67 protein-coding genes (1 of these 67 cut by a window edge) are annotated in these 51,223 nt (G+C 62.1%); 24 read left to right on the top strand and 43 right to left on the bottom strand.

Annotated elements, in window-relative coordinates; translation table 11 throughout:
* Window positions 1-14 precede the first annotated feature (14 nt).
* Window positions 15-182 carry a hypothetical protein gene (locus AC1DXU_RS07505; RefSeq protein ID WP_477366457.1) on the top strand — a complete coding sequence of 56 codons (168 nt, stop codon included), beginning with the start codon at window positions 15-17 and terminating at the stop codon, window positions 180-182.
* A 1,551-nt stretch (window positions 183-1,733) separates the two neighbouring features.
* On the opposite strand, the gene AC1DXU_RS07510 is transcribed toward AC1DXU_RS07505, so the two are convergent.
* Both AC1DXU_RS07510 and AC1DXU_RS07515 read right to left on the bottom strand, forming a co-directional pair.
* Window positions 1,734-2,225, bottom strand: coding sequence for a pyridoxamine 5'-phosphate oxidase family protein (locus tag AC1DXU_RS07510; protein ID WP_477366460.1), 492 nt, complete (start codon window positions 2,223-2,225; stop codon window positions 1,734-1,736).
* A 27-nt stretch (window positions 2,226-2,252) separates the two neighbouring features.
* Window positions 2,253-2,426: a hypothetical protein gene (locus tag AC1DXU_RS07515; RefSeq protein WP_477316984.1), complete on the bottom strand. Its 174-nt coding sequence runs from the start codon at window positions 2,424-2,426 to the stop codon at window positions 2,253-2,255.
* A 233-nt stretch (window positions 2,427-2,659) separates the two neighbouring features.
* Here AC1DXU_RS07515 and AC1DXU_RS07520 point away from each other — a divergent pair, with 233 nt between their 5' ends.
* On the top strand, window positions 2,660-2,950 hold the full coding sequence (locus tag AC1DXU_RS07520; RefSeq protein WP_477366463.1) for a hypothetical protein: 291 nt from the start codon (window positions 2,660-2,662) through the stop codon (window positions 2,948-2,950).
* 145 nt (window positions 2,951-3,095) lie between these two features.
* Here the strand turns inward: AC1DXU_RS07520 and AC1DXU_RS07525 are convergent, their stop codons facing one another.
* From AC1DXU_RS07525 to AC1DXU_RS07545, 5 genes are all read right to left on the bottom strand, one after another.
* Window positions 3,096-3,641, bottom strand: a complete 546-nt coding sequence (locus tag AC1DXU_RS07525; RefSeq protein WP_477366466.1) for a hypothetical protein — start codon at window positions 3,639-3,641, stop codon at window positions 3,096-3,098.
* A gap of 192 nt (window positions 3,642-3,833) precedes the next feature.
* A complete protein-coding gene (locus tag AC1DXU_RS07530) occupies window positions 3,834-4,007 on the bottom strand; it encodes a hypothetical protein (protein WP_477366469.1) in 174 nt (57 codons plus the stop codon).
* 48 nt (window positions 4,008-4,055) lie between these two features.
* The gene (locus tag AC1DXU_RS07535) at window positions 4,056-5,456 is read right to left on the bottom strand and encodes a PAS domain S-box protein (RefSeq protein ID WP_477366472.1); all 1,401 of its coding nucleotides are present in this window, start codon (window positions 5,454-5,456) and stop codon (window positions 4,056-4,058) included.
* A 117-nt stretch (window positions 5,457-5,573) separates the two neighbouring features.
* The gene (locus AC1DXU_RS07540; RefSeq protein WP_258602338.1) at window positions 5,574-5,738 is read right to left on the bottom strand and encodes a DUF3309 family protein; all 165 of its coding nucleotides are present in this window, start codon (window positions 5,736-5,738) and stop codon (window positions 5,574-5,576) included.
* A gap of 298 nt (window positions 5,739-6,036) precedes the next feature.
* On the bottom strand, window positions 6,037-6,579 hold the full coding sequence (locus AC1DXU_RS07545) for a hypothetical protein (protein WP_477366475.1): 543 nt from the start codon (window positions 6,577-6,579) through the stop codon (window positions 6,037-6,039).
* Between the two features lie 206 nt (window positions 6,580-6,785).
* Between AC1DXU_RS07545 and AC1DXU_RS07550 the strand changes: the two genes are divergently transcribed.
* From AC1DXU_RS07550 to AC1DXU_RS07570, 5 genes are all read left to right on the top strand, one after another.
* Complete coding sequence (locus AC1DXU_RS07550; RefSeq protein WP_477242494.1) at window positions 6,786-6,953, top strand: Thivi_2564 family membrane protein; 168 nt, start codon at window positions 6,786-6,788, stop codon at window positions 6,951-6,953.
* Window positions 6,954-7,014: 61 nt separating this feature from the next.
* Window positions 7,015-7,356, top strand: coding sequence for a hypothetical protein (locus AC1DXU_RS07555; RefSeq protein WP_477316978.1), 342 nt, complete (start codon window positions 7,015-7,017; stop codon window positions 7,354-7,356).
* Between the two features lie 109 nt (window positions 7,357-7,465).
* Window positions 7,466-7,645, top strand: a complete 180-nt coding sequence (locus AC1DXU_RS07560; protein WP_477316976.1) for a DUF3606 domain-containing protein — start codon at window positions 7,466-7,468, stop codon at window positions 7,643-7,645.
* Window positions 7,646-7,684: 39 nt separating this feature from the next.
* Window positions 7,685-7,978 (top strand): hypothetical protein, encoded by a 294-nt coding sequence (locus AC1DXU_RS07565; RefSeq protein WP_477366478.1) that lies wholly within the window; start codon window positions 7,685-7,687, stop codon window positions 7,976-7,978.
* Between the two features lie 188 nt (window positions 7,979-8,166).
* Complete coding sequence (locus tag AC1DXU_RS07570) at window positions 8,167-8,634, top strand: GFA family protein (protein ID WP_477366481.1); 468 nt, start codon at window positions 8,167-8,169, stop codon at window positions 8,632-8,634.
* Between the two features lie 330 nt (window positions 8,635-8,964).
* Here the strand turns inward: AC1DXU_RS07570 and waaF are convergent, their stop codons facing one another.
* The 7 genes from waaF to AC1DXU_RS07605 all read right to left on the bottom strand — a co-directional run bounded on the left by waaF (window position 8,965) and on the right by AC1DXU_RS07605 (window position 12,907).
* Window positions 8,965-10,083, bottom strand: a complete 1,119-nt coding sequence (gene waaF, locus AC1DXU_RS07575; RefSeq protein ID WP_477366483.1) for a lipopolysaccharide heptosyltransferase II — start codon at window positions 10,081-10,083, stop codon at window positions 8,965-8,967.
* 483 nt (window positions 10,084-10,566) lie between these two features.
* Entirely contained in the window at window positions 10,567-11,085 is a 519-nt protein-coding gene (gene msrA / locus AC1DXU_RS07580; RefSeq protein WP_477273760.1) for a peptide-methionine (S)-S-oxide reductase MsrA, read from the bottom strand.
* 72 nt (window positions 11,086-11,157) lie between these two features.
* Window positions 11,158-11,481, bottom strand: a complete 324-nt coding sequence (locus AC1DXU_RS07585; RefSeq protein ID WP_477368876.1) for a hypothetical protein — start codon at window positions 11,479-11,481, stop codon at window positions 11,158-11,160.
* Window positions 11,481-11,684 carry a hypothetical protein gene (locus AC1DXU_RS07590; protein WP_477366486.1) on the bottom strand — a complete coding sequence of 68 codons (204 nt, stop codon included), beginning with the start codon at window positions 11,682-11,684 and terminating at the stop codon, window positions 11,481-11,483. Before AC1DXU_RS07590 ends, AC1DXU_RS07585 begins: the two co-directional genes overlap by 1 nt.
* Window positions 11,669-11,908 carry an ABC transporter permease gene (locus AC1DXU_RS07595; protein WP_477366488.1) on the bottom strand — a complete coding sequence of 80 codons (240 nt, stop codon included), beginning with the start codon at window positions 11,906-11,908 and terminating at the stop codon, window positions 11,669-11,671. Before AC1DXU_RS07595 ends, AC1DXU_RS07590 begins: the two co-directional genes overlap by 16 nt.
* Before the next feature lie 118 nt (window positions 11,909-12,026).
* Entirely contained in the window at window positions 12,027-12,230 is a 204-nt protein-coding gene (locus AC1DXU_RS07600) for a hypothetical protein (protein ID WP_477366492.1), read from the bottom strand.
* Entirely contained in the window at window positions 12,227-12,907 is a 681-nt protein-coding gene (locus tag AC1DXU_RS07605) for a glycoside hydrolase family 108 protein (protein ID WP_477366495.1), read from the bottom strand. The genes AC1DXU_RS07600 and AC1DXU_RS07605 overlap by 4 nt, the downstream gene beginning before the upstream one ends.
* Before the next feature lie 810 nt (window positions 12,908-13,717).
* On the opposite strand from AC1DXU_RS07605, the gene AC1DXU_RS07610 reads away from it, so the two are divergent.
* The 3 genes from AC1DXU_RS07610 to AC1DXU_RS07620 are packed head-to-tail and all read left to right on the top strand — an operon-like array spanning window position 13,718 to window position 16,054.
* Window positions 13,718-14,503 carry a hypothetical protein gene (locus AC1DXU_RS07610; protein ID WP_477366498.1) on the top strand — a complete coding sequence of 262 codons (786 nt, stop codon included), beginning with the start codon at window positions 13,718-13,720 and terminating at the stop codon, window positions 14,501-14,503.
* Window positions 14,504-15,085 carry a CatB-related O-acetyltransferase gene (locus AC1DXU_RS07615; protein WP_477366501.1) on the top strand — a complete coding sequence of 194 codons (582 nt, stop codon included), beginning with the start codon at window positions 14,504-14,506 and terminating at the stop codon, window positions 15,083-15,085.
* 9 nt (window positions 15,086-15,094) lie between these two features.
* Window positions 15,095-16,054: a glycosyltransferase family 8 protein gene (locus AC1DXU_RS07620; protein WP_477366504.1), complete on the top strand. Its 960-nt coding sequence runs from the start codon at window positions 15,095-15,097 to the stop codon at window positions 16,052-16,054.
* Window positions 16,055-16,151: 97 nt separating this feature from the next.
* Here AC1DXU_RS07620 and AC1DXU_RS07625 read toward each other — a convergent pair whose 3' ends face one another.
* Complete coding sequence (locus AC1DXU_RS07625) at window positions 16,152-18,071, bottom strand: portal protein (RefSeq protein ID WP_477366507.1); 1,920 nt, start codon at window positions 18,069-18,071, stop codon at window positions 16,152-16,154.
* A gap of 100 nt (window positions 18,072-18,171) precedes the next feature.
* Here AC1DXU_RS07625 and AC1DXU_RS07630 point away from each other — a divergent pair, with 100 nt between their 5' ends.
* Window positions 18,172-19,287 (top strand): acyltransferase family protein, encoded by a 1,116-nt coding sequence (locus tag AC1DXU_RS07630; protein WP_477366509.1) that lies wholly within the window; start codon window positions 18,172-18,174, stop codon window positions 19,285-19,287.
* Window positions 19,288-19,651: 364 nt separating this feature from the next.
* Here AC1DXU_RS07630 and AC1DXU_RS07635 read toward each other — a convergent pair whose 3' ends face one another.
* The gene (locus AC1DXU_RS07635) at window positions 19,652-20,221 is read right to left on the bottom strand and encodes a hypothetical protein (protein ID WP_477366513.1); all 570 of its coding nucleotides are present in this window, start codon (window positions 20,219-20,221) and stop codon (window positions 19,652-19,654) included.
* Window positions 20,222-20,458: 237 nt separating this feature from the next.
* Between AC1DXU_RS07635 and AC1DXU_RS07640 the strand changes: the two genes are divergently transcribed.
* Both AC1DXU_RS07640 and AC1DXU_RS07645 read left to right on the top strand, forming a co-directional pair.
* The gene (locus tag AC1DXU_RS07640; protein ID WP_477366516.1) at window positions 20,459-21,241 is read left to right on the top strand and encodes a class I SAM-dependent methyltransferase; all 783 of its coding nucleotides are present in this window, start codon (window positions 20,459-20,461) and stop codon (window positions 21,239-21,241) included.
* A 63-nt stretch (window positions 21,242-21,304) separates the two neighbouring features.
* Window positions 21,305-21,676 (top strand): nuclear transport factor 2 family protein, encoded by a 372-nt coding sequence (locus AC1DXU_RS07645; RefSeq protein WP_477366519.1) that lies wholly within the window; start codon window positions 21,305-21,307, stop codon window positions 21,674-21,676.
* Between the two features lie 131 nt (window positions 21,677-21,807).
* Here AC1DXU_RS07645 and AC1DXU_RS07650 read toward each other — a convergent pair whose 3' ends face one another.
* The 3 genes from AC1DXU_RS07650 to AC1DXU_RS07660 all read right to left on the bottom strand — a co-directional run bounded on the left by AC1DXU_RS07650 (window position 21,808) and on the right by AC1DXU_RS07660 (window position 23,925).
* Window positions 21,808-22,551, bottom strand: coding sequence for a hypothetical protein (locus tag AC1DXU_RS07650; RefSeq protein ID WP_477366522.1), 744 nt, complete (start codon window positions 22,549-22,551; stop codon window positions 21,808-21,810).
* Window positions 22,548-23,075 carry a hypothetical protein gene (locus AC1DXU_RS07655; protein WP_477366525.1) on the bottom strand — a complete coding sequence of 176 codons (528 nt, stop codon included), beginning with the start codon at window positions 23,073-23,075 and terminating at the stop codon, window positions 22,548-22,550. Before AC1DXU_RS07655 ends, AC1DXU_RS07650 begins: the two co-directional genes overlap by 4 nt.
* A 91-nt stretch (window positions 23,076-23,166) precedes the next feature.
* Window positions 23,167-23,925 carry a phage terminase large subunit family protein gene (locus tag AC1DXU_RS07660; protein WP_477366528.1) on the bottom strand — a complete coding sequence of 253 codons (759 nt, stop codon included), beginning with the start codon at window positions 23,923-23,925 and terminating at the stop codon, window positions 23,167-23,169.
* Between the two features lie 194 nt (window positions 23,926-24,119).
* Between AC1DXU_RS07660 and AC1DXU_RS07665 the strand changes: the two genes are divergently transcribed.
* Window positions 24,120-24,527, top strand: a complete 408-nt coding sequence (locus tag AC1DXU_RS07665; protein ID WP_477366531.1) for an ester cyclase — start codon at window positions 24,120-24,122, stop codon at window positions 24,525-24,527.
* Window positions 24,528-25,229: 702 nt separating this feature from the next.
* On the top strand, window positions 25,230-26,129 hold the full coding sequence (locus AC1DXU_RS07670) for an ankyrin repeat domain-containing protein (protein ID WP_477366534.1): 900 nt from the start codon (window positions 25,230-25,232) through the stop codon (window positions 26,127-26,129).
* Window positions 26,130-26,215: 86 nt separating this feature from the next.
* Here AC1DXU_RS07670 and AC1DXU_RS07675 read toward each other — a convergent pair whose 3' ends face one another.
* Genes AC1DXU_RS07675 through AC1DXU_RS07685 form a run of 3 tightly spaced genes read right to left on the bottom strand, consistent with a single transcriptional unit; the run spans window position 26,216 to window position 27,630 of the window.
* Window positions 26,216-26,938 (bottom strand): terminase large subunit domain-containing protein, encoded by a 723-nt coding sequence (locus tag AC1DXU_RS07675; protein WP_477368878.1) that lies wholly within the window; start codon window positions 26,936-26,938, stop codon window positions 26,216-26,218.
* Window positions 26,847-27,209 carry a hypothetical protein gene (locus AC1DXU_RS07680; RefSeq protein ID WP_477366537.1) on the bottom strand — a complete coding sequence of 121 codons (363 nt, stop codon included), beginning with the start codon at window positions 27,207-27,209 and terminating at the stop codon, window positions 26,847-26,849. Before AC1DXU_RS07680 ends, AC1DXU_RS07675 begins: the two co-directional genes overlap by 92 nt.
* Complete coding sequence (locus tag AC1DXU_RS07685) at window positions 27,202-27,630, bottom strand: hypothetical protein (RefSeq protein ID WP_477366540.1); 429 nt, start codon at window positions 27,628-27,630, stop codon at window positions 27,202-27,204. Before AC1DXU_RS07685 ends, AC1DXU_RS07680 begins: the two co-directional genes overlap by 8 nt.
* 621 nt (window positions 27,631-28,251) lie before the next feature.
* Here AC1DXU_RS07685 and AC1DXU_RS07690 point away from each other — a divergent pair.
* The 4 genes from AC1DXU_RS07690 (at window position 28,252) to AC1DXU_RS07705 (ending at window position 30,002) form a co-directional block, all read left to right on the top strand.
* Window positions 28,252-28,698 carry a Ros/MucR family transcriptional regulator gene (locus tag AC1DXU_RS07690; RefSeq protein ID WP_477366543.1) on the top strand — a complete coding sequence of 149 codons (447 nt, stop codon included), beginning with the start codon at window positions 28,252-28,254 and terminating at the stop codon, window positions 28,696-28,698.
* A gap of 45 nt (window positions 28,699-28,743) precedes the next feature.
* Complete coding sequence (locus AC1DXU_RS07695; RefSeq protein WP_477366546.1) at window positions 28,744-28,938, top strand: hypothetical protein; 195 nt, start codon at window positions 28,744-28,746, stop codon at window positions 28,936-28,938.
* A 112-nt stretch (window positions 28,939-29,050) separates the two neighbouring features.
* Window positions 29,051-29,314 carry a hypothetical protein gene (locus tag AC1DXU_RS07700; RefSeq protein ID WP_477366549.1) on the top strand — a complete coding sequence of 88 codons (264 nt, stop codon included), beginning with the start codon at window positions 29,051-29,053 and terminating at the stop codon, window positions 29,312-29,314.
* Between the two features lie 382 nt (window positions 29,315-29,696).
* Entirely contained in the window at window positions 29,697-30,002 is a 306-nt protein-coding gene (locus AC1DXU_RS07705; RefSeq protein ID WP_477366552.1) for a hypothetical protein, read from the top strand.
* Window positions 30,003-30,087: 85 nt separating this feature from the next.
* Here AC1DXU_RS07705 and AC1DXU_RS07710 read toward each other — a convergent pair whose 3' ends face one another.
* Together AC1DXU_RS07710 and AC1DXU_RS07715 are read right to left on the bottom strand one after the other, a co-directional pair.
* Window positions 30,088-30,510: a DoxX family protein gene (locus tag AC1DXU_RS07710; RefSeq protein WP_477366555.1), complete on the bottom strand. Its 423-nt coding sequence runs from the start codon at window positions 30,508-30,510 to the stop codon at window positions 30,088-30,090.
* Window positions 30,511-30,825: 315 nt separating this feature from the next.
* Window positions 30,826-31,575 (bottom strand): tryptophan 2,3-dioxygenase family protein, encoded by a 750-nt coding sequence (locus AC1DXU_RS07715; RefSeq protein ID WP_477366558.1) that lies wholly within the window; start codon window positions 31,573-31,575, stop codon window positions 30,826-30,828.
* Window positions 31,576-31,724: 149 nt separating this feature from the next.
* Between AC1DXU_RS07715 and AC1DXU_RS07720 the strand changes: the two genes are divergently transcribed.
* Both AC1DXU_RS07720 and AC1DXU_RS07725 read left to right on the top strand, forming a co-directional pair.
* On the top strand, window positions 31,725-32,195 hold the full coding sequence (locus AC1DXU_RS07720; RefSeq protein WP_477366562.1) for an Lrp/AsnC family transcriptional regulator: 471 nt from the start codon (window positions 31,725-31,727) through the stop codon (window positions 32,193-32,195).
* A 489-nt stretch (window positions 32,196-32,684) separates the two neighbouring features.
* On the top strand, window positions 32,685-33,200 hold the full coding sequence (locus AC1DXU_RS07725) for a hypothetical protein (RefSeq protein WP_477366565.1): 516 nt from the start codon (window positions 32,685-32,687) through the stop codon (window positions 33,198-33,200).
* 164 nt (window positions 33,201-33,364) lie between these two features.
* On the opposite strand, the gene AC1DXU_RS07730 is transcribed toward AC1DXU_RS07725, so the two are convergent.
* The 4 genes from AC1DXU_RS07730 to AC1DXU_RS07745 form a co-directional block, all read right to left on the bottom strand.
* Window positions 33,365-34,534, bottom strand: a complete 1,170-nt coding sequence (locus tag AC1DXU_RS07730) for an SdrD B-like domain-containing protein (RefSeq protein WP_477366568.1) — start codon at window positions 34,532-34,534, stop codon at window positions 33,365-33,367.
* Window positions 34,531-35,436, bottom strand: coding sequence for an HTTM domain-containing protein (locus AC1DXU_RS07735; RefSeq protein WP_477366571.1), 906 nt, complete (start codon window positions 35,434-35,436; stop codon window positions 34,531-34,533). The genes AC1DXU_RS07730 and AC1DXU_RS07735 overlap by 4 nt, the downstream gene beginning before the upstream one ends.
* On the bottom strand, window positions 35,420-35,779 hold the full coding sequence (locus tag AC1DXU_RS07740) for a hypothetical protein (protein ID WP_477366575.1): 360 nt from the start codon (window positions 35,777-35,779) through the stop codon (window positions 35,420-35,422). Before AC1DXU_RS07740 ends, AC1DXU_RS07735 begins: the two co-directional genes overlap by 17 nt.
* A 259-nt stretch (window positions 35,780-36,038) precedes the next feature.
* Complete coding sequence (locus AC1DXU_RS07745; protein WP_477366578.1) at window positions 36,039-36,512, bottom strand: Lrp/AsnC family transcriptional regulator; 474 nt, start codon at window positions 36,510-36,512, stop codon at window positions 36,039-36,041.
* A gap of 110 nt (window positions 36,513-36,622) precedes the next feature.
* Here AC1DXU_RS07745 and AC1DXU_RS07750 point away from each other — a divergent pair, with 110 nt between their 5' ends.
* Entirely contained in the window at window positions 36,623-37,189 is a 567-nt protein-coding gene (locus AC1DXU_RS07750) for an RBBP9/YdeN family alpha/beta hydrolase (protein WP_477366581.1), read from the top strand.
* A gap of 99 nt (window positions 37,190-37,288) precedes the next feature.
* Window positions 37,289-37,654 carry a VOC family protein gene (locus tag AC1DXU_RS07755; protein ID WP_477366584.1) on the top strand — a complete coding sequence of 122 codons (366 nt, stop codon included), beginning with the start codon at window positions 37,289-37,291 and terminating at the stop codon, window positions 37,652-37,654.
* Between the two features lie 14 nt (window positions 37,655-37,668).
* Here AC1DXU_RS07755 and AC1DXU_RS07760 read toward each other — a convergent pair whose 3' ends face one another.
* From AC1DXU_RS07760 to AC1DXU_RS07780, 5 genes are all read right to left on the bottom strand, one after another.
* Complete coding sequence (locus AC1DXU_RS07760; protein ID WP_477366587.1) at window positions 37,669-38,631, bottom strand: prohibitin family protein; 963 nt, start codon at window positions 38,629-38,631, stop codon at window positions 37,669-37,671.
* A gap of 110 nt (window positions 38,632-38,741) precedes the next feature.
* Window positions 38,742-38,933, bottom strand: coding sequence for a hypothetical protein (locus AC1DXU_RS07765; protein ID WP_477366589.1), 192 nt, complete (start codon window positions 38,931-38,933; stop codon window positions 38,742-38,744).
* Between the two features lie 59 nt (window positions 38,934-38,992).
* A complete protein-coding gene (locus AC1DXU_RS07770; RefSeq protein ID WP_477366592.1) occupies window positions 38,993-39,616 on the bottom strand; it encodes an HD domain-containing protein in 624 nt (207 codons plus the stop codon).
* 23 nt (window positions 39,617-39,639) lie between these two features.
* Window positions 39,640-40,023, bottom strand: a complete 384-nt coding sequence (locus AC1DXU_RS07775; RefSeq protein WP_477366595.1) for a Rieske (2Fe-2S) protein — start codon at window positions 40,021-40,023, stop codon at window positions 39,640-39,642.
* A complete protein-coding gene (locus AC1DXU_RS07780; RefSeq protein ID WP_477366598.1) occupies window positions 40,023-41,108 on the bottom strand; it encodes an amidohydrolase family protein in 1,086 nt (361 codons plus the stop codon). The genes AC1DXU_RS07775 and AC1DXU_RS07780 overlap by 1 nt, the downstream gene beginning before the upstream one ends.
* 173 nt (window positions 41,109-41,281) lie before the next feature.
* On the opposite strand from AC1DXU_RS07780, the gene AC1DXU_RS07785 reads away from it, so the two are divergent.
* Window positions 41,282-42,127 carry a LysR family transcriptional regulator gene (locus AC1DXU_RS07785; RefSeq protein WP_477366601.1) on the top strand — a complete coding sequence of 282 codons (846 nt, stop codon included), beginning with the start codon at window positions 41,282-41,284 and terminating at the stop codon, window positions 42,125-42,127.
* 52 nt (window positions 42,128-42,179) lie between these two features.
* On the opposite strand, the gene AC1DXU_RS07790 is transcribed toward AC1DXU_RS07785, so the two are convergent.
* The 10 genes from AC1DXU_RS07790 to AC1DXU_RS07835 form a co-directional block, all read right to left on the bottom strand.
* Window positions 42,180-42,584 (bottom strand): hypothetical protein, encoded by a 405-nt coding sequence (locus AC1DXU_RS07790; RefSeq protein ID WP_477366604.1) that lies wholly within the window; start codon window positions 42,582-42,584, stop codon window positions 42,180-42,182.
* A gap of 237 nt (window positions 42,585-42,821) precedes the next feature.
* A complete protein-coding gene (locus AC1DXU_RS07795; protein WP_477366607.1) occupies window positions 42,822-43,604 on the bottom strand; it encodes a sulfite exporter TauE/SafE family protein in 783 nt (260 codons plus the stop codon).
* On the bottom strand, window positions 43,601-44,059 hold the full coding sequence (locus AC1DXU_RS07800) for a DUF6691 family protein (protein WP_477366610.1): 459 nt from the start codon (window positions 44,057-44,059) through the stop codon (window positions 43,601-43,603). The genes AC1DXU_RS07795 and AC1DXU_RS07800 overlap by 4 nt, the downstream gene beginning before the upstream one ends.
* A complete protein-coding gene (locus AC1DXU_RS07805) occupies window positions 44,056-44,463 on the bottom strand; it encodes a YeeE/YedE family protein (RefSeq protein WP_477366613.1) in 408 nt (135 codons plus the stop codon). Before AC1DXU_RS07805 ends, AC1DXU_RS07800 begins: the two co-directional genes overlap by 4 nt.
* Window positions 44,460-44,786: a sulfite-sensing transcriptional repressor BigR gene (gene bigR / locus AC1DXU_RS07810; protein ID WP_477316896.1), complete on the bottom strand. Its 327-nt coding sequence runs from the start codon at window positions 44,784-44,786 to the stop codon at window positions 44,460-44,462. Before bigR ends, AC1DXU_RS07805 begins: the two co-directional genes overlap by 4 nt.
* A 2-nt stretch (window positions 44,787-44,788) precedes the next feature.
* Window positions 44,789-46,090: a bifunctional sulfur transferase/dioxygenase Blh gene (gene blh / locus AC1DXU_RS07815; protein ID WP_477366616.1), complete on the bottom strand. Its 1,302-nt coding sequence runs from the start codon at window positions 46,088-46,090 to the stop codon at window positions 44,789-44,791.
* Window positions 46,091-46,344: 254 nt separating this feature from the next.
* Complete coding sequence (locus tag AC1DXU_RS07820; protein ID WP_477366619.1) at window positions 46,345-48,444, bottom strand: EAL domain-containing protein; 2,100 nt, start codon at window positions 48,442-48,444, stop codon at window positions 46,345-46,347.
* Window positions 48,445-48,582: 138 nt separating this feature from the next.
* Window positions 48,583-49,152, bottom strand: coding sequence for a sigma-70 family RNA polymerase sigma factor (locus AC1DXU_RS07825; protein WP_477368880.1), 570 nt, complete (start codon window positions 49,150-49,152; stop codon window positions 48,583-48,585).
* A 391-nt stretch (window positions 49,153-49,543) separates the two neighbouring features.
* On the bottom strand, window positions 49,544-50,695 hold the full coding sequence (locus tag AC1DXU_RS07830; protein ID WP_477366622.1) for a M20 aminoacylase family protein: 1,152 nt from the start codon (window positions 50,693-50,695) through the stop codon (window positions 49,544-49,546).
* On the bottom strand, window positions 50,692-51,223 hold the 3' end of the coding sequence (locus AC1DXU_RS07835) for an allantoate amidohydrolase (protein ID WP_477366625.1). The gene runs 719 nt beyond the window's last position; 532 of the gene's 1,251 nt are visible here — the last part of the coding sequence; its start codon lies off the right edge, out of view; its stop codon occupies window positions 50,692-50,694. Before AC1DXU_RS07835 ends, AC1DXU_RS07830 begins: the two co-directional genes overlap by 4 nt.

Below are 51,223 nucleotides of genomic sequence, written 5' to 3' on the forward strand. Positions count from 1 at the left end.
TCGAGGTTCCCGGCATGGTTTCCAAAACCTTACTGGTTCGGCTGGAAGCGAGCGGTTCGGGTGAGCCATACCTCGTCGGCGACCTCGAAGTAGGCAAGGCCAAGGACGGGCGAGCAGCATGGGCCGTGCCGCCATGCTTCGACCTTCCAAAGGAACCAGATGCCATGCGGATCGTTGATTGAGATCAAGTGACAGGCACGAGTGATGCCCTGTCCAGGGCAAGAGCGGCGAACGGCGAGACCGCCGGGCGCTCTCATGGAGGCTTACATGGATATCACCACAATTCTGGTCATCGTTCTCATTGTCTTGCTGCTGGGCGGCGGCGGCTTCTACGGCCGCGGCCGCTGGTACTAGACGGCGAAAGCAATCATCGAGTCCGGAACCTCTCGATGCCGCGCGAAGAATAGAAGAATATCAGGAGGCACAACCTGATGGACAACCAGCACAACAGCATTTTGGAGGCTCGTTGGCTTCTTGCCGTACCGCTTTCGCTTGTCCTCACGGTGCTGTTGGCCGGCTTCGTCCTGGCCTGAATCGCATAGCCGTAGCGGCAAATCATCAGCGATATCTCCCGGATATTGCTGATGATCGGGTTTCGTACCCGATCGTCCCGCGCCCTCCGCCAGAGGCGCGGGCTTTCTTAAGCCCTGGAATGACGACTGGTGGCAACCTGCCAGCCGAACAGTAGATCCAGCGTGTTGGAACAAGAGTGCCGCGCAGCCGTTTGCATTCAGTGACAGCAGTTTTCCGATATGGGCAGCTCAAGGAGAGCCGTTATGAACAGCATTATCTGGATCGTCGGAGCCGTGGTTATCGTACTAGCGATACTTAGCTTTTTTGGCTTGCGTTAGACCCTCGATTTGACGAAATCTCCGGCAGGAGCGTGGCGCGCCGGGCGACGCCGATCGGTGAGTCTCCGCGGATGGAACCGCAACCCCAACCCTAGGCACCCGGGGCGTGCCGCGTGGTCCATGTAGGCCGTTCCACCGTCTTCATGGTCGGAGCGAGTGACGTGACATCACCCACAACTTCGATATCGACCGGCGCCCGTCACACTGGAGGGCGTCAGCGAGCGACGCCCGATTTGCACAGCAATAATCTCTGGAAGGAACGGATGCCCGTATCGTCCGTTTATCCTCCGACACGCACACGGTTTTAGCCTGTGTTGCGTTTGGCAGCTTGAAAAGGAGAAGAAAATGGCTGACGGCCCAACTGTTGTTAATACAGGCGGTGGTGGAGGCGGAGGCACCACAGCCATCGCGATTGTTGTGGCGCTCATTGCGATAGCCGTACTGCTGGTTGTTACGGGTGTCATCGACATCCATGGCGGTCGCGGAGGTGACATCAATGTCAAGATCGACGCGCCTGCGGCATCAGCCCCGGCGGCACCGGCCCCAGCTGCTCCGGCGCCGGCCGAATCTGCGCCGGCCCCGGCCGAACCTGCTCCGGCTGCACCGGCTCCGGCCCCGGCTGCACCAGCACCGGCAAATTGATTCCGTTCTAACTGCTATTAGAGCAGAAGCGCGGCCCACCGGCGTCAAGCTGGTGGGCTTTCTTCTGCAACATACGATGAGGGATTGATCCAGATATCAGCAAGATCGCGGGTATGGAACAAACGCCTCGCTGAGGTGTTGATGGATGGATCGAACCTCCCAAGCGTTCGGTCACTAAAGAGCCCGCTTCCAATCCCCCTGGAATGCGGGTTTTTTGCGCCATCTCGGGCGCTCCAGAATCTAGCGACAGGCCTGCCGCCCCGAGATGGTCTCGATCCTGATCTGATAGAACAGATGGCTGCCGGTACCGGCCTGCGCCTCGCCAGGCTTGAGCGCGCCGGGCTCCCACCAATTGGCGTGCTTCTGCAGCAGCGACCAGGCAAATTGCCGGTCATGGTCCGATGTGGGAACCTGCTGGTCCCTGGCGGGAATCGTGCTGTCGAGAGCCGGCGCCTTGGGCAGGTCTTCGAACAGGCCCTCGACGACGACGCTCTTCCAGCCGTGGACGCCGCCGACATCATCGACTTGCAGGCAAATATGGGGGTTCTCGCGCATCCATTCGACCTTCTTGCCGGGCAGCGAGAAGCTGAAGATGAAGTTGTCGCCGAAGGCAAAATGGATCGGCACCACGTAGGGCCGGTTGTCCCTGACGCAGGCCAGGCGGCCAAGCCTGGCCGACTTCAACAGGGAAATGCATTCGGGCCGCGTCATCTCTGAGATGTTCATCGCCATTGTTCTCTCCGTTGAGGTTCTTCGAAGTCAAGCACCACGATCGATGCGCCGGATGGCGCGTATCGCCTCCCCTTCGGCCACTCCGATCAGGGCATCGATGGCCTGGATGGCCTCGATCTGGCCGCGCGCCGCCACCGTCCTGCGCAAGGCGTGCAGGTCGTCGCGAATTTCGCAGAGCGTGGCTCGGATCGTGAGGGGCATGGGCCGCCTTCCTGCGACACAACAGCCAGGGACGGTGATCGGTTCCGTTGCATCGCCGGGCTTCACGGCCCCGATAGCACTAACCTTCTGTTGGAGTAAAATTTTTTTCCACATTGCTTTCTCTGGCAATATTATTCTCCCGTTGCGGAAATCCACGGAACCTTCGCCCAAACTGTCCGTTCTGCTTTCGATCGCTGCTTGGACGATCTCAAAAGCAATCAGGAGAAATGATCATGAACATCAAGATGCTCTGCATGGGCGCGATGGCGCTTGCGATGACCACTGGTGCGGCGCTTTCGGCCGGCGGCAACACCTCGGCGCTCGACGATCCGGCGAAAATGTCGCCGTTCTTCACCGATGCCGGCATGAAGACCATGAAGACGGAAGCTGAATTCAAGACCGCCTGGATGGCCATGAAGGAAGAAGACCGCGCCGGGATGACCAAGGAATGCGGCGACGAGGCCATCGCCAAGGCGCACGACAATTTCTGCAAGATGACCAAGCAGCTCGGCGGCGCCAACTGACCGTCGGCCTCTACAGACAGAAAAATGGCAGGCCCTCGGGCCTGCCATTTTTTTGTCTCTGCGACACAAATGCGTATCAACATCATGCGTTGAGCAGGTCGGAGAGCGCCGTCGCGGCACTCTCGATCACCCGGCAGAGACAGGCCTAGCGGTTGGCTGCCTTGATTAGCAGGCACAATGCATGCAGATCGCTATCGTAGCTGCTCGAGTTCAGGACATCGACGCAGCGGAGCTTCATTTTCGCAAGCTGGCTGTTCGACATGCCGGCAACGACACTTGGCAGGGCCGGATTGTTCGGGTCGGCGGGGCTGGCCGGATTGGCCGGGTTGGTGCCAATGCCGACGCCGACGCCCGCAGCAACGCCGTTGCCGATACCAACACCGGCACCGACACCAACGCCACCCGTTCCCCCGACAGTCGCGCCGAGGCCGGCATTGATGCCACCCGCGCCACCGACGGATGCGCCCGCGCCTGCATTGACGCCGCTGCCACCGCCAATGGAAGCACCGGCACCGGCGTTAATGCCACTGCTACCGCCAACGGATGCGCCGGCACCGGCGTTGACGCCGCCACTGCCGCCGACAGATGCGCCAACGCCGACGCCGATTCCTTGCGCACCTGCCGGCATGCCGAGGCCGGCCAGAATGGCACCGGCCGCCAGTGTCCTGGCAATGCTGTTCACGATGTTCATGACGCTCTCCTTGGGTTTGCCTGAAGCAAGCCGGATTTCCGGGATGCATGGAGACCAACAAGGATTGCTAGATTTAGTTGCAGCTAATTAAGATGCGGCTACTGTCTTGGTTACGGACTTGCCATTCGATTGATAAAAGTTAGAGACGAACTGGCGTGAAATCCTGCCGACGCAAAGGCGCGACGGCCCAACCTACTTCGGCTGTTTCAATATCCGCGCCTCACGCAACAAGGAGGATATGTCGGTACCGACCATGGCTATGAGGTCACGTGCCTCATCAAAGGTAATGCCGGTTTCCACTGTCAGGATGAGCGCCAATCGCTTTTCCTTCGCCTGGCGGATACTGTTTTGTCTGTCCTCAGCCATCGCACTCCCTTTGGTATCTACAACCAAGAGTGGAAGGCGAAGGTTCCGTCAGTCGATCGCAATATCGCTGAGCGACGTCTGGACGAAGCGCAACGGCGCTTCGAGCGTCCAGACAACGCCTTTCTTGTAAAACTCCAGCTGTCCCGTGCCGCTGAGCGCCTGCGGCGCGACGCGCTTGAGAACAACCGATCCAAAGCCGCGACGCGTGATCTCGTCCAGCTGCGGCCCGCCGAGCTCGCGCCAGACCAGCCGGAAGGTGTCGGCGCCATCGGCGGCGGTCTTTACATCCCATTCAACCTCTACCTGTCCGCCATGACGCGACAGTGCGCCGTGCTTTGCTGAATTGGTGGCGAGTTCGTGGAAGGCAATGCCGAGATACTGCACGGCGTTCGGCTGCAGCATGATCACCGGTCCGGCCAGAGACAAACGGGCCTGCGCGGCGAAAGGCTTGATCTGCGCCTCGACCAGCTCGCTGACCGTTGCGCCGCGCCATTCGGCGTTGACGAGCAGATCGTGGGACTGTGAAAGCGCCATGATGCGCTCCCGCACCTGTCCGAGGAAAGCCTCCGGCGTGCTCATCGATTTGCTGGTTTCGCGGATCATCGAGATGATGACCGAATATTGGTTTTTCACCCGATGGTTGACCTCGCGCATCAGCAGGCGGATGCGCCGTTCGCTCTCCTTGTGCGAACTGATATCGCGCGCGATCTTGGAGGCGCCAATGACCCGGCCGATGCCGTCGCGGATCGGCGAAACGGTCAGCGAAACCGGAATCAGCCTGCCGTCCTTGCGCTGGCGGATTGTTTCATAAGATGGCACGCGCTCGCCTGCGCGTATGCGGCTGATGATCAGGGCTTCCTCGTCGATACGGTCAGCGGGAATGAGCATCGTCACCGGCCGGCCGATCGCCTCCGCAGGCGTGTAGCCGAACAGGCGTTCGGCCGCGTCGTTCCAGCTGGTGATAATGCTGTTCAGGTCCTTCGAGATGATGGCGTCCGCCGTCGATTCGATAATCGCGGCGAGCCGAATGCGGGCCTCGTCGGCCTGTGTCTGGCTGCGCAAATCAAGCAAAGTATTGATGGCGCCGATAACGCGGCCCGCTTCATCGCGAAGCAAAACCGGATGGGCCCTGAAGGGGATGAGCTCGCCGTTCGGCCGCTCAGCGATCGCCTGGCCCCAGCGGACATCGCGCTCTTCCAGCAAGGCAACCGCCATCGGACATTCGTCATGCGCCATTGTCCGTCCATCGAGATGACGCAGCTTCCAGGAACCGCACCACTGGTCCTCGCCAATGACGGGTCGATGCCCCCAAAGTTCGGCCGCGGCTTCATTGAAGAAGGTTATGTGGCCTTGTCTGTCCGTGGTGTAGACGGCGACGGGCATCGCCTGCAGCAAATCGACCGAGGGCACCGCTGGGATCCCGAAGCCCGCCTGTTGGATAATGTTCACCTATTCCCCGCCCGTTCGTTTCTAACGGATTGCTACGACTGTTAAATGCACGTGAGGGGTTTCGGTTCCCGCCGGCCCCCTAGCGAGCGGCGGGTCACTAAATCGCTGCGAGCGATGCTAGATGCGCCCGAGAACGACCAGAATGATAACGATCAGCAGCACCAGGCCGAGGCCACCGCCGCCATAATAGCCGGTGCCGTAGAAGGGCCCGCCGCCAAAGCCGCTGAAGCCGCCCAGCAGCGCAATGACCAGAATGATGATGAGAATTGTGCCGAGACCCATGGTGTTTTCCTCTGCCAGTTGGCGCTGTCGCGCTGTTTGCAACGTTCCTCCGCCTGTTGATCAGCATAGGAACTCGCAAAGGGCCTTCCTGTTCCACCTGACGACCACGGGCACGCCCTGGCCAGAAAAAGGCACAAAAAAACGCCCGCTGGCCGGGAGCCAGCGGGCGATAGGCCTTTCAGCCCCTTGACCACCTGGAGGGAACCAGCGGTCAGAGAAATAATGCGCGGGGCGGGATGAAGTTGCGTCAGCCAGACAAGGAATTTGCCAGACAGCATCTAGCGTAGAAAATTCGGAGTCAAAAAGCGATCGACACTTTTGCGGATTTCTTCCTTGCTTCGGCGGCCAAGGGAATTTCCGCGTCCCTTGACCAGCCCGCGGAATCAGAGCCGCGACGAGCGTCAGCGCCCGATCGTTTCAATATCGCGGTTGCCGCATCCTCCTGCGCCTGCCCGACCCTTGCCATGACCATGGTTCCACCGCCCCTGACATGCTCGGCATAGACATAGGCATCGGCCTCATCGATGCCCGCATCGGCAAAGGCCTCCAGCACGCCGCCGGCCATACCGCCTGCCGCGGCGCCCGTCAGGGTCGATACCAGCCACCCGGCGCTGACAACAGGCCCAAGACCCGGAACTGTGATCGCGCCGATGCCGGCCAGAAAACCGCCGATGCCACCGACCGCGGCTCCGATGCTGACCCCCGTGGCGGCCGGGCTGCGCTGCGAACCGTCCGGGGCTATGATGCTGATCTCATCTGGCGAGATGCCGGCACCCTCAAGCTCGCGAACCGCGACTTCGGCGTCGCCATAAGTGTCGTACAGTCCAGCTATCGTTTTCATGTCGATTTCTCCCGGAGTGCGCAAGATCGGCGCAGATCCGTGGACTCAAGCAAAATGCGGGCGAATTGTTCCATGAGGACTATGAGAGAGGAGCGAACGGGAGCCATCCCGTGGCTGCGCCAGCGGCTTGAGGAACCAATCCGACACTGCATCGTTTGCTGCAGCGTACTTCATGTTTTTTCAAAATGGCCAACGGAGTGAGGGACATGGCTTCATCGGTTCTCATCAGCATCCTGATCACCTTTCTGGTGATCATCCTTGTGCTCTATCTCGTTCAGCGCCTGCCGCTCGACGGCCGCACGAGACAGATCGCCCAGATCGTCGTCATCATCATCGGCATTATCTCGATGCTGAAATACCTGGCTGTCTTCTAGGAACCGAGCGGGGCTGCGAGCGTTTCCTCCTTACATCACCTTACATCACAAGGAGAAACCAATGGCCGACACCCAAGCAGGCGCCGCGAAGGCGTCCGACGATATGCAGGATGCGATGAAGAAGCAGATCGCCGAGCTTCGCCGCGAAATCACCAAGATCAATCGCACGCTGTCCGAGCAGGCCGAAGAGGCTGCCGAGACCGCGCAAGGCTGGTATGAAAGTGCGGCCGACAAAGCCTCGCGCGCAACCCAGCAATTGCGCAGCCAGGCGCAGACGGTGTCGGATACGGTCCAGCAAAATCCCGGCACAATATCGTCGGCGATGGCACTTGGCGGCATGCTGGGTGTTCTCCTCGGCATCGCCATCGCCAAGAGTTCGGAGCCCGAGCGCCGCTGGTTCTAGGCGTGATTGAAGGGCGCCGATGGCGGTTCCGGCTATGGACTTCGACCGCGGATCGGCGTCCATAGCGAATTGACCGACAAACCTGCAATCTATCAGGGAGAGAGCTTCCATGACCGACGACAAATCAAAGACCAAAGCGGACCGAAGACTGGTATCCGGCGAGGAACCCTACGAGGTTGCTGCCTTTGCTAAAAAGTATGGCATTCCGCCGAGCGAGGCCAAGACAATCATCAAGCGCTACGGGCCGTCGAGGCGGAAACTCGACGCCTATATGGCGACGAGGACCTAGCCGGCCCTCTATGCGTCTCGAACACTGCAGGTGATTGTCATGCCATTTCGATCGATCGCGTTGACAGCCGGAGCGATCCTGCTTGCTGCAACGACCACGGTCTGCGCCCGGCCGGATACGCGCAAGATGACCTGCGAACAGACGCAAACCCTGATCCAGAGCCATCGCTCGGCGGTGCTGACCACCGGGCCGAACACCTATGATCGCTATGTCCGCCAGTTCGGTAATGAATGCGACTGGCCGGAGGTGCCGATCGCCGCCGCCGTCCCGACACGCGACGGTCAATGCCGGGTCTATCGATGCCAAGAGCCGGTCTTCGATTTCCCCAACTGACGGATCGCGGGTGCCGCCGGTTGTTGCATACTCGGCGGCCGACGCACTGAAATCGGCTGCCGGCGTGTCATCGACGCCTTTTGAGATCTTACGTGGAACCGTTGCGCCTCGAGCGAATTGATTCTGCGCGAGGCTGGCGTGACGCGGCGACATCTTGACCGCGTGGGCCAGGCCAGGAGGGAGCAGCTATGTCTAACGACATCCGCAGAAGTGGCAGCTGCCTTTGTGGCGGCGTGCAATTCGTGGTGACTGGAGATCCATTGCGGGCCGGCCTTTGCCATTGCAAGGACTGCCGTAAGACCAGCGGGTCAGCCTACTCGGCTTTCGCGGTCTGGCCGCTGGCGGCATTTGAAACGACCGGTATCGTCAACAGTTACGGCGGCAGGTGTTTTTGCCCGACTTGTGGCAGCCGCGTCAGCTCAGTCGGTGACGATGAGGTCGAAGTGATGGTCGGCAGCCTCGATCTGGCGCCGACCGAAGGACTGAAACCTAGCTATGAGCTGTGGATCGGGCGCCGCGAGCACTGGCTGCAGCCCTTACCCGAGGCCCAGCAGTTCGAGCACGACCGCGTCGACGGCGATCAGACGGACGCGCGAGATTCCACCGCGGACAGCGAGACGTCTTCCAGCAGTGAGCCGTTGCGCAAATCGGCCTAGGGAAAGCGAAATCTATTGAACGCATGGCCTTGAAACGCAAAAGCCCGCCGCACCTTTCGGCACGGCGGGCTTCCCGATCTGTGGACCATCTCGACTACGAGCACTTCGATACGCAAACCGCGACAATCGCAGACAGCTTTTCGCGCCTGATCAATTTCGCTTTTTCGTATGTTTTCTTCATGGTTACCCCCTTTTCCTCAAGGATCGAAACGCCTTGGAGGACTATCGGTGTCAAAGCTTATCTCAAAAGGTAAACAAAGCCGCCCGTTTCCGAGGCAGTCGCCATGATCAGGTGGAGCCCTGACGCCGTGCGTTTGCTGTGCCGGTCGTTCAGATGCGGACTTCGGCTGAAAGGCCGGCCAAGGTTTCCCGCACGCGGTCTTCGCTGACGCCGAGTGTGTCCGTGATCCAACTGGGTGTCGACAGCGGTGGCTCAAGAAAGCGGACGTGGCTGTTTACCGGCCCATGCACATAGGGACGGTTCATTCCGTAGATAAGCGCGCACGGGACATTCAGGGCGGCGGCCGCGTGCGAGATGCCGCCGTCGACGCCAAGGAACATGGTCGAGGCAGCGATTTGGCACATTGCTTCGGCAATCGACGGGGTCGCGGTGAAATCGACCGCCTCGGGAATGGCTGTACGGATCTGCGCGGCGCCGGCGCGCTCTCGCGATCCACCGACGATCCAGATCGCCCAACCGCGATCATGATAATCCTTGGCGATCGAGATGAATCGCTCGACAGGCCATGACCGAAAATTGTCAACATCGGCAGTGTAGAGCGAGAGCGCCGGCCGGTCGGCATCGATTTTCTGGCGCTTGCACCAATCATCCAGTTCTGCTGGGTCGACCACAAGCCGCGGTGCCGGCCATAGCGTGTCTGCAGCCGGCTTTTCGCCAAGCGAGGCAATCGAGCAGACCTCTTCAAAGATCCGCGTCTTGCGCGGGCCGAAGGCCCACAAATGCGGGAGCCAATCGACCGGGAAACGATTCAGCAGCCCGAACTGCCACTCCTGCGGATAGCCGATGCGTTCGGGTATGCCGGCCATCAACGTCATCAGCGCCGCCTTGGTGGTGCTGGTCATCAGATAGGCCGTGCGGTAATTCTCCTTGCGCAGCTCGCTGACCAATCGGCGGCGCTCCCCAATGCCTAGTCGCAGGTGACGCTTGTCGAGTGCCCAGCCTTTCCTGACATGAGGCATAAGGCCTGCCAGAGGCAGCGCCACGGACGACGTGATCACATCGATAGGGCGGTCCGGAAATCTTTGGGCAATGATCTGAATGGCAGAATGGCAACGGACGAAGTCGCCAACCGCCGAAAAGCCGACCAGAAGAATTGGATCGCTGGTTGTCAAGGAAGCGCTTCGCCATCGAGGATTAGGGCGTAGAGGTCCAGATAACCCCGTGCCGTCTTTTGAATTGGAAACCTCGTAGCAGCAGATTCGCGGCATTGTCGAGGCACAAGCTCCCTGACGGCCTTAAGTGCGGTCGCGAATTCTTCATCGGTCTCAAAGACGCGCCCGCTATCGGGATCGATTGTCTCGGGCAACGCCCCCCGAGGCGTCGCTGAGATGCCACAAGGCAGAAAGGCGCCTGGGCGGGGGTTACGGAATCGTTAATCAGCAGCTGCTACTATGCCCAATGACCAAGAATCTCGGAAACGCATCCAGGAACACCCCCACAGCTGCCAAGGGCTTTGCCCTGGGTTGGCTGGCGCCCGCTCTGTTTCCGCTGGCGGTTGTCGCGCTTGGATATTTGATCGGCAAGCAATTCTTCGGCTTCTAGAGCGTACGTCCGTCAGGGCGCGAGAAAGAGCCAGCCAGTCACCGGGGGACGCGGGCTGGTCTGAATGCGAGCCTCGATCAAACGCAAAAACCGCCGCACCTTTCGGCGCGACGGTTTCCAATCCAGGCCGAGGCCGCTTTATGGCTGCGTCATGAAACGGCCTTTTCGCGAACCGGAAGCTTCCAGCCCGGCCTGACAAAGTGGCAGGTGTAGCCGTTGGGGTACTTCTCCAGATAGTCCTGATGCTCGGGCTCGGCCTCCCAGAAGGCGCCAGCCGGAGCAAGCTCGGTGACGACCTTGCCCGGCCAGAGGCCAGAGGCATTCACATCGGCGATGGTGTCTTCGGCAATCCGCTTCTGTTCGTCGCTGGTATAGAAGATCGCCGAGCGATAACTCATCCCGACATCGTTGCCCTGGCGGTTGCGCGTCGTCGGATCATGGATCTGGAAGAAGGATTCAAGCAGCGTGCGAAAGCTGATCCTGGCAGGATCGAAGTTGATCTCGATGGCTTCGGCATGGGTACCGTGGTTGCGGTAGGTGGCATTGGGCACGTCGCCGCCGCTATAGCCGACGCGGGTCGAGATGACGCCTGGGTAGCGCCGTATCAAATCCTGCATGCCCCAGAAGCAGCCGCCGGCAAGGACTGCGCGTTCGGTGGAAGTCGCCATATCACATCTCCTTCGGATTTCTCCTAAGGTAGGCATTGTTGCTGCTTTCGACCAGTTGCCGGAGGCGATACGTCACTCTTTTTCGATCGATCTGAACCGCCGCACGATCATCTCGAACAGGATATCCGCAATCCACATCGCCGAGACGCCGATCAGGAAGGCGGCGGCGAGCGTGGTGGTGTCGTCGGCCGGATTGGGGATCGGCAGGCCCGTCGCCTTGAAATAGGACACGGCAGGCAGCGTCAGATAGGCGGCAGCCAGCGCGCCGCAGATCGGCGAGGCCACCATTTCGCGCAGCTTGTAGTGATGGCGCGACAATGCCCGCAGCACGCCGCCGGCGAGCCCCGCGACGACGACGGGTCCCTTGATGCCGAGCAGGTCGAAGAAATCGTGCATCATGGCCTCCACCCGCAAAGTCGTTCACCCTTGCGATTGTGCGCCAGCAGCGCCCTCGCCTCGGCGTCCGACAGCGCGTCGACTGCCTTGGCCGACAAGCGAAGCGGCGACGAGACCGCGCAAAAGCTGCCCTTGGCGGTCGTACAGCCAGCCAGCGCAACGACAAGGGCTGCGACAAGCGCGAGGCTCAATCCTTTGCCCATGATTTCAACTCCTTTCGGGCCGCGTCGGCGGGCAGTGCGCCGATATCGTTCTGGATCTGGTTGGCAATGTCGCGCGCTGCCGTTTCGGTGGCGGCCTGCCGGGTGCGCTCGACGCTGGCGCCGGCGAGCCGCTGGTGAAAGCCCCAGCCAAGCGCGGCAATGATTGACGCCAGCATGCCGAGGAGCGCCGGGTTGCCGACGAGAAACGACAGGAGCGCGGTCATTGCCAGCACCACACGAGCGCAACGCCGATCGCGGCTGCAAGAAGGAGCGCGCCAACCGCCCAGGGCAGCGCCTGGCGGATGATTTCGGTGACAATCTCGAGCATCGCGGCGTCTCCTGTCACTTCGGCCAGTGGAATTTGTGGGCAAGCAGATACCAGCCCTCCGTGGCGGCGCTGATCGCCAGACCAACGCCAGTTTCCAGAGCCATCTGAACGTCGGGATCGCCGGACAGCACCGCGGCATCGCCGGCGCCGAGCAGGCCGCGCGCGACGAGGACACCGGCGCCGTAGCGCAGCGCAATGCGGATGAGGACAGCGGTCATTTCGGGTTCCTTCCGAAAATGGATTTGAGGATTTGAAACAACACGCGCCAGAACGGATTGGGCTCGGCCGGAGCGGCGGCAGGCGGCGACGCAGCACCAGGTCGCCCAGATGGTTCAGCCTGCGGTCGGGTCGGCTGCGGAGCCGCCGGAGCCGGCTGAACGAAACCCGCCGACATCGACAGCGCCCGCGACCTCACCGAGCCGACCCGATCGCTCCAGCCCTTGCCAAAAATTGGCCAGGTCGGCAGCCGCTTCAGGAAGGCCAGGCGGGCGTCGCAGAGATCGTCGATGATCGTCCCCGCAGGCCTGGCGCGGACTGCCTGCAGCGTGGCCGGGCCAATCCTGGCATCCTGCGCTGTGCCGACGGCGGCCTGAAGGTATTTCGTCGCCCTGCCCGGCCCACTGTTGACGGCAAAGTCGAACACGGCATAGTCGACCCCGTCTGGAAGCTCAGCGCCGGCAACGGCGTCCCAATAGAAGCGGCGATAGACGGTTGCCAGCTGCTCGTCGGTGATCTCTCGCAGTTCGGCCTTGGTCGCGTCGGGCTTCACGAAGCGGCGGAAATTGGCGAGGGTGACGCCCTTCATGGTGGCGCCGCCGGGATCGGCCGGATTGTCGGACCAACCGCCTTCGGATTTGAGGACGAGCGCAAGCGCCCGCGCAAAATTGCGGTCCATAGTGTTTTCCTTTCGGACGGGATTTGAATGCAGATCGGCGCGCGCTCGCCGGCTTGGTCAGTTTCTCGGTCGAAGAGACAGCCTGCGATCAAATCGTCTGCAGCGCCGCGGCGGGTCGAACGCATGCCTTTCCGCGGTCTGTCGGACAGGCAACTAGTGTTTTAGAAAAAACTTAATTACCTTCCATTAAACTCTGAAATGCGAGCGGGGGCTCGCTGGTCGATTGGAGCAATGGCGTTGCCGGACAACGCCTGGGGTTTGGGCAAGATGGGTTCGTCGTTTTCAGAAATCGTCGAGTGCCAGTGCTGCGGCGGCACCGGCAAGACTTTCGAATGTCCGAGATGGCGCAGTTCGAACGGGAACTGCTGCCCTGCCGGGACGCATCGCGACAGGTGTCCGGGCACGACAGTTCACTGTGAGGAATGCGCAGGGACGGGTGGGATGGAGCCGGCGGAACGGGAGCTGAGAGCTCCGGCAGCAAACCGATAGATGCAGCGATCCATACGAACGATGTGATCGAATGCCAGATCGCCGCGCCGATGGCCGCAACGAACGGTGCCCCCTTTACAGTTGGTAGGTCTACAGCCTTGGCTGAGACCTCCCGTCGTTTGCATGTCCGGGCGCGACGTCATGGGTGAATGGCCACCCTTTCCGCGCCCTCGCAGTCGCCTCTGGCACCTCAATGGCGCCGTTGGGTGGCTCAGCAGCATCGAAACCGCCGAGATAGACCCGCTGGCATCAACGAAAGATTTTGTCATCGCCTACCTCATCGACTAGATAGCTGGTTCCAACACTTGGCTGCTTCACAGAATGAATGACGTTTTCGGTTACATTGCCTATGGGGACAACGAGCTTTACCACCGCGGCGCGCTGCTCAGTGCGCTGAAGCTTTTGTATCTTAGCCCGGGCGCGAAGATCATCGTCGCGACAGATCGACCTAAAATATTCGCGAGCTATCCGGTTGAGACGCTGCCGCTGGCAGTTGCTCAGATGGAACGTTGGTCTTTCGGTGGCCGCTACCATTTCGGTATCAAAGCCGGGGCGATGATAGAATTGCTAAAGAAAGCCGACCGGCTGCTCTTCATGGATTCCGACCACTATCCGATAAAAGACCTCTCCTTCGGCTTCGACGCCATTTCGCCCAAGCACTCAATCATGCGTCGACGGGAGAGACCTCACGCTTGGACGCCAAAACTGGAAGGAAAAGGCATCCGGATTGGCGACTACGTTATCTCCGGTCGCGAACCTATGTGGCAAAGCGGCATCCTCGGCGTGCACCGCGATAATCTCTCCGCCCTTCTTGATGCCTTTCCACCAATGCTTGCTGTTCATGAGATATCAAAGATAGATGCTGCGGAGCAGTTCTGTGCCGGCATTGCCTTGTCATTAGGCGACCGCACGATCAGCCCGCACAGCTTGCCGCTCTGGCACTACAATACTCGAGGCAAGAAGGCGTTTGCCGGGCCGCGCGTTCATGCGTTCTTCAGTGCATACAGCTCCGCGCCGATTGCTGAGCAGATCGCAAGAGCTGCTCGATATCGGCTCTGGCGAGCGCCTTGGGACTTGTGGCACCAGCGACGTAGGTGGTCACTTTGAATGTCTAGGTTTTCCAGCTGGCTACGCGAAAAGACCCCAGTGCGGCTCCTCCACCAACTGCCACCGGGCGTGACCGTCGGCCGTCATACGTACGGACTCACTCGCGAGAAGGTATTTTTCGTATCCGAGAGCGCACCGCTGAACGTTGGGGCATTTTGCTCTATCGCCAGAGGCGTCTCTTTTATGTGTTCAGAAGGCAGTCATCTTCTCGAATCTGCGACTACTTTCCCGATTTATAGTCGCTTGATGGACACCGCCGATCCGGTTGAAAATGGCGGCAGGCCATGCGGCATAACGATAGCAAACGATGTCTGGATCGGCCAGAATGCGATGATCATGCCTGGTGTAAGTGTTGGTGACGGCGCCGTCATCGGCGCATGCGCAGTGGTAACGCGCGACGTGCCGCCTTATGCGATCGTGGGTGGCGTACCGGCCAAGTTTATTCGGACTCGTTTTTCACAAGACATTGTAGCAAAGATGCTAGCGATCCAGTGGTGGCTATGGGATGATGAAAAGATAAAGCATCAGGCTCCACTATTGACCGGTTCAATCGAAACATTCATTGAACGCCATTTTCGGTAGATTTCGCAAATGCGCGTATGTTTCTTCCTAGCCGCTGACGGCAACTACTTTCCTTACGCCTGTCTTGCAGCGCGGCGGATCGTGGATATGTCGACGCCGATTCCCGGCTTCATTCTGCATACTGGAGTAAGTAAAGACGATATGGAAGTGGGGCGCCGCCTGCTTGGCGGTCGAGTCGAATTCGTCGACGCTGCCGATTTTATGAAGGAAAAAGGTTTTCGCTTTGGCGCCTACAGCATCGCTGCATATGTACGGCTTTTTGCCGATTTGCTGCCCGCATTCGATGATTATGATCGCATCGCCTATTGCGATTGCGATGTGTTGTTCAACCGGGACATCAATGACCTGGCTTGTCAGGAACTGAAGGCGCCCCTGCTGGCGGCCCATGATGACTATATGTACTTGCGGCCAAGCTATCGGGAGGAACTATCAATGGAGTTGGGCGCTCCATATTTCAACAGCGGTGTGATCGTATTGAACATGCCGTTAGTCCGCGAGCAGCGGCTTTTGGAGCGCACAAGGCAAGTAGCCATCGCAGGCAAAATGAACGACCAGAACGCGCTAAATGTTGCCTTCGAAGGCAAATGGCAGACGATGCATCCAAACTGGAATCTCATGTCGATTACTAGGCACTGCCGTTTCGCGGACGTTTATGCTCGACATTTCGCTGGCGGCAAGCCTTGGGGCAACCAACTCGGCGTCGAACTCCAGGCTCTAAGGGTCTGGCTCGACTTGGCCAAGGACACGCCGTGGGGCGGTCCATTCCGGCAGCAAGTTCCGTTTGAACGAGGGAAGATGAGGGGGCTCGCCCAGCGTTTCGACCGACTGGTTGGCCTTTTGCCGAGCAAGGATCGATACCGGCGTCGCGCTCGATATGACGGCAAAAAGATGCACGAGATCTATGCCAAACAAGCGGACGCTCTTATGCTAGCCGTGTCTTTTCCGGAAATACTTGGCGGCTTCGGCTGAGCGCATTCAGCTGCTAGACCTGATACCGCCTTGAACAACGCGCTGATCTGCTCAAAACCGCCGACGTAACGACCGGTAAAGTCAACGAAACATTCGGTCATGCCCAGGCCCTCACAAGAAATTTCCAATTGCCAATAGTAATAGAGACACAACTACCAGTCGCCTTGTTTAAAACAGCAAAGACCGGCGACTGCGAACCAAAACGTATAACGAAGTTGGTTGCATCAGGCACGATAGATGCGCCGCGCGAAAGAGCAGAGTCATGCGAGAAATACAAAGTCGCCAATTCATCGCCGATTGAGTAGCCTAATTCTGCGGTAATACATTGAATAAACATGACATATAGTTTCGGCTTAACTCCTAGCCCGTGGGCAATGGTAAGAGTGCCTGCAGTGGTGATGGTCTGCGGTGCACTTTCAAAGGATAGGGTGAAGGGCAACGTCGACCATTGTGGGGCCGTCGCACCGGTATTCATCAGCAGCGCCTGCCCGGCCGTGCCCTTGGGGAGCCTGACTAGAGCTTTGGCACTTGACGCATAGAAGAGGTCGCCAGCGACCACCGATGCAGGGAACGGCACAAAGGTCTGTGCGGCAGCACCATCGCCGATGAGCAGGATATTGTCGTCGGTATCCCATTGGATATCGCCCTCCGCCGTAGGCGTGGGTGCTGCGCTCTGCTTCAGGGTAAGCGTAGGAGTTGTGATCGTGGGGCCGACCTTCGGTGCAAAGGTCGTGTCGACATATGCGGTAGTCGCCAGCTTCGTGCTGTTGTCGCCCGGCGCCTGGGTTGGCGCGGCCGGCGTCCCCGTGAACGTCGGGCTGGCCTTCGGCGCCAGGCTGGACACTGCGACACCGCTGTCCTTGGCAAGCTTGCCCGTGGTGCCGTTGAACGTCGCGATGTTGTCGGCGACCGCCGATGCCGGGCCGGCGATCAGGTCAGACGCCTTGATGCCGCTGTCCTTGCCCACCTTGCCCGTAGCGCCATTGAAGGTGACGATGTTGTCCATCACCGAAGAGGCCGGCCCGGTGAAGTCGCCCGCTCCCGTGCCGTCCGCTCCCTTGTCCCCTGCCCGGGCAAACATCAGCCAGATGCCGTCGGCCGTCGTCGGCAAGGTGCCGGAGCCGCTGACATAGGCCAGCGTCAGCTTGCGATAGGGGTCGCCCTCATAGCGGCGCCAGTTGAAGCACGACACCGGGAAGGAGCGAAAACCGCTCTCCCTGACGATCTCCTCTTCGTCCTCGATGACGTGATAGGAGGCAAACGCCGTGTCGAGATACTGGTAGCTGCCGCCGAGCCGGTACATCTTGCGCTCGTCGCGCGGCTTAATGCACTGGATCAGCGAAATCTTCGTCTCGCATTTGGCGGGGTCGTCGACCAGCACCTTGATCCGAGCCGGCAGTTTTTCGTAGCCGAGCAGCTGTGCCGCTTGCCGCGCCGTGCGCTCGTAGCGGCGATGAAACGTGTCGACCTGGCCCCAGCGGTTGCGCGAGAGATAGCCTTCGGCCACCGGGATCGAGGCATAGCGGATCAGCGTGCCGCCAAAGCCTTCCTCGGCGTAGAGATAGGCCGGGCCGTAGCGCACGACATTGCGCAGGCAGGCCTGGGTCGCCGGCACGAAATTCGAATTGGCGGAATAGCGCAGCGCAAACAGAAAATCGCGCAAGGCTTCCGCCCATTCCTTCTCCTCGTCAGTCTCCTCGTCGTTCATGGCCGCCGTCGACAGCCCGTGCCATTTCTCCGACTGCGGGATGATCAGGCTTTCCAGGCCGGCTGCCAGCCGGTTGGCGGCCGAGTTGATGGTGTTGGCGTAGACACGGGAGCCCCGCCGCTCCTGCCGCTCGGCCTGCGAGTCCGGACCGCCGCTGCGACGTCCGCTCCAGACATCGGGAGCGTCAGGGTCGCAGAATTCGGACACGGCCTCCCATACCGCCTCATACTGGCTGCGCTCGCTTTCGAGCTCGGCCTGGCGCGAAAGGATGTCACGGGCGCGGCTTGTCGAGCCTTCTGCAATGGCCATGGGAGGCTCCTGGATGTGAGTTGAGTGTGCGCCGCAAAACTTTCTTGTGCATTGCAGCAATCAGTGCGTAGATGGGCAGAGTAAAACTAGCGGGAACGGGATGACCGAAACGCGAGATTCAAAGGCGGAAACGGCCCACTTCGACGCCCTGCACGGTCTCAGGGGCATCGCTGCTGTTTTGGTGATGCTCGGCCACTTCACAGAATTCACGGGCCGGCGATTTGATCTGGCGCCGTCAGGATTCCTCGCCGTCGACCTGTTTTTTCTGTTGAGCGGCTTCGTGATCGCCCACGCCTATGACGACAAGCTCCACAAGGGGATGTCATTTTGGCAATTCGCGGAGACCCGTCTTCTCAGGCTCTACCCGCTGTACTTTGCCGCGATCGGCCTGGCCATGATCGGCGTCGGTGCAACCATCGTAACGCAGGGGCTGAGCGCGTATTCGCGGCTGGATTTGCTTGCAAGCTTTGGCTTTACCATTCTTTTTCTACCCACGCCGCCGTCGCTGTCGACGTTTCCCGAGCTGCTTTTTCCGCTTAATGGCCCGGCATGGTCGCTGTTTTACGAACTGGTCGCCAACGCCATTTTTGCCGCGATGGCCACAAGGCTGGCTGCGCGTTCGCTTGCCCTCATTGTCGGTGTTGCTTGCCTGGCCCTGGTGCTGATGGCCTGGAATGGTTTCGTCCTTGGGGGCGGCGCCCACTGGGACGACACGATCGCGGCTCCGGCCAGGATCGCGTTTTCGTTCTTTCTCGGGGTCTTTCTCAACCGGTATGCGACCGGGGATCGCCGGGGCGGCAATCTCACCATGCTGTTTCTCCTGGCGCTGTGCGGAGCGCTCATGATCTTCAGTCCCGCCGCACATCTCCAGTCATACAGTCTGGCGGTCATGGTCCTGATCTGGCCCTGGCTCGTTCTCGTGGCCTCCCGCTTGCGACTATCCGGGTTTTGGCGCTGGATTGCCCTCTTCTCCGGCAACATCTCTTACGCCATCTATGTTCTTCACACGCCGCTCATCCGCCTTTCGAACGCCGCGGTCGAATCTTTGACCGGGGTCTCATGGAACGAGCACGGCTTACCGTTCATCCTGGGAACATCAATTCTCATCATCGCGGTCTCGGCATTCGCCCACTACGTCTACGACACGAATATCCGGATCCTGCTGCGGCAATGGCTTTCACTTTGGCGCGCCCGAGAGGGCGTGACACAGTTCTAGCCGGATTTCAGTTCGTCGCCGTTTTGGCCCGATGGAAGTCATGACAGCGTAACTGCCGGTTGCCTATGCGATTGGCCGTCGGCACTACGACCGATCACGCGCTGCGCTTGACGCTCTTGAGCGCCGGTGCGGCCCGGCGAAGGCGCCGGACAGCCGATCTCCCGTGGGGGGAGATTGGCTACCCCCGCCGCTTCAGCAGCCTCGCGTGCTTTCGCCAATACCACCAGGCAAGCACCCGTTTGCGAAAGCTGCGCTTCATCGCGGTCATGGTCATACCCCCAAAAGCACGCGGCGCTGGCCGGTGAGGTCGCTCGGCGACAGATCGGTCTTGATCGTGCCGGCGGTGCCCTGACGCTGTTCGAGTTCAGCCCGCAACGCGGCTTCGCGCGCCTGCACGTCCTTGTCGGTGATGGTTGGCGTTGGCGGCAGCGGCTTCAGTTCCGGTGGTTTTTGAAACAGACACATGGTTCCAGCCTTCTCTTGTCCAGTCGTAGAGGAAAAAATCTTCGCCGTTGCGGCCATATCCAGGCAGCAGGCAGCGTTGCGTAGCACCCAGCCGGCCGAGCCAGCGCAGCGCCAATTCATTGGCGGCCAGCGCTCGCGCCTCGACCCGCCAGGCGCCCCGCGCCGCGACCTGAGGCCCAAGCACGCCGTGAAAAAATTCGGTAATGCCAGGCACGCAGCGCTTCATGCGGCGCGTGCCCCAGCTCCAGGCGATCCAGAGCCCGCCGCGCTGCTCGGCGGCACCAAAGCCGGCCTCCGGGTTGCCGTCGAGCTCGGCGACATAGGCAAAGCCCTGCAGCGCGGTGAGCGCCAGCAGCGCCGGCGACCAATGGTCGAGCTGGCAGTCGATCTCGGCCCGGTCCTCGGCGCGAAGATTGGCGGCGATGTAGGAGAGGTCGCGCAAGGTGGCGGGGATGATACGGACGGTCATGCAAGGGCCAGAGCCATAAGGGTGCGCATTGTCTTGGGACTTGAGGCCTGCGGCCTTGACCGACCCAATCGCCGGTGAGCTAACTTCGGACGTCGAACGCGCACGAACAGAAACATAATGCCGAGTGCCGGATTGTGCCGCGCGGGAGAGCTGAAGCCCGCAGTTTGCCGGGACCTTCCGGCGCGGTATATCGGCATAAAATATGCCAATCTCAGATCGATCCATTTGGGGGCAATGATGGCAAGTTTCCCGGAAATGTACGAGCGGTGGCTGGCAGGCCCTCTCTTCCAGCCGTGGGCCGAAATGACTCTCGAAGAGGTGGAGTTGTCTCCAGGCGATCGTGTCCTCGACATCGCTTGCGGAACAGGAATAGTGGCCCGCGTTGCAAGGGAGCGGCTCGGTGACGCCGGATACGTCGTCGGCGTCGACGTCAGTTCGGATATGCTTGCCGTTGCGCGCGCCGTGGCACCGGGCATCGACTGGCGCGAAGGCAACGCCAGCGCCCTGCCTCTCCATGACGCAGAGCAGTTCGACGTTGTCGTCTGCCAGCAGGGACTGCAGTTCTTTCCTGACAAGCACGCGGCGGCGGCGCAGATGCGGCGGGCGCTGGCGAAGGGAGGCAGGCTGGCGGTAGCCACTTGGCGATCCGACGATGAAATCCCGTTCTTTCGGGAGCTGCGCCGCGTGGCGGAGCGCCGCCTGGGCGCCATCGCGGATCCCCGGTACAGCTTTGGCGACGCGGCCGCGCTTGAGGCGCTGCTCCGGGACGCCGGCTTCCACGAAGTCCGGTTAACGACGATATCGCGCACAATACACTTCCAGGACGGCGCACCCTTCCTGCAATTGAACACGATGGCGCTCGTCGGCATGAGCGCTGTCGGCAGGGAAATGGGAGATCAGGAACGCAAGCGCGAGGTGGAGGCCATCGTGAGCGAAAGTGCGCCCGCGCTGCACCCCTACGCCGATGGATCGGGACTCGCTTTCGAGCTCAGCACCAATTTGGCGACAGCCGAAGGCTGACGTGTTCCATCGCTGTGCCGATATCGGCATTAATGGTCATGCGACTGGACGCGGGGCGGGCGAATGGACATTCGATCGACACTGACGGAGCTATGCGAAGCCTTCAACGCCCACGATCTCGATCGCATCATGGCGTTCTTTGCCGAGGACTGCGTCCTGGAGATGCCGCGGGGCAGCCAGCCCTGGGGCGCTCGTCTCAAGGGCAAACAGAACGTGCGAGACGCGCTGGCAACACGCTTTGAGGGCCTGCCCGATGTCCACTATGGCAATGGCGAGCATTTTGCCGACGAGGCTGCCAACACCGGCATGTCAAAATGGACCCTCACCGGCACCACCCGCGAGGGGGTGAAAAAGGAGGTACGAGGTTGCGACTTCTACACGTTTCGCGACGGCAAGGTGATCCGCAAGGATTCTTACTGGAAGATTGTGGAGTAGGCGTTGGCATTGGGGCGAGGCCGATTTGCACCACAACCTTGCCGAGATTTCCAGTACAACCGCCGCACCGCGTTCAAGGTGACCGACGCCTAACGCCATGACCACGCTACAGCATCCGGTCGGACCGCTTATCAGTGTCGGATACGGTGCTGAAAGACATCGTCCACTCTTCCCACCGGAATCATCTGCGCTAGAGACTGTAGGAAGCCTACATCAGCTGCATTCCACTTCGCAGCCTTATCGTAGACTAGATAGTGCGCGGGATCGTCATCTCTGCGACCAACGTCCATATGCGCCGCTGCTTTGGCGTTAATCGAACTAGGATGCGGATTCACATGATCGAACAGGATTCTACTGCTCTCGATACCGACCTGAAAATCAAAGTGATAGATACGATTGCTAGCGCCTGCAACCTCGACTTCCTTTGCGATGTTGCGGCGTCCGAACGTGACAACCAGTGACTCGTAAAGCCGCTCGATCAGCCTCACGCCAACCTCGTTGGTATATTTGTCTAGGGCGTAGCGTGCTGCAATCGAAGCGGTATTGGCTACCAATGAAACCAACGTTGGAACGTGAGCTACATCGATCGCTGGCGACGTGATCTGATTACCCTCAAGCCGTAAGCCGCTCTGCTTACAGAACGGGCCAAGCCAACGAGCAATATCGGGAACCTTTACGCCGTGGGCTTCCACGGTATGAGCCGTCGCGCCTCTGTCTGACACAACGCAAAGGTCTGTCCCGCCTGATATATAAACCGTGACGGATCCATTAGAGGGGAACAGACAGCCAGTCGCAACGGCGATCTCGTTGTCAACTAGAAACGTCTTGAAACAATTCTGGTCGACCAGAACTTTGAGCGCTTCAATCTTGCTCATAGCAATCTTCCGCGCGATGGACGGTCAACGAAGACGCCGTTGTGAAAGACGATGTTGACACTCTGACAAAACCAAAACAAGGCTGACTGGTACGACATAATAGCAGGTTCAAGTGGCCGGGCGTAGGAAAGTTCCTTGGGAAGCGTATTCGCTTCGCAAAAGCGGGCATTGTCCGGCCATGCATGGCAATGCGGCCCATAAATCCTGCTCTCAAACTCTGAAAAATCCCCGACGGGGTTATCATGAAATTTCTCAGGCGGATCAAAATCCAGCCTGGCAATGCATGGCGGCACGTTCAGCGTAATCGTAAAGCCGTTGTTGCCGCTCATCGGAAAGGACATAATGTCCAGCGACGCAGTAACGGGGATACCATCAATTGCGAGAAGGTATTTGAGGCGACACTCCTCGGTATGAGCGTCACAGGACCATCCACTAGTCCCCTCAATCGTCTTTGTAGCGGCAAGAAACTCTGCCACCGCTTCGGCAGCGTGTTTGTCTGCTTTGATATCCAGCCATTGGGCCATCGATTCCCCCGCCCCTGCGATTAACAGGCAAACAATGGGAGAATCAACAGCCTCGCAGTCCGGGCTCCGCCAAGTCGACCATCGCTCCCCCTCACCTGAAGGCCCCAAGCGGGTCGCTCTGCCCCGCCGACCGTTTGCGCCCTGCCCTGAACTCCGCGGGGTCAACCACCGCTTCCCGCAGCATCATCACGCCGTAGCGGGTCGCCGCCATCAGATCGTCGCGCAGTTTCACCACCTGGCCGTCCTTGCGGTGATAGAGGCGGAACTCCTCGAACCAGGGCAAAAGCGTCGAAAACACCTTGAAGCGGCCGGATTGCATGCGGTCGAGCATCTCCATCAGCCCGGCCTCGACCGAGACCGACCCATCCGGGAACTGCGCATGGCGGGTCAGCATGTTCAGCCCGTGCGCCGAGTACTGTTTGGCCAGCGCCACGCCGGCGCCTTCCAGCGTCTCGCGGCGGCCGTCGCGCGGCCATGCCCAGGGCAGCCATTCGCCCCATGGCTTCAGCGTCAGCGCCTGCATGGCCGGCGTCTGCTGCGCGGCCCGGGCCGCCTTGGCGACATAGACGACATCGGCCTCGGTATCCCAGGCAAGTTCGACCGCGGCCGAGGGATGGTCCCAGCCGAAATCCAGCGCCCCGATGCGCGGCCAGTAGCGCGGCAGCCGGAACGGCTCGCAGGCGATCAGCTCCTCGGCGATCGGAAAGATGCGACCGGAGCCGAGCACCGGAATGCCCTTTGCGCGCGCTTCGCGTTCATGCTCCGGGTAGGCGGCAACGATCGCGGCGCGCTCGTCCGGCGAATAATGCTCGGCATCGTCGATGGTCATGAAGGTGACATGGCGGGTCATGGCTCACCTTCCCGGATTGATTCAGGATGCCGCTGTAGTGCGTTGTTCGGACGTGGTTTTTTTTCGAAGGCAGGAACAATCGGCTGTTCTGCATCGCTGCACTCTTCGGTCGGTATCACGGCATGGATCCCGCCTCTGCATCGCTTCGCTCCTTGCTCCGCCCTGGGATGACGAAGGCGTACCGGAACGCTACGTTGCAACAGAAGACAGGGGCAATCGCCGTGATCGACCTCGCCGTCATCTACCGCGCCTACATTGACTGCCTGAACCGCCAGGACTGGCCTGATCTCGGGCAGTTCGTCGACGACGGCGCGGTCCACAATGGCCGGTGGCTCGGGCTGGCGGGCTATCGCGCCATGCTGGAAAGAGACTTCGACGACATCCCCGACCTCCAGTTCAACATACAGAAGCTGATTTCAGAGCCGCCCTATATCGCCAGCCGGCTGGCCTTCGACTGCAGGCCGAGGGGAATTTTCCTCGGCTTGCCCGTCAACGGCAAGCGCGTGTCCTTCACCGAGAATGTGATCTACGCATTCCGCGACGCCAAGATCGTCGAGGTTTGGTCGATCATCGACAAGGCGGCGATCGAGGCTCAGCTTTAGGGCGATTGGCGATTCCTCGCCCCCGCAAAGCGGGGGAGAGGTGGCTCGGCGAAGCCGAGACGGAGAGGGGGAATGGCGCAGAAATAGCCGGATGAGGATAGCACCAGCTTTGCCAAGGCTGGAACTCTACGAAGGCCCCTCTCCGGCCGCTTCGCGGCCACCTCTCCCCCGCTTTGCGGGGGCGAGGAACCCAAGTTCTGTTGCATCGCTTGCCCAGCTGCGTTGGTCATCCGGAGAGGCCAATGGTATTCTCAAGGAAATGCTAATAACATGGACGCTCGAACCAGCAGCGCCTGCCAAATGCATTGGGAATGCCATGCGAAGGTTCATTTTCGCGGCAGTGTGTATCGCAGTCACAGCATCGGCAAACGCCCATGACTGGTACCAGGACAAGATTGACCCGCAGACGGGATTAAAGTGTTGCGGCGGTTCAGATTGCCACCCCGTACCTCGGTCTTCGGTGCAGTCCAGGATCGACGGGGGCTACATTTACTTGCCGCAGAACTACAACATTTCGCGCAGCCGCACACAGGAATCCCCTGACGACCAATACCACATCTGCGAGGGCACCTACGTCGTAACCAATCAGCTCTATTTGCGTTGCTTTTTCGCACCCCGCGTCAAGGTCTCTCTAGGGCGTGATCAAACACGCATGTCTGCTTCCGACAACACAAGTCAAGAACTCTCATCAGGGAGGATACAATGACCAAGCGCGGACGCATCTGGGTGACAAGGGCTTGGTGGGTCCTTTGGCTTTTTGCATTGCCGGCCCATGCAAGCAACTTGGGTGATCTAGTCAGGAAGGGCGACGTCGCAGCGGTGACTTCCGCCTTGGACAAAGGCGCCGCTATTAACGAAATTGACGGTGTGACGGCGCTCTATATCGCCTGCGAAAAAGGAAATGTCGAACTAGCAAAACTTCTGATCGATCGTGGGGCGGACGTTAACCTGCCCGTCAGTTGGCAAAGAACGCCACTCTATGCCGCCAACAAGGGTGGGTACGCCGACATCGTGAAACTGTTGCTCGATAATGGGGCCAATCCAAATCAGCTGGCGAAAGCGCAGACCCCGCTGCACGTGGCTGCCGAGAGTGGCTGCCTTCAGTGCGTCATCTATCTTGTGGATGCTGGAGCAGAGGTCAATGCACTGACATCGAATGGAAGTCCGCCCATACATTTGGCCAAGCTCGCTGGTCACGACGACGTCGTGGCCTACTTGCACAGTCATGGCGCCGGACGACCGGCCCTTGCGCCGATTTCGCCACGGCTTGCATCGGCAAACGCTGAATCGGGCAAAGAGATTTTCGGCAGAACGTGCGGGGCTTGTCATCTTGTAGTGCTGGGGGTCAAGAATCCCAAGCCCAATCTGTGGGGGATCGTAGGACGGCGGAAGGCTTCGCAAAGCGATGTCGAGTATTCGGCAAGTCTAAAGGACGCAGGTGGCGATTGGACCTTTGAGGAACTCAATTTTTTTATCTCAAACCCCGCACTCACTTTGCCTGGAACCGATATGAGTTTCCCGGGTCTGCAGGACGAGAAGCAGCGAGCAGACCTCATCGCTTACCTCAGGACCTTGAGTGACACACCGTTGCCGCTTCCCTAGGATTGATTGCTGCTGTCTGCGGGTACTGTGAGGTGGCAGCGGTGGCAAGCTGCTCCCTTCTCCTCCTGAGGAGAAGGGAAGAGCGCTCACTTCCCCAGCCCCTCCACCTCCTGCGCCGACAAGAACAGCAGCACCACATCCGACATGCCAAGCAGCGGCGTGAAGGTAACGATGGTGATGCCGCCGGTGGCGTTGGTGCGGGTCAGGCCTTCGGAATAGATGTCGAGCGGCGGCTCCTCGTCGAACCAGACGCCGTGCAGCGTTTCGCCCTGCCACTTTTCGCGGCCCTTTTCAAAACTCTTGAACGACAGCACCGATTCATCGGCCTGGACATCGCCGCCGCCGCCATGGCGCACCACGACGCTGTCGAGCGCACCGGGCGCGCCGCGCCCCATGGTGGTGTGGACGATGGCGTCGCCGGGGATCATGCCGGTGCCCCACGCCGCCTGCTGCTGCGGCGGGCCGACCAGAATTCGCTGCGGGTTGTCGCGCGTGCCTTCGCCGGTGACGCCGGCCGCCCATAGCCGCACGGCGGTGTCGAAAACCTTGCCTTGCCACCACGCGGGATAGCGGCCGGTGAGGTGCATGGCCCATTCGGCGCCGCCGGCCCGGGTCTTGCCGAGCTGGTTGCCGGCCATGAACAGTCGCTCGCGGTTTTGCGCGCCGGCCGCGTGGAATTCGGCCTGGCGTAAATAGGGCTGGTAGGCGGCGAGCTGGTTAGTGCGACGCCGGCGATCCAGTTCGGCCAGCAGGCTCAGATATTCCTTCCGCGCCAGTGCCTGGCTTGGCGAGGAACGGCCTGAGGACAGCTTCGAGGCTACGGATGCGGCTGCGGATCTCGTCATCGCTCAGCGCGTCCAGATGGTTGATTTCGACATGCAGATCCTTCGGCAGCACCGACAGCACGATTTTCAGATACTGGTCGGGCTTGTCCGCACGCACCGCGGCGATGACGCCGGCGCCGTGGCTGCGAAAATCTGCGCGCACCGCCTCGACGAAGTCATCGCCCAACGTTTTCTTCGGCCGCTTGCGCCTGCCAGCGGTTTTCGGCGCGGGCTTGCGGGACGGGTTTTCAGCCATGCGGCGAACCCCCGGCGGGCTCTGCGGCCCGCCTCGCCGGCCTGGCCGCCCTGCCGTTGCGGGATTTCCGGCGTGCCGGCTTTGCCTTCTTGCGCACCGTCTTGGCCGCATCGGGTTTTACCGCGGCTTTGGCTGGCGTGGCGTCGCCCTGCCCGGACTTTGCCGCCGCTTCAGGTGGGGATTTCAGGTTCGTCCTGGCGATGCCGACCGCTCTGCCGTTGACGCCTTGCGACCCCGGAGCAAAACCGAAGCCGCCGACCGCATCGACCGGGCCGCCCTTGACCATGCCGATCAGCACACCCGGCGCGACCGTCTCGAAACGGCCGGCCCGCGCCTGCGGCGCACTTTCGAATTCGCCGATAGCGCTGACGACCTCGCGGCCGTCATCGTCGGTGATGATGGTGGCGTAGCGTGTGGGCATGGGTTTCTCGCAAGTGTCGCGTTCCTTCGCGCCCCCCTCTGGCCTGCCGGCCATCTCCCCCACAAGGAGGGAGATTGGCTGTCGCCACGGCTTTCGCCAATTGCCAACGTTGCGAGGCGCAGTGAGGCGCTGAAGTTGCCAATCTCCCCCCTCGTGGGGGAGATGTCCGGCAGGACAGAGGGGGGCGCTGTCCTGCCAGCGTGTCCGATCAGACTGAAAACAAAAAACCCGCCTCGGCGGCGGGTCGGTGGCGCAAATCAGCACCATGAACAAATATTAGCATAGCTGCCGTCACCCGGTCAAGGAAATAATTCCTAGGTCGACGAACCCCTTGCCGTGGCGATCACCGAAGTCGGCGCCACTGTGAACCCTCTGGCGAAACCGGCCAGAAAACAAAAACCCGCCTCGGCGGCGGGTCGGTGGCGCAAATCAGCACCATGTCCAAATAATAGCATAGATGCCGTCACCGGGCAATCGCGACACGGCATGGACTCCGTCGGAATCATAGTTGATAGCGCTACCATGGCGATAGTCAAGCCATATGCATATGTCCTAAAGTGCCATGCCACAGCGTAACCCTGCCTGATATTCTTGCCCTGGTGGGAACAGGGGAGCAACGCTATGTCTGGAGAAAGCATTCAGCGAAATATAGGTTTGACCGTCGACATCGTCGCGGCCTTTGTCAGCAACAATTCAGTGCCGGTGGAAGATTTGCCGGCGCTGATCGCCAGCGTCAATGCTGCCCTGGGCGGCTTGGAGCAGTCTGACGTTCCGGCGCAAGCCGCGCCTGAACCCGCCGTCAATCCGAAGCGGTCGGTCACGCCGAACTTCATCTTCTGCCTCGAAGACGGCAAGAAATTCAGGTCGCTGCGGCGCCACCTCGGCTCGCGCCACGGCATTACGCCGGAGGTCTATCGCGCCAAATGGGGGCTGCCGGCGGATTATCCGATGACGGCGCCCAACTACGCCGCCAAGCGGTCGGAACTGGCCAAGCAGTTCGGCCTCGGAGTCAGGTCGAACGAGGCACCAGCCGGAAAAGCCGCCGCCAAGCGGAGCCCCAAGGCGTAGCAGCGCGGCGCCATTGCGCCGCCCGTTTGCCTGTGGAGGACGACCATGGTGATTGGAGAGCCCGATGACGTTCGCGTCGAACGGATCGACCGCCGGTGGGCGGTGCTGGTGACCGAGCAGGGCAAGCTGACCCGGCACCCGTTCGACACCCAGGCCGAGGCCGAGGCGTTCGCCGACGAGCAGCGGACAAGGCTTGGCCTTCCCGCCAAGCCGCCGGTCGACGATCCCAGGACCCCGTAAACCTGTGGAAATGCCTCGATCCATGGACATATCGGCCGCTCAGGCAGTTGCGACCGGCTGGTCATTAGCCTGCGCTTATGGAATCATTTTGCCCGGGACTTGGGAGGGCAGGATGGACAAACCAGCCATGGCATCCATGTTCAGGATGCGGCATGCACCAGCAAAGGTATCGGGCGTTCGCAGCATAGGCACAGGCCAGGCCGATCCGGTCATCGCCACGAGGCCGCTGGGCGAGGCGATCCGCTTCGTCATCAACGCCCATCCCCATTACGACATCAGCGCGGTGGCGATCAGCTGCGGCGACGGTCCGCACCTCGGCAACAGGGAGGTGAAGGCGCTCTGGCTCGAATACGGCCATCGCTGGATGGAAGAATAGGCCGCGGATGGCTGATCGATCCCGCCTCACCGATCGACGCTGACACTGTCCAGATCGGATTGCCGTGTGGAAGGTCCTAAGGCATGAAGCCGAGCATCGCCATCAGCGACAGCCCTGCGATCAGGCCAAAGGCGATGACCAGGCCGAAATACCGCTCCAGAAGGCTGGAGGGCCTGCGCCAACTGCGTCGCATGTGAGGAGAGCTCCCGTTCCCAGCAAACTGGCGCGCGGCAGCGGAACGTCAAGGCCTGCTCGACATGTCATTGCTTCGATGGTCTGCTGGCGGCGACCAGTGGCGATGGGCGCCGTCGGTACCGGATTGGCGCCGTCTGGATCGGAACAGGCGTTCGTGCGTTGGTCCTTACCCAATGGGAGCAAAACAATGAATGTCGCCAATCTGCAACTCGAAGGCCTGCTGATGGCCATCGCCTCGATCAATCAGGTCTTGGTCCGCAAGGGCCTGCTGTCGGTCGAGGACATCGACATCGCCTTGCGCAAGGCCGAGGCCAGCGAAACCAGCGAGGAACGATCCGGCGGCATGTCGGCGTCGAGCCGCGATGCCGTCAACTTTCCGATCCGGCTCCTGGAGCTGGCCAACCAGTGCCAGCCGGAGACGGATATGCCGTCCTTTTCCAAACTGGCGCGCATGGTCGGCCAGATGAAGGAACCCTACAACGACCAGATGTGAGGTGGCTTTGGCGTGTCGTCGCAGTTGACGTCGATGTCGGCGCCGCCCCTCATCCACCTGCGGGCACGATGGCCCTTGGGCGATGTCACGCCCTGCCCGGCCAGCCCTGGCGCAGTGCCAGCACGCTGCCCGGCCCATGGACCGCGGCGAAGAGCAGGCCGGCGGCGAATGGGAAATGGGACATGAAGGCGCCAAACTCGGCCTGGTTGCCGGCCCAGTTCGAAGGACCGTGGAAGGCAAAGCCGAGGAAGACCACGTAGACCGCGCCGATCGCCGCTGCCGGGGTCAGGAACGCGCCGGTCAGGAAGGCGATCACCAGCAGGGTTTCGAGGATCGCGGCGCACCAGGCCAGGAACAGCGGGAACGGGAAGCCGGCGGCGGCGATGTAGCCGGCGGTCATGCCCATGTCCATGAGTTTGAAAGCCACCCCCATCGCGAACATGGCGGCGAAGATCAGGCGGGCGATGAGAATGGCGGCGGTCTGCCAGGTCGATTGAGTGGTTTCCACGATGTCCTCCGGATTGAAGCTGTTGATGCTCCAAGGACGGAGGAAGGGCGGCGGTTCCGACAGGGGTGGGAAAAATTGTTTCGGGCGGAGGCGAGGCGGACAGATCGATGCCGGCGGGACAGCGCCCCCCTATGGCCTGCCGGCCATCTCCCCCACAAGGAGGGAGATCGGATGTCACGCCGGCTTTCGCCAATCATCGACGTTGGAGGAAGCGCCGTCGACGAAACTGCCAATCTCCCCCCAAGTGGGGGAGATGTCCGGCAGGACAGAGGGGGGCGCGAAGGATCGCAGCTTAGCTTGGCCAGCTTCTGGCCCCTACCCCACCTTCTCCGGATGGCTGATCGAGTCCCTCACCACCCCATACTCGCCGCCCCAGCGGTCGGTCATGTCGCAACGGATGTCCCAGAGTTCCGGGAAGAAGCGATGGCGGGCGCCGGCGGCCAGCAGTTCGACCGGGCGGCCCTTCAGCGATTTCGAGCCCAGCCCGATCGAGCGGTGGATGAGATAGAGATGGTTGGCGCGGAACTTTTGGAACAGCTCGTCGAATTCGATCAGCGCCTCGGCGACGACGTAAGAGTCGCCGTGATCGTATCTGGCATCGTAGACATCCTCGACCGTCAGCCCGCGGCCATCGAGATAGGCGGCTTTGAAGGCCCGCCACAGATCCGGCGGCATGCGCAGCAAAAGCTTGAAGCCCGGCGATTCCTGGCCGCTGCCATTGCCGAGCTGCAGCCTTATCTGCTGGTACTCCTTGGGCGACATGGTTTCGAGCAAATCGAGCTGCGTCGTCATCATGCGCATCAGCCGGTGCACGCGGCCCATCAGCGTAACGATGCGATGGGTGTTCTGTTTTTCGAGGAAATCGATGACATCGACCAGCGTGTAGGTGATGAGCTTCATCCACAGCTCCTCGACCTGATGCACGATCTGGAATTGCAGCTCGTCGGCATTGACCATTTCGGCCAGCGGCTTCTGGCATTGCAGAAGCGTGTCGCATTTGAGGTAGACGCCGTAGTCGCGCATCTCCGGGGTTTCGATGCGGGCATAGTAATCCGGCTTGTTCATGCAGCTGCTCCTTGCCCGGCCCATCGCCGCAGGCTCTGTCTGGCGACAGTGTAGCCGCTTTGTGCTTGAACATTGTTCCTTTCTGTTATTCAAATGGCCGGAATTGAAGGACGGATGTCCACCTATGTAGCAATTTCAGGGAACGATCCATGCTGGATGCCCTCGACCGGAAGATCGTCGCAGCACTCGAGCGCGATGCGCGAATCTCCTTTGCCGTGCTCGCCGACGAGGTCGGCCTGAGCAAGACGCCGTGCTGGAAGCGGGTCAAGGCGCTCGAGGATGCCGGTATCATCCGCGGCTACACCACGCAGATCGACCCGGCAAAACTCGGCTTCGGCATCGAGGCCTTCATCCAGGTGTCGATCGATTTCGAGGTGTCGGACGCCTTCGAGGCGGCGGTGCAAAAGCACCCGCTGATCCGGCGCTGCCACGCCACCACCGGCGAGGCCGACTATCTGCTGCAGATCGTCACCGTCGACATGATGGCGCTGGACCGGATGCTGCGCGAAGAGCTCAGCCGCCTGCCCGGCGTGCGGCGCACCATCACCTCGATGGCGATGCGCGAGATCAAGAGCGATATTTCCTTTGCCAATGCGGCTGCGCATGCGCTGAAAAGGTGAGGCGCGCAAACCAGATGAATTGAGACGTTGGCGCAGCAGCACTGCCCGCCGAGATTGGCTGTCTCGGCGTCGCGCTTTTCCTGCAACGTTGGAGATTGGCGAAGGCGCGGCGGCGAGCCCTGACTTTTTTTGGGGTGGTCGAAAAACAGGCTCCGAAGCGGTTTATAGACCGGGACGGGGGTGCGCGGATGATGGATGTGGTCTCAATCAGAATCGGTGCGGAACCTGCCGGCTCGGCAGGACGCTCAGGGTTTTTCGCAACCATGGCGAATGCCAATATCGGGTGCCGTTCCTTCCCGCAGTTCAGGAGCATACTGGCGGCGGCGCTGCTTGCCTCGACCATGCTGCTGCCGATGGCCATGGCAACCCGCGCGGCGTCGGTCCTGCCGGAGCCGCGAGACGGATTCCACCGGCCGATGGATCCGAAAGCCCAACTGCAAGAGGCCAAGCGCGCTCTTCTGGCGCTAGCCGTAGGCGGAAATGGTGGGAATGGCGGTAATGGTGGCGATGCCGGTGGAAATGGCGGCGGCGCTGGAAACGGCGGTAATGGTGGCGACGCCGGTGGAAATGGCGGCGGCGCTGGAAACGGCGGTAATGGTGGCGACGCCGGTGGAAATGGCGGCAATGGCGGTGCCGGAAATGGCGGCAACGGCGGAGCCGGTGGGAATGGCGGCGACGGCGGTGCCGGTGGGAATGGCGGCGACGGCGGTGCCGGAAATGGCGGCAATGGTGGAGCCGGTGGAAATGGCGGCGACGGCGGTGCCGGAAACGGCGGCAATGGTGGCGCCGGTGGGAATGGCGGCGATGGCGGTGCCGGAAATGGCGGCAATGGCGGAGCCGGTGGGAATGGCGGCGACGGCGGTGCCGGAAATGGCAGCTCCGGCGGCAACGGCAGCTCAGGCGGGAATGGACGCTTCGGCGGAAATGGCGGCTCCGGCGGCAATGGCGGCGGCCACCCCTGCGGAACTTCACAGAGAACGTCTTGCTGACGCGGCTTGGGCCTAAAGCGCGTCGCGCTGAAGCGGATTCAGGTGACGCGCTTTAAGTCTTTGTTTTTGTGCATGTCGTCCCCCCAAAACCGCTGCGCACTTTTGGGCGACAAGCACTGGGCCGCCTCAAAACCACCAGCGACGGCGGGAATGCGCCGTCAGGGTGCTGCCTAGACCGCGCTACGGACCGGTGCGATAGGCGAAATCGTCGATCGCGGCCTGCCAGTAATGCTGTGTCCGGATCTCGAGCCGCGTGATGCGCCTATAGTCGGCCGCGAAGTAGACCAGCCCGTTGGCCGACAGTATTAGTTGATCCTCATATGCGGGCTCATCGCCCCGCCAGGCCTTCAGGATAAGCGTCTCGCCCTCCGCGCCGTCCCAGCCGGCGCCGAAATAGGCGCCGGTGAAATCGAACGGCTTGTCGCTGAACACCTGCGCGGGGTGGCCAGAGCTGTTGTAGGCGATGAACTCGCCCGACATGGTCGTGTTGATGTAGCCCGGGCCGTCGGTGAAGCGCTGGTGCATGGCAACGAGATTGTACCAGTCGAGCCCGCCATAGCCCGAGGGAACCTCAAACACGCCCGGCGTCGTCATGAGGTCGTCGAAACCGACGACATGCTGGTTGGGCAGCGGCTCCTCGGCAGGTCCGCCTTTGCCCGAAAACGCGGAGAGCACCACTGGCGCTGCGCCGACCACCACGTGCCGCCGCCGCGTGGCTCCGTCGACCGAGACGTCGACCAGCCATTCGCCTGATGTCGCGGGTGCACTGAACCGCCCGTCCGGGCCGACCTTGGCGGCGGCAGTGGCGCCGTCCGGCCCTGTGAGGGAAATGCGCGACCCGGCGGCGACCGCGCCGCTGATCGTCAGATCTGCCGCAAGCCCGACCGGGTGCGTCGTGCGCCGTGCGATCATATCGCCCGGCGATCCGGGTGAAACGACATAGTCGCTCTCCTGCGACGCGTTGCCGGTGGTGACGGAATAACCTGGCGGAGGCACGACCCGGAACGCGTAGTGGCCGGGATCGACGACTTCGCGATCACGCTGGATGACCGACATCCGGAAGTTGGCGAAGCCGCTGACATTGGTCAATCGCATGATGCTGTCGCCCTTCGGCTTGTCGAGTTCGACGGCCACACGCGACATCGGCCGGTCGCCCAGATCGTAGACGCCGTTCCGGTTGAGGTCGCGGAACACCAGCAGCGACGTGTTCATCTGGCCACCGTTGAAGGGACCCCATGCACGCGCGGGATAATAGTCGTCCTGCGCACTGCCGGCATGCGCCGCGCCGCAGACCATAGCCAAACCGATTGCCGTCGCGACGACCGGGGAAAACAACAAACCACGCTTCACGAAACGTCCTCTCCGGCAGTCCCTGCCAATTCGATCCCCTGGAGCCGCGCGATGACCTTGTCGACGGCATCCGCATCGAAATAGGCAAGATAGAGCAACGCCATGGTGGCGCTGAACGTATAGACCGGCAGCGTCAGATAGATGATGGCGTGGAAGGCCAGACCCGGCACCAGCAGATAGCGCCTCGTCGCGCGAAACGGCAGCCCGAAGGCAAAACAATATTCGAGCGCGACCACGGCGAGCGACACGATCGTGGCGAGCCAGGCAAGGCCGGCTGGATAGTCCGAACCCGCATAGTACCAGAGGAATATCGCCTCGATCCGCGCGCCGCTTAGAAAGGCGTAGGTCGACTTGTCGAAGGCGGCGAAGAAATAAAGCACCGAGAGCTGCAGCACGATCAGCCGCAGCCCCCACAGATTGCCGCGCTCTGCCGGCGGCGCAACGCCCATGCGCTCGGCGCGCATCACCGTGAGGTAGCGGTCCAGCGAATAGGAGCGGCCGCAGGGGGTGAGCGCGATCAGCAGCGCTGCGACGGCAAGCAGATAGGCATGATGGTGAGTCCAGGGTTCGCGACCGAGCTGAAAGCCGAAATAGTAATACATCGCCAGCCCGACCGCGCCCGTCCAGACGGCAGCGACGCGGCTGTGATAGCCGACGAAGAGCAGCGCCGTGGCGACGAAGAAGTTGACGGCCAGAAACAGGCCGACCGGCGATTGGTCCATGTAAAGCAGCAACTCACCAGCCCAACGCGACCAGAACAGCATTGCCAGGCCGATGCGGATCAACGCGGACGAACGCGACGAGCCCTCCGAATAGGCCGCCCAGTCGACGAAGCGTGCGGCCATAGCGTGCATCAGACGCCAGCCGGGCCAGTCAGCCATGGCGTCAGTTGGCGCAGGCATTTTCGGCATCGGTATGGATGATCTGCCAGCCGCTGCGCGTGGCCTGCCGCGCGCGTACGCGGATGTCGGCGCCCTGCTCGGCGGCCGTACAAAGCCGTTTGATGACGGAAGCCAGTTCGTCGCGGCTTTCGATCCGCTTCAGCTTGCCGTCGCGGGCAGCGCCGAGCATCTCGAAGCGGTCGAGCGGGAGAAGAGCGCCGTCAGGTCCGCGCTTTTCGAAGGAAGCGTCGATCACGCCCATCCCGATGGCGCTGAACATGGTCCAGGAGCGCAGCCATGCCGATTGCACCCCGAAGACCTGCTCGGCGACCGGGCCGGCGATCATGAACCCGGCGATCGCCATGAATGCGAAAAACCGTAGGCGCCCCGCCGACACCCGCCCAGCAGAGCCCGCATCAATTCTGATTGAGACGACATCCGCCACTTCTGATTGAGACGACATCCGCTACCCGCGCAACCCGTCCCGACCATAGACCGATTCAACAGCCGTTTTTCAACCCATCCCAGAAAAAGTCACGGCTCGACGAGCGACGTGACGGAACGCACATCAAGCGGCGAAGCTGAAGCGCTCGGTTCGCAAGCGCCGGTCCCTGCCGCCTCTGTCACGGCTTCGCCATCAGCTCTCGTCCCAGCCGCTTCGGCGGCTCGGCGCGCAGCACCACGTTGGTCGTCACCGCGCCATAGCGGCCGATGGCATCGACGATGCTTTCGAGATCTGGCGGCGACGGCACGACGACTTTGAGCAGAAAACAATCCTCGCCGGTCACCCGCAACACTTCGAGGACTTGCGGCATCTCGGCGAATTTCTTCAGACAGGCCTGGATGTGCTCATGCGTGGTGCGCAGGCGGATCATGGCCATGGTGCCGAGCCCGAGTGCCGGGGGATCGATCACCGCCCGGTAGCCGGCGATGATGCCGCGCTCTTCCAGCCGCTTCACCCGTTCCGAGGTGGCGGGCTGCGAAAGGCCGACACGTCGGCCAAGCTCCGAAATGCCGATGCGGCCATCCTCCTGCAGGATCTCGACGATCGCTACATCGGTGGGATCGAGTTTTGGACGATAATCGCCGCTTGCCATGTTGCCTTCAATCCATCGGCATCCGCCGCCGCTTTCCGATGATCTCTTATTCCGCGGACGAAGAGAAGGCCTAGAATGACGCCATCGTTCACGAAAACACAGGACTTTCCATGACCGACTTCATCATCCTGCCGGGCAGCGGCGGCTCGGGCGAGGCCCATTGGCAGAGCCGCTGGCAGCGGGCCAACCCGGCAATGCGGCGCTTCAGCCCGGCGAGCTGGGACCTGCCGGATTTCGACGACTGGGTGGCAGCGCTGGAGCGCGCAGTGTCGCAGGCGAAGTCGCCACCGCTGCTCGTCGCCCATAGCCTCGGCTGCCTCCTGGTCGCGCACTGGCAGCGGATCTCAGATCTTGATGTCAAAGCGGCGTTCCTGGTCGCCGTTCCCGATCCGGCGTCGCCAGTCTTCCCTGCCTATGGGCGCCCGTTCGCCGACACGCCACGCGAGCGACTTCGCATTCCCTCGCTGATCGTCACCAGCACCGACGATCCCTACGACCCCCGGGGTTACGCGCAGGAAAAGGCCAGGCAATGGGGCAGTGAATTGCACATCGCCGGACCGCTCGGCCACATCAACAGCGACAGCGGGCTGGGCGACTGGCCGGCGGGAATGGAACTGCTGATCGCTTTCGAGCGAGAGAGACAGGCCGCCGATCAGGAACACACGATCGCACCGTAGGCGCGCCGACGGCTCCCCGCGAACCGTGCGCCGGCGCCTTGCCGCGACCTGTTCCGCCAGGCTATTTCTCGCGAGGGGCGTTTGTGAGGGAGCCTGCGGATGGTGTCCGTCCGGTATCTGGTCCGCGATGTCGAAGCGTCCATCGCGTTTTATACGAGCCATCTTGGCTTCGCGCTGAAGCAGCAATTCGGTCCGGCGATGGCCATCCTGACGCGCGGTGACCTCTCGCTCTGGCTCGCCGGCCCCATGGCGTCGGCCGCCAGGCCGATGCCGGACGGCCGAACACCCGAGCCGGGCGGGTGGAACCGCATTGTCCTCGAAGTTCAGGACTTGCCGGCAATCGCGGCTGGGATGCGCGAGGCCGGCGTGCAGTTCCGCAACGAGATCGTCGAAGGTCCGGGCGGGCGGCAGATTCTTTGCGAAGACCCGTCCGGCAACGTTGTCGAGCTGTTCGAGCCAAGGTAGCTCGCGAGCCTCACTCAGTTCGGCGCAACGGCCGGCGCGCTGAGTTCGAGGAAAGGCACGGTCGAGCCCGGGATCATCGACGTCGGCAATTGCCCGTCCCATTTCTCGGCCTTGGTCAGCTCGACCAGCAGCGGATTGTTGGCAAGGGCGGCGGCACGCGCCTTGATGGCTTCCGCTGTCGCCTCGCCTTCGACCCTGGTCTTGTAGGCGCTGGCCTCGGCTTCGGCCTTGACGCTGTCGGCGCGGCCCTTGGCCTGGGTCACGGCGATGTCGGCCTTGATCTTTTCCTGCTGCAGATTCTGTTCCTGCTTCTGGACTTCGACCTGCGCCGTCATCCTGGCTTCCACCGCCTGTTCGTAGGCGTCGGAGAAGTCGATGTTTTCGACCTGGACGCTGTCGATCATCACCGGGCCGTCGGTCACCTTGGCGATGGCGTCAGCAACATCCTTGTTGAACTTCGCCCGGTTCTGGATCACCGACACCGCATCATACTGGCCGAACACGGTCTTGATCTCCTGCGGCGCCTTTCTGGCAATGACGCGGTCGGCCAGCGCTTCGATCGAGCCGTAATTGGTGTAGACGTTGCTGACTTCGGCGGCCGGCACGTGAAAATTCACGGTGACGCGCATGTCGGCGGGCTGCTGGTCGCGCGAATAGGCCTGCATGGCCGGCAGGCCGCTGCAATCATTCTCGTTTTCGCAACCCCATTTGATGACCTGCTGGCGCAGGCTGATCTTCTCGACCCGCTGCAGCCACGGCAGCTTGAAATGCAGGCCGGGATCGACGACAGAACTCAGCGCGCCATTGGTCAACAGCACGCCGCGGTCGCCCTGGTCGATCGTGTACCAGGAACCGAGAACCGCAAAGACGGCCAGCGCGATGACAACCAGCGCGATCAGGCCGGAGCCGATCGAGCGGGATGCGACCGCCGCTACCTTGTCTGGCAAACGGTTTGAATTGCCTTGTGTGTCGCTCATTGCCCACCCCCGTTTGATTGCCCATAGCATGCATCGACCACGAGTGTGGCGGCAAGATTGCAATCATGTGGATATGGCGGACTTCTCGCGCCAGCTTTTGGCGTTGGGGATCAGCGGGACGGCTCTGACTGGTTTATGGATTTGCCTGGTTCGTCCGTCATGGCCCGATCCTGCCCGGCGCGCTCCTCTTTCTGCCGCTCGGCGTCGGCTTTGCGCTTCGGGCAATCCTCGTAGTCATGGTCGCGCGAGCCGCAGTAGGAGCAGCACTTTGCCGGGGTGTCGGGGCGAAGCATCGTGGCCATGCACAAGAATGCACGAAAACTCATCCGGTTGCAGCACCGTCTGCAGGATGGATACGGCGCTACGCCCTCGCCCGGTCGGCGGCGACCGCATCATCCGACATCGCCACGCGCATTCCGGCTTTGGTCACCGCCGGATCATAGCTCCGGCGGGCAAAGACCTGTCTGACCAGCGGCGCGAAGAATTCCAACGGCATGGTCGGATAGTCCGGGTCGAAACTCGACTGGTCCCATCGCTCGCAGAATTCGGCGCAATCGTCGAAATAGGCGCTGTCGCGGAAGGCATCGCGCTTGTGCGGATTGGCGCCGACATGCTCGCCGTAATAGATGAGCTGGAAGTCGCCATGCTTTTCAACCACCCAGGCGCATTGCTCGCGCACGAACGGCCGGATGATGGCGGCGGCATATTCGTCGTGATTGTAAGGCGCGTAGATGTCGCCGATATCGTGCAGCAGCGCTGACACCACCCAGTCGATGTCGGCGCCGGCATTCCAGGCCCGCGTCGCGGCCTGCAGCGAATGGCCAAGCCGCGTCACCTTGTAGCCGGACAGGGATTTGTCGAGCTCGACCATGGCCGCCAGCAGCCGGTCGGCCGTGCCGGCGGCATATTCGATCTCATGGTCGGTCAGGAAAGCATAATCCTCGCGGTCGCCATCCTTCATCTGGGTGAATTTCACCGTTTCCATTGTCGTCACCTTCTGCTCGCCGCCTAGCGGCCGAGCTCTAGATAGAGGTCGTCGCCGGCGACCTCGACCGGAAATGTTTTTGCCTTCAGCCTGTCGTCAACGAGGCATTTTCCCGACCTGATCTCGAACTCCCAGCCGTGCCAGGCACAGCGGACGATTTCGCCTGAGCGCTCATAGACGAACTCCGCCCGGTCGGTCTGTCTGGTGGTTCCGCATACCGGCCCTTCGCAAAGCCGCCCGGCCCGGTGCGGGCAGATGTTGAGCAAGGCGGCATAGCCATTATCGAGCTGGAATATGCCGATGCTGATGCGGCCGAAGGCGACGATCCTGGGCTGCCCGATCGCGACCTCGTTGACCTTGCAGGCAAAGGTGCGGCCTCGGACTGGCGTGGCTGCTGTGGCCGTCATCACGCGACCCTCGCGGTGGCGGCGGGGGCTTCGATGCGCTTGTAAACCTCCAGCGCATTCAGCCCCATCACCTTGTCGCGCCAGGCCGGCGGGATGTGGATGTTGGTCGGCGCGTCAAAATCCCAGTGCGGATAGTCGGAGGCGAAAAGCAGCGTGTTCTGGCCATCCATATGCTCCAGCGTTTCCCAGAGATGCCGGACGTTTTGCGGCTGTTCGAGCGGCTGGGTGCTGAAGCGGATGTTGCGGCGGCAATATTCCGACGGCAGCATCTTCAGCCACGGCGTCTCCTTGCGCAACGCCTTGAAGTTGGCATCGAGCCGCCACATCAGCGACGGCACCCATGAAACGCCGCATTCGATGACGACGAAGTAGAGGTCGGGATACTTCTCGAACACGCCGTTGGAAATCATGCTGACGACATGGGTCATCGCCGGCTGGCTGAGCAGCGCGTGCGTTTCCCAGTAATAGGTCGTCGGGCCGCTGGCGATGGCATTGTGGTTGACGCCACCCTGGCCGCCGAAATGGATGGCGAAGGGCAACCCGACTTCGGCGCAGGCCTCGAAGATCGGATGATAGAACGGATCGCCGTAAGGACGTTGCGAGCCGTGGCTGGCCAGCACCTGGACAATGTCCTTGTGGGCGCCGAGACGCCGGATCTCGGCGGCGGCACCGTGCGGGTCGGTCGGCGAAATGATGATCGATCCCTTGAAGCGCCGGTCCTTGGGCAGCCACCAGTCGATCATGTAGTCGTTGTAGGCTTTCACTAGCGCGTTGGCGTAGTGATAATTGGCCAGCGTCGAGGCTTCCAACGGCTCGTCGGCGGTGAGGATTGCCACGTCGATATCGTAGAGATCGAGGTGCTTTTCCTTCATGATCAGGTAGTTGTCCTCCTCGGCCTGCGGCCGGATGTCGTGCCGCGAAAACCCCTCGGGATGCAGCCATGGCCGGTGGCCATGCGGAAAGCTTCCTGCCGGGCCCGGCTTTTCGCCGCGAACCAGGAAGTCGCGCCAATAGGGTTCGAGATAGGGCAGCAGAACCTCGGCGCTGGACCAGTAGTTGTGGACGTCGGTGTCGACGATGAACATGGATGAATGACCTGCCGTGGAGGATGTCTGAAAGGCGCTGCAAATCTGCGCCTCGACATGGAATCCGGCAACGCAATCCGGGGCAGAATGTTAATCGAAGATTTCGATTAGCCATTGTCGGGCCGGGCCAAAAGGCGCTAGCCATTGCGGAGCTTTTTCGCTGGGTGGCCAAGATGCAGATCGAACTGCTCGACACGTTCCTCGACCTGATCGAGACCCGCAACTTCAACCGCACCGCGGAGCGGCTGGGTATCACTCAGTCGACCGTTTCGAGCCGTATCCGTTCGCTCGAGGCACTGCTCGACAAGCAGCTCTTCATCCGCGGCAAGAGCGGGACGGAGCCGACCGTTGCCGGCCTCCGCTTCGAGGACCATGCGCGCGCCGTGAAGCTCAGATGGCTCGATGCCCGCCGCGAGATCCAGTCGGTCGGCAAGTTCGACCAGCTGATCCGCATCGGCATCCAGTTCGAACTCTATGAGCGCGTGCTGGAGGGGTGGCTGGAATGGGTGCGGACGACGCTGCCCAAACTGGCGATCTATGTCGAGATCGACTATTCCAACCAGATGATCCTGGATCTCACCACCGGAAGCCTCGATCTGGCGGTGCTCTACTCGCCACAACATCTTCCCGACATGCATTACGAGCAGATCGCCGAAGAGAATTTCGTCATGGTGTCGACGCGCGGTGTCGTCTTCGACGCGGTCACGCCGGCGGACTATATCCGCGCCAACTATTCCGCCTTCTTCAACCGCGCCCACAGGCAGATGCTGCCGGAACTGGAAAACGTCCCGCTGTCCACAGGAAATGGCGGCGCCGTCGCCTACCTGCTGCGAAGCCGGGGCGGCACGGCTTTCGTCACCGAAACGGTGGCGACGAAATTGCAGCAGGAGGGCGTGGTGCAGCCGGTTGCCGATGCGCCAAAAATCTCACATCCGATCTACTCGGCCGTGCATGTCAGGCATCACCATTCGCATACGCATCTACGACTGCTGAAGGCGCTCAAGTCGATGACCGCTTGAGGCTTCCCGTCTGGGGAAAGTCGTTCCCGCTGGGAACCTGGTGGCAGGCGGATCAGTCGTCACCCCCGCCATCTCCGCCACCATCGCCACCGCCGCCACCATCGCCGCCGCCATCGCCGCCGCTATCGCCACCAGCATGATCGCCGTCGTGGTCGCCGCTCTCGTGATCGCCGCTGTTGTGCTCGCCGCTCTCGTGATCGCCCTCATCGTCACCCTGGTCGCCGTGATGCTCGCCGGTGTCGACGCCATCGCCATTGTGTTCGTCGCTGTCGTCGTCACTTTCCGTGGCGACATGTTCGTTCTCGCCAGTGGTGGTCGCGTCCTGGCTGTCATCATCCGGGAGGGTGACCGTCGGTCCGGCCCCATGGTCGGAAACCTGGGTCGCGAACGCATCGGTAGCCATAAAGACACCCAGCAAGCCGATCGAGGTCGTTACCAGCAGAGGGAACTTATTCATCGTCGTCTCCGATTTCGGCACGCCAGCCACTGTGCCTAGCCTCGGCTTTATCCGCCCGGCCGGATTATGATGCCCTTAAACGGGTCGTATCAATTTTAGCAGTTGCTTATTTTTTGTCGGTGACTCCTGTCGAGCGGCGCGGCCGCGCGATGCTCAGGCCCAGCCGACATGAGGGGCGGCGGGCCTGCTGTGTCTGGCGGCACCCGAGATGTTCGAAGGCGTATCCGGGTGGACTTTCTACCAGCCGAACAGCTGGCTGCCGCTGCGGTAAAGCACATAGGCGGCGACGACAAAGATCAGGGCGGCGAAGATTCGGCTAAGGGTGTCCTTCTGTCCGGCCAGCCGCGTGGCGAGCATCATGCCGAGCAAGCCGCCAAGAATGCCGCCGCCAATAAACTCGATCACAACCACCCAGTCGACCATTCCGGACAGCGCATAGTTTGCCGCGGTGGCAAGGCCGAAGGTGCCGACGGCCAGAAGCGAGGACCCGACGGCATTGATGGTCGGCATGCGTGTAGCGAGGATCAGCCCGGGCACGATGAGGAAGCCGCCGCCTATGCCGAAGAAGCCGGAAGCCGCGCCGGAAACCACCGCGACACCGGCCGTCGCCGCGCACATGCGGCGGTCCGCCTTGCGGATGCCAGATGCCTGGGCGCTGCGCGGCCTGAGCATCAAGGCGCCCACCGCCGTCATCAGCAGGCCGAACAGGAAGAGCAGACGCTGGCCATCCATGGCCTTGCCGAGCGTCGAGCCGGCCAGCGCGCCAACCGTGCCGACAAGGGCGAAGACGATGGCGCAGCGCCACCAGACATGGCCCTTGCGCGCGTGGCCGAGCAGGTTGGCATAGGCGTTGACGGAGACCGCAAGCGCGCCCGTCCCGATCGCGATGTGGGGACTGGAGACACCGACGACATAGAGCAGCAGCGGCGTCGCCAGGATCGATCCGCCGCCGCCGATCAGGCCGAGCGTGAAGCCGACGAGGCTGCCGGAGCCGATGGCCTCGAGGATGGGACCGGTCATGACGGCCGGCCTGCGAGCAATCGCTTGTCGAGGCGGGCGATGAGGCGGTCATGGACCGTCATGCCGACGATCATCGCGGTGACGAACAGAAAGGAAGGCGCCAGGCCGAGCGTCAGGCTTGCCAGTGCAGGGCCGGGACAGAAACCGGCCATGCCCCAGCCGATGCCGAACAGGGCCGAGCCCATGACCAGCCGCCGGTCGATCCTGCTCTCCGACGGCAGATGGAATGCCCGGTCGAAAACCGGCCGCCTCATGCGCCGCGACAGCCACGTGCCAAGCATCGCCACGGCGACGGCTCCGGTGAGCACGAAGGCGAGGCTGGGGTCCCAGTCGCCCGCGACATCGAGGAAACCCCTTACGCGAGCGGGATCGAGCATGCCGGAAAGCGACAGGCCGAAACCGAAGACCGCACCCGAGACGAGGGCGGCAAGAAAACGCAATTTATGGTGACTCACAGTCCGGCGATCCTCATGAGAGTAACGGTCGCGACCCCAGTCGACAGGAAGGTCAGCACCGCAACGAAAGAGCGAAGTGACAGGCGGGCGAGGCCGGCAACGCCGTGGCCGCTGGTGCAGCCCGAGCCCATGCGCGAGCCGACCCCGACCAGCAGGCCGGCGGCGGCAATCATCGGCAGCGAGGCAGTGATCGTCACTGACGGCCAGTGGCCGAAACCGGCCTGGAACAGCAGCGGGCCGATGAGCAGGCCCATGACAAAGGCCGCGTTCGTCGAGGCGCGCGCCAGCAGCAGCCGGCCGACAATGCCGCTGACGCCGGCGATGCGGCCATTGAGAAGCAGCAGCAGGCTGGCCGAGAGGCCAATGAGCATGCCGCCGAAAAGCGAAGGCCAGTAAGACATCATGGCGTCGCCGGCTGCGCGCAGAAGATGGTGTAGAGCGCTTCGACGAGGCGTGCGGCCTTGGCCTCCGTCAGGCGATAGAAAATCTGCTTCGCCTCGCGCCGCGTCTCGACGATGCCGGCGTCGCGCAGCACGGTGAGCTGCTGCGACAGCGACGGCTGGTGGATGCCGAGTTCCTCCTCGAGCTGGCCGACGGAATATTCGCCTTCGACCAGCGTACAGACGATCATCAGCCGGGCGGGATGGGAAAGGGTCCGCAACAGGCCGGCCACCTCCCCTGCCTTGCCTTCCATGTCGGCGCGGGTGATTGCGGATGATATCGCCATGATCAACCCCACGCCGCGCCGGCAAGCGCATCGAGCGGAAATTTCAGGTAGCGCCGGCCATTGTCTTCCGGCTCCGGCAAGCGCCCGCCGCACACATTCACCTGCAGCGCGTGCAGGATGAGCTTGGGCATCGGCAGCGTGCGGTCGCGCGCCTGGCGAAGCGCGACGAAGGCCGCCTCGTCGATCCCGGCAATGTGCGGGTTCGATCGCTTCTGCCCGGCGACCGTGCTTTCCCAGCGCGGCTCGCGGCCGCCCGGCTGGTAATCGTGGCCGGTGAACAGACGCGTTTCATCCGGTAGCGCCAGGATCCGCTGGATCGATCCCCACAGGGCCTTCGCGCTGCCGCCGGGGAAATCCGCCCGCGCCGTGCCGCTGTCCGGCATGAACAGCGTGTCGTGCACAAGGGCCGCGTCACCGATCACATAGGTGACGGACGCCAACGTATGGCCCGGCGAGAACAGCACATGGGCGTCGATCGAACCGACCTTGAAGCGATCGCCATCGGCAAACAGCCGGTCCCATTGCGAGCCGTCCGCCGGCAGCGTAGGCCAGTTGTAAATTCCCTTCCAGAGACGCTGGACGTCGACGACGCGGGCACCTATCGCGGTCGGCGCACCCGTCCTGCCCTTCAGGTAGGACGCGGCCGACAGATGATCGGCGTGCGGATGGGTGTCAAGGATCCACTGGACCGTTAGGCCATTGTCCGCGACATAGGCAAGGATGGCATCGGCATTCCCGGTGTCCGTCGCGCCGGACTTTTCGTCGAAGTCGAGCACCGGATCGACGATGGCGCACAGCTTCGTCGTCGGGTCGGACACGACATACTGGATACTTGAGCTGCGCGGATCGAACAGGCCCCAGACGGCGGGCCGCGCGACCGGCGGATGCGCAGCGAGCCAGGCCTCGGCGCCGGCGAGATTGAAGCCATGCGCGTCGCCGAAGGCCCGCACATACTGCGTGTCCATGCGTCCGTCCAGCACTTCGCCGATGACATGGAGCGTCAGGGCGCGCGTGCCGCTCTTGCAATGGGCGAGCACCGGCCCCTCGGCAGCGGCGATCGCCGCCTGGAAAGCCCGCACATCGGCTGTCGTGATGGTCGCGCCGGTAACCGGGATATGGACATAGGTAAGGCCGGCCTTGCCGGCCGCCGCCTGTTCGGCGGCGGAAGCGGGCTGGCCGATTTCCTCGCCGTCAGGCCTGTTGTTGATGATGGCCGCAAAGCCCTGCGCGGCCAACAGCGGAAAAGCCCCTAGCGGAGGCTGCCCCATGACCGAGAGCTTGTCGGTAATCCTGACGGGCTGCATGACCTCTTTTCCTTTGCGGTCTTTCAATATATGATTGCATATAATGTATAATGATTGGAAGTCAACAGCCTTCGCCAAGCCACCCAAAGCGCTGTAGGGCTGCGACTGGATACAGTCGGGAGCGTGCCCCGTGTTCGTGCGAAAAGACGGCTCTAGAGCGTTTCATCGTTTCACGGAAACGAAGAACCGCTCTATCTCTTTGTTTTGACGCAATTCCGGACGGAAAACCGTTTCACACTTTTCCTGGAATTGCTCTAGGCCTGCCGCCTCTCGCGCAAAGCCACCTGGGCGGTCGCTCGCGCCACGATCGCTTCCAGCGGCTCGGGCCGGTGCAGCAGAAAGCCCTGACCGGAGTCGACGCCCATATCCCTCAGCATGTCGAGCGCCGTCTGCTGTTCGATCTTCTCGGCCACCACGGAGCAGCCGAGGCTTCTGGCGATACTGGTGATGGCCAGCACGATCTCGCGATCGAAGCGGCTTTGCACGATGTGCTCGATGAAGGAGCCGTCGATCTTGATCGTGTCGACGGGAAAGCGCCGGAGGTACTCGAACGAACTCATGCCGGCGCCGAAATCGTCGAGGCTGACGCGGCAGCGCCGCTCACGCGCCTTGCGCACGAACTGTTCGGCGGCATCGAAATTGGTGACGGCCGCGGTTTCGGTGATCTCGAAACCGATACCGCAATGCGGCGTCCCGGTCTCGTCGATGACGCTGTCGACAAAGTCCCACAGTTGCGGGTCGCTCAGCGTCTGCGCCGACAGGTTGAAGCCGAGCGTCAACGCGCCCGCTTTCAGCGCCGGGCCGTAGGTCGAGAGCGCCGTCCTGATGATCCAGCGGTCGAGCCGCGAGGCGATGCCAAAACGTTCGGCGACCGGGATGAACTCGACCGGCGGGATCAGCTTGCCGTTGCGCCCGACCAGCCGCGCCAGAACCTCGACATGACGGCTCTGTTCCCATGGCCGTCCGAGCAGATGGATTTCCTGGCCGAACAATTTCAGCCTGCCATCTTCCATGGCATCGACGGTATCGGCTGCGACGCGCGCCGCGTTGAGGCCGCCTGAGCCCGATGCCGTCTCGGCGGAGAATACCGCGAAGCGATTGCGCCCGGCAGCCTTGGCCGCGTAGCAGGCGTCGTCGGCGCAAGCCAGCGCGTCGGCCACCGTGGTGTTGGGATCGTCGACAAAGGCGATGCCGATGCTGGCTGCGAGCTTGCGCGACGTTGCCGCCAGTCCGAGGTCGGCATCGCGAACCGCGCCAAGAACAGCAGCGGCCAGCCTCTCGGCCTGCGCGGCATCGCAGTTCGGGACAAGCAGTGCGAACTCGTCGCCACCCAGCCGCGCGGCATGCGCCGATGACGGCAGGCGGCGGACAATGCCGCCGGCAACGCTCTTCAGCGCCATATCGCCGGCGGCGTGGCCGGCGAAGTCGTTCAAGGCCTTGAAGTAGTCGAGGTCGACATAGAACACCGCCAGCGGCAGCCGGCGCACCGTGGCGATATGATCGGCCAGCAGCCTGTCGAAGGCGGTGCGGTTCAAAAGACCGGTCAGCGCATCGTGATGCGCCGCATAGGCAAGCTCCCGCTCGCGCAGCTTGGCCTCGGTGATGTCGCGCACGGTGCCCAGGATCTGGCCGGCCGAGCCGGCGGCGATGAAGCGCACCAGCGATTCCACATGCCGGATTTCGCCGTCGCGCTTGACGATACGGTATTGCGAGGCGATGACGGCATTCGAGCCGACGGGCACCTGGTGAGCGTGCTCGGTGACTTCCTTGTCCTCGGGATGCAGATAGGTGTGCCAGAGATCGGCCGTCACCTCGTCGGTGTCGGCGACCAGGCCGAAGATGTCCCTGGTGCGCGCATCCCAATAGCTCTTGTGGGTGCCGATATCATGGTGCCAGATGCCGGTGCCGCTGGCGGCAAGCGCCAGGCCGAAGCGGATATTGACCTGTTCGAGCTGGGCTTCCGCAGCCTTCTGCCTGGTGATGTCGGTCTGCACACCCATCAGCCTGACCGGCTTGCCGGCGGCATCGTGCTCGACCACACCACCGCGATCCAGCACCCAGACCCAGTGACCGTCCTTGTGCCGCAGCCTGAGCTCGGTCTCGATCGAAGGAGTCAGGCCGGCAATGTGGCGGTCGCCGCTGGCCTGCGCCCGCTCGCGATCGTCGGGATGCGTCAGTTTCAGCCAGAGATCGCTGCTGTTGGCCAGTTCGCCATCGTCATAGCCCAGCATGCGCGACCAGGTGGGCGAGTAGAAGCAGTCGCCGCTCGCCAGATCCCAGTCCCAGACGCCAAGATGGGCGCGCTCAAGCGCCAGCGCCCAGAACTCTCCGTTGCGTGTTTTCTGTTTGGCCATGCCCTGGCTTTGCCCGCCCTTTTGCGGCCAATGTGCACAAAACCAGAGAAGAAACCGTTACCGGCGACCGGCGCCCACATACCGGGCAACGGTTGTAGTTGGGCGTCATCATGCCGTGCGGCCTCATCATGCCACCCATCATGCCATCGGTGCCCTGATCGCAGTCAGGTTTTTCCGACCTGTCGGGGCCTCGGTCTCGAAAATCCTTATCGAGCGGCGGCGCGCGGTGTCGTAGAGCAGGCCGCGCAGTTCCTCACGTCCGCGCGCGATGCGCGACATCAGCGTGCCGGCCGGCACGCCGAGCATCTCGGCGGCCTCGGCGTTGGAAAAACCTTCGATGGCAACCGTCGTCAGCGCGGCGCGCCTGTCAGGGCTGACCGCCTGCAGGGCGTCGATGATCTCGCGCGCGGCGACGGCCTCCAACTGATCGGCAGGAGCAGCCTGCACGTCGCCGGCCTCCAGCGGCAGCATCGAGGCCTCGCCGCGCCGGTTCAGCTTGCGCACCTGATCAATGAACAGATGATGCATGATCGTGAACAACCATTTTCTGGGGCTTTCGCCCGTCTGCCAGTTGTCGAGCCGTTTAAGCGCCCGTTCCAGACAGTCCTGGACGAGATCGTCGGCGGAATCGCGGTCGCGCAGAAGCGAGCGCGCATAGCGCCGCAAACGCGGGATTTCGTCGAGGATGGCTCTCTGCTTCTCGTCCATGACCTGTCTTTGTTTCGGCATGCCGTTGCCGCAAAATCGCTACGCCCTCGGGTCGAGCCCAAGGGCATGACTGCTACCGGCCGTGCGATCATGGCCCCAAGGGACTATAGGCGCATCCCCCGCCCGGCCGATGCGCAGCCGCAGGAAACCGGGGCAAGCGTGGCAAGCATGATTCGCATTGCTTCCCCGCGATCCGACGGCGGTGGATTTGTCTCAGCCGGGACGGCGATGCTGGGGCTGGGCGGAACACGGTTTGGGGAATGCGGGGGCAGCATCCCGGCGCCGCTCAAACACCGCGAAGCGATTGCGCCCGGCAGCCTTGGCTGCGTGGCAGGCGTCGTCAGCGCAGGCCAGCGCATTGGCCGCCGTGGTGTTGACGTCGTCGACGGCCTCACCCCCCAGGCAAGCGCTGGCGCGCAATCGCGGCGTGGAAGCGGGCGCCGTGCAGCAGGCCTTCGTCGTTGAAGTCGTAGGACGGGTTGTGCAGCGGGGCGGAGTTGCCGTTGCCGAGGAAGACGAAGCATCCCGGCACATGGTCGAGGAAGCGGGCAAAGTCCTCAGAGCCGGTCATCGGTTCCGCCGCGACGCCGACGGCGTCGGCGGCCAGCACGCTCCTGGCGGCGGCGAACGCCTCGTCGACCATTGCCGCATCGTTGACCAGCGGCACGAATTCGCGCGTGTAAGTCACCTCGGCCGAGACGTTGTAGGCCTGCGCAGTGCCCTCGGCGATGCTGCGCATCTGCTTTTCGATCTCGGCGCTGACTTCGGGGCGAAAACTCCTGGCGTCGCCAAGAATGCGCGCCAGGCCGGGCAGCGCGTTGCGGGTGCCGTCGGTGATCAGCTCGGTGACGGAGACGACGCCGATATCGGCCGGGCTCAGCCGGCGCGAGACGATGGTCTGCAGCGCGGTGACCAGCGCGCAGGCGGCGACCAGCGTCTCGCTGCCGGAATGCGGCCGCGCCGCATGGCCGCCGACGCCTTTCAGCACGATCTCGAAATTGTCCTCGGCCGACATGAACGAGCCAACGCGTGTCTCGAAATGGCCGACCGCCAGACCCGGCATGTTGTGCAGGCCAAAAATCTCCTCGAAGGGAAAGCGCTGCAGCAGGCCGTCATCCAGCATGGCGAGCGCGCCCCTGCCCCACTCCTCGGCCGGCTGGAAGATGAAGCGCACGGTGCCGTCGAAGCCGCCTTCGCTGGCCAGCAGCTTTGCCGCGCCAAGCAGCATCGAGGTGTGGCCGTCATGGCCACAGGCGTGCATGGTGCCAGGCGTCTGCGAGCGATAGGTCTGCGTGCCCTGTTCGGCGATGCGCAAGGCATCCATGTCGGCGCGTAAGGCAATCGCCCGGTTGCCGCCGCCGCGCGTCAGCGTGCCGACGACACCGGTGCCGCCGATGCCCTCGGCGACGTCCAGCCCGAATTCGCGCAGTTTTTTGGCGACGAAGGCAGACGTGCGCTTCTCCTCGAAGCCGAATTCGGGATGGGCATGCAGATCCTGCCGCCACGCGGTCATTTCGTGATGAAGTGCGTTGAGATCGGTCATCTCGAGCCCCCCTTCTGTTGCGACGCAAGCCTGGCGGCGACGCCAAGCAAGATATTCGCCCCCGCGACCAGTTCGTCGTCGGCGGTGTATTCCGCCGGGTTGTGGCTGATACCGCCCCGGCTCGGTACGAAGATCATCGCAGACGGCGCGATCCGCGCAATCATCTGTGCGTCATGCCCGGCGCCCGACGTCATGCGCCGGCACGAGAGACCATGGGCCTTCGCCGTTGCCTCGATGAGGTCGACGATGCGGCTATCGAAGGTCACCGGTTCGAAGCGCGCCAGCCTTTCAACCGCGATTGTCACGCCCGCGTTGTCGGCGAGCGCATCGAGATAGGAAGCGAGCGCCGCTTCCTCGACCTGGAGCCGATCCTCATCGGGATCGCGCAGGTCGACGGTGAAGCTCGCCCGCGACGGGATGACGTTGATAGCGTTCGGTTCGAAGGCGATGGTGCCGACCGTCGCCACCGTGGCCGGCGAAGCACTGGCGCGATCCTGCAGGAAGCTGATGACGCGGGCGGCGGCAGCA

The organism is Mesorhizobium sp. P3_A10 (assembly GCF_056403175.1).

Coding starts and splice junctions, on each gene's coding strand:
- AC1DXU_RS07505 (WP_477366457.1), top strand. CDS start 15: ATGGTTTCCAAAACCTTACTGGTTCGGCTGGAAGCGAGCGGTTCGGGT.
- AC1DXU_RS07510 (WP_477366460.1), bottom strand. CDS start 2,225: ATGGCGATGAACATCTCAGAGATGACGCGGCCCGAATGCATTTCCCTG.
- AC1DXU_RS07515 (WP_477316984.1), bottom strand. CDS start 2,426: ATGCCCCTCACGATCCGAGCCACGCTCTGCGAAATTCGCGACGACCTG.
- AC1DXU_RS07520 (WP_477366463.1), top strand. CDS start 2,660: ATGAACATCAAGATGCTCTGCATGGGCGCGATGGCGCTTGCGATGACC.
- AC1DXU_RS07525 (WP_477366466.1), bottom strand. CDS start 3,641: ATGAACATCGTGAACAGCATTGCCAGGACACTGGCGGCCGGTGCCATT.
- AC1DXU_RS07530 (WP_477366469.1), bottom strand. CDS start 4,007: ATGGCTGAGGACAGACAAAACAGTATCCGCCAGGCGAAGGAAAAGCGA.
- AC1DXU_RS07540 (WP_258602338.1), bottom strand. CDS start 5,738: ATGGGTCTCGGCACAATTCTCATCATCATTCTGGTCATTGCGCTGCTG.
- AC1DXU_RS07545 (WP_477366475.1), bottom strand. CDS start 6,579: ATGAAAACGATAGCTGGACTGTACGACACTTATGGCGACGCCGAAGTC.
- AC1DXU_RS07550 (WP_477242494.1), top strand. CDS start 6,786: ATGGCTTCATCGGTTCTCATCAGCATCCTGATCACCTTTCTGGTGATC.
- AC1DXU_RS07555 (WP_477316978.1), top strand. CDS start 7,015: ATGGCCGACACCCAAGCAGGCGCCGCGAAGGCGTCCGACGATATGCAG.
- AC1DXU_RS07560 (WP_477316976.1), top strand. CDS start 7,466: ATGACCGACGACAAATCAAAGACCAAAGCGGACCGAAGACTGGTATCC.
- AC1DXU_RS07565 (WP_477366478.1), top strand. CDS start 7,685: ATGCCATTTCGATCGATCGCGTTGACAGCCGGAGCGATCCTGCTTGCT.
- AC1DXU_RS07570 (WP_477366481.1), top strand. CDS start 8,167: ATGTCTAACGACATCCGCAGAAGTGGCAGCTGCCTTTGTGGCGGCGTG.
- waaF (WP_477366483.1), bottom strand. CDS start 10,083: ATGCCGCGAATCTGCTGCTACGAGGTTTCCAATTCAAAAGACGGCACG.
- msrA (WP_477273760.1), bottom strand. CDS start 11,085: ATGGCGACTTCCACCGAACGCGCAGTCCTTGCCGGCGGCTGCTTCTGG.
- AC1DXU_RS07585 (WP_477368876.1), bottom strand. CDS start 11,481: ATGCACGATTTCTTCGACCTGCTCGGCATCAAGGGACCCGTCGTCGTC.
- AC1DXU_RS07590 (WP_477366486.1), bottom strand. CDS start 11,684: ATGGGCAAAGGATTGAGCCTCGCGCTTGTCGCAGCCCTTGTCGTTGCG.
- AC1DXU_RS07595 (WP_477366488.1), bottom strand. CDS start 11,908: ATGACCGCGCTCCTGTCGTTTCTCGTCGGCAACCCGGCGCTCCTCGGC.
- AC1DXU_RS07600 (WP_477366492.1), bottom strand. CDS start 12,230: ATGACCGCTGTCCTCATCCGCATTGCGCTGCGCTACGGCGCCGGTGTC.
- AC1DXU_RS07605 (WP_477366495.1), bottom strand. CDS start 12,907: ATGGACCGCAATTTTGCGCGGGCGCTTGCGCTCGTCCTCAAATCCGAA.
- AC1DXU_RS07610 (WP_477366498.1), top strand. CDS start 13,718: ATGAATGACGTTTTCGGTTACATTGCCTATGGGGACAACGAGCTTTAC.
- AC1DXU_RS07615 (WP_477366501.1), top strand. CDS start 14,504: ATGTCTAGGTTTTCCAGCTGGCTACGCGAAAAGACCCCAGTGCGGCTC.
- AC1DXU_RS07620 (WP_477366504.1), top strand. CDS start 15,095: ATGCGCGTATGTTTCTTCCTAGCCGCTGACGGCAACTACTTTCCTTAC.
- AC1DXU_RS07625 (WP_477366507.1), bottom strand. CDS start 18,071: ATGGCCATTGCAGAAGGCTCGACAAGCCGCGCCCGTGACATCCTTTCG.
- AC1DXU_RS07630 (WP_477366509.1), top strand. CDS start 18,172: ATGACCGAAACGCGAGATTCAAAGGCGGAAACGGCCCACTTCGACGCC.
- AC1DXU_RS07635 (WP_477366513.1), bottom strand. CDS start 20,221: ATGACCGTCCGTATCATCCCCGCCACCTTGCGCGACCTCTCCTACATC.
- AC1DXU_RS07640 (WP_477366516.1), top strand. CDS start 20,459: ATGGCAAGTTTCCCGGAAATGTACGAGCGGTGGCTGGCAGGCCCTCTC.
- AC1DXU_RS07645 (WP_477366519.1), top strand. CDS start 21,305: ATGGACATTCGATCGACACTGACGGAGCTATGCGAAGCCTTCAACGCC.
- AC1DXU_RS07650 (WP_477366522.1), bottom strand. CDS start 22,551: ATGAGCAAGATTGAAGCGCTCAAAGTTCTGGTCGACCAGAATTGTTTC.
- AC1DXU_RS07655 (WP_477366525.1), bottom strand. CDS start 23,075: ATGGCCCAATGGCTGGATATCAAAGCAGACAAACACGCTGCCGAAGCG.
- AC1DXU_RS07660 (WP_477366528.1), bottom strand. CDS start 23,925: ATGACCCGCCATGTCACCTTCATGACCATCGACGATGCCGAGCATTAT.
- AC1DXU_RS07670 (WP_477366534.1), top strand. CDS start 25,230: ATGACCAAGCGCGGACGCATCTGGGTGACAAGGGCTTGGTGGGTCCTT.
- AC1DXU_RS07680 (WP_477366537.1), bottom strand. CDS start 27,209: ATGGCTGAAAACCCGTCCCGCAAGCCCGCGCCGAAAACCGCTGGCAGG.
- AC1DXU_RS07685 (WP_477366540.1), bottom strand. CDS start 27,630: ATGCCCACACGCTACGCCACCATCATCACCGACGATGACGGCCGCGAG.
- AC1DXU_RS07690 (WP_477366543.1), top strand. CDS start 28,252: ATGTCTGGAGAAAGCATTCAGCGAAATATAGGTTTGACCGTCGACATC.
- AC1DXU_RS07695 (WP_477366546.1), top strand. CDS start 28,744: ATGGTGATTGGAGAGCCCGATGACGTTCGCGTCGAACGGATCGACCGC.
- AC1DXU_RS07700 (WP_477366549.1), top strand. CDS start 29,051: ATGGACAAACCAGCCATGGCATCCATGTTCAGGATGCGGCATGCACCA.
- AC1DXU_RS07705 (WP_477366552.1), top strand. CDS start 29,697: ATGAATGTCGCCAATCTGCAACTCGAAGGCCTGCTGATGGCCATCGCC.
- AC1DXU_RS07715 (WP_477366558.1), bottom strand. CDS start 31,575: ATGAACAAGCCGGATTACTATGCCCGCATCGAAACCCCGGAGATGCGC.
- AC1DXU_RS07720 (WP_477366562.1), top strand. CDS start 31,725: ATGCTGGATGCCCTCGACCGGAAGATCGTCGCAGCACTCGAGCGCGAT.
- AC1DXU_RS07725 (WP_477366565.1), top strand. CDS start 32,685: ATGGCGGTAATGGTGGCGATGCCGGTGGAAATGGCGGCGGCGCTGGAA.
- AC1DXU_RS07735 (WP_477366571.1), bottom strand. CDS start 35,436: ATGCCTGCGCCAACTGACGCCATGGCTGACTGGCCCGGCTGGCGTCTG.
- AC1DXU_RS07740 (WP_477366575.1), bottom strand. CDS start 35,779: ATGGCGATCGCCGGGTTCATGATCGCCGGCCCGGTCGCCGAGCAGGTC.
- AC1DXU_RS07745 (WP_477366578.1), bottom strand. CDS start 36,512: ATGGCAAGCGGCGATTATCGTCCAAAACTCGATCCCACCGATGTAGCG.
- AC1DXU_RS07750 (WP_477366581.1), top strand. CDS start 36,623: ATGACCGACTTCATCATCCTGCCGGGCAGCGGCGGCTCGGGCGAGGCC.
- AC1DXU_RS07755 (WP_477366584.1), top strand. CDS start 37,289: ATGGTGTCCGTCCGGTATCTGGTCCGCGATGTCGAAGCGTCCATCGCG.
- AC1DXU_RS07760 (WP_477366587.1), bottom strand. CDS start 38,631: ATGAGCGACACACAAGGCAATTCAAACCGTTTGCCAGACAAGGTAGCG.
- AC1DXU_RS07765 (WP_477366589.1), bottom strand. CDS start 38,933: ATGGCCACGATGCTTCGCCCCGACACCCCGGCAAAGTGCTGCTCCTAC.
- AC1DXU_RS07770 (WP_477366592.1), bottom strand. CDS start 39,616: ATGGAAACGGTGAAATTCACCCAGATGAAGGATGGCGACCGCGAGGAT.
- AC1DXU_RS07775 (WP_477366595.1), bottom strand. CDS start 40,023: ATGACGGCCACAGCAGCCACGCCAGTCCGAGGCCGCACCTTTGCCTGC.
- AC1DXU_RS07780 (WP_477366598.1), bottom strand. CDS start 41,108: ATGTTCATCGTCGACACCGACGTCCACAACTACTGGTCCAGCGCCGAG.
- AC1DXU_RS07785 (WP_477366601.1), top strand. CDS start 41,282: ATGCAGATCGAACTGCTCGACACGTTCCTCGACCTGATCGAGACCCGC.
- AC1DXU_RS07790 (WP_477366604.1), bottom strand. CDS start 42,584: ATGAATAAGTTCCCTCTGCTGGTAACGACCTCGATCGGCTTGCTGGGT.
- AC1DXU_RS07795 (WP_477366607.1), bottom strand. CDS start 43,604: ATGACCGGTCCCATCCTCGAGGCCATCGGCTCCGGCAGCCTCGTCGGC.
- AC1DXU_RS07805 (WP_477366613.1), bottom strand. CDS start 44,463: ATGATGTCTTACTGGCCTTCGCTTTTCGGCGGCATGCTCATTGGCCTC.
- bigR (WP_477316896.1), bottom strand. CDS start 44,786: ATGGCGATATCATCCGCAATCACCCGCGCCGACATGGAAGGCAAGGCA.
- blh (WP_477366616.1), bottom strand. CDS start 46,090: ATGCAGCCCGTCAGGATTACCGACAAGCTCTCGGTCATGGGGCAGCCT.
- AC1DXU_RS07820 (WP_477366619.1), bottom strand. CDS start 48,444: ATGGCCAAACAGAAAACACGCAACGGAGAGTTCTGGGCGCTGGCGCTT.
- AC1DXU_RS07825 (WP_477368880.1), bottom strand. CDS start 49,152: ATGGACGAGAAGCAGAGAGCCATCCTCGACGAAATCCCGCGTTTGCGG.
- AC1DXU_RS07830 (WP_477366622.1), bottom strand. CDS start 50,695: ATGACCGATCTCAACGCACTTCATCACGAAATGACCGCGTGGCGGCAG.